The organism is Pseudooceanicola endophyticus (assembly GCF_018760365.1).
Classification (GTDB): domain Bacteria; phylum Pseudomonadota; class Alphaproteobacteria; order Rhodobacterales; family Rhodobacteraceae; genus Pseudooceanicola; species Pseudooceanicola endophyticus.
Genome location: NZ_JAHIAB010000001.1, coordinates 1 through 56,122 on the forward strand (window position 1 = coordinate 1; position 56,122 = coordinate 56,122).

Annotated in this window: 52 protein-coding genes, 2 tRNA genes and 1 pseudogene (1 of these 55 cut by a window edge); 27 read left to right on the forward strand and 28 right to left on the reverse strand. The window is 68.2% G+C overall.

The features are described 5' to 3' along the window. Positions 1-94: 94 nt before the first annotated feature. The 9 genes from KM176_RS00005 to KM176_RS00045 are packed head-to-tail and all read left to right on the forward strand — an operon-like array spanning position 95 to position 10,659. The gene (locus tag KM176_RS00005) at positions 95-3,343 is read left to right on the forward strand and encodes a phage tail tip lysozyme (RefSeq protein WP_215558749.1); all 3,249 of its coding nucleotides are present in this window, start codon (positions 95-97) and stop codon (positions 3,341-3,343) included. Then, complete coding sequence (locus tag KM176_RS00010) at positions 3,340-3,759, forward strand: hypothetical protein (RefSeq protein ID WP_160891448.1); 420 nt, start codon at positions 3,340-3,342, stop codon at positions 3,757-3,759. The genes KM176_RS00005 and KM176_RS00010 overlap by 4 nt, the downstream gene beginning before the upstream one ends. Next, on the forward strand, positions 3,756-4,280 hold the full coding sequence (locus tag KM176_RS00015) for a hypothetical protein (RefSeq protein ID WP_160891450.1): 525 nt from the start codon (positions 3,756-3,758) through the stop codon (positions 4,278-4,280). Before KM176_RS00010 ends, KM176_RS00015 begins: the two co-directional genes overlap by 4 nt. Next, on the forward strand, positions 4,277-4,708 hold the full coding sequence (locus tag KM176_RS00020) for an NlpC/P60 family protein (protein ID WP_160891452.1): 432 nt from the start codon (positions 4,277-4,279) through the stop codon (positions 4,706-4,708). The genes KM176_RS00015 and KM176_RS00020 overlap by 4 nt, the downstream gene beginning before the upstream one ends. Beyond that, a complete protein-coding gene (gene gpJ / locus KM176_RS00025) occupies positions 4,705-8,031 on the forward strand; it encodes a TipJ family phage tail tip protein (protein WP_160891454.1) in 3,327 nt (1,108 codons plus the stop codon). The genes KM176_RS00020 and gpJ overlap by 4 nt, the downstream gene beginning before the upstream one ends. 12 nt (positions 8,032-8,043) lie before the next feature. Further along, positions 8,044-8,412: a hypothetical protein gene (locus KM176_RS00030; protein ID WP_160891456.1), complete on the forward strand. Its 369-nt coding sequence runs from the start codon at positions 8,044-8,046 to the stop codon at positions 8,410-8,412. A gap of 3 nt (positions 8,413-8,415) precedes the next feature. Beyond that, on the forward strand, positions 8,416-9,915 hold the full coding sequence (locus KM176_RS00035) for an SGNH/GDSL hydrolase family protein (protein WP_160891458.1): 1,500 nt from the start codon (positions 8,416-8,418) through the stop codon (positions 9,913-9,915). A 12-nt stretch (positions 9,916-9,927) separates the two neighbouring features. Beyond that, positions 9,928-10,137 carry a hypothetical protein gene (locus KM176_RS00040; RefSeq protein WP_160891463.1) on the forward strand — a complete coding sequence of 70 codons (210 nt, stop codon included), beginning with the start codon at positions 9,928-9,930 and terminating at the stop codon, positions 10,135-10,137. Positions 10,138-10,182: 45 nt separating this feature from the next. Continuing rightward, positions 10,183-10,659, forward strand: a complete 477-nt coding sequence (locus KM176_RS00045) for a hypothetical protein (RefSeq protein WP_160891465.1) — start codon at positions 10,183-10,185, stop codon at positions 10,657-10,659. Between the two features lie 998 nt (positions 10,660-11,657). Here KM176_RS00045 and KM176_RS00050 read toward each other — a convergent pair. After that, positions 11,658-11,732 (reverse strand) — tRNA-Gln (locus KM176_RS00050). Positions 11,733-11,754: 22 nt separating this feature from the next. Then, positions 11,755-11,829, reverse strand: a tRNA-Thr gene (locus KM176_RS00055). A gap of 290 nt (positions 11,830-12,119) precedes the next feature. Between KM176_RS00055 and KM176_RS00060 the strand changes: the two genes are divergently transcribed. After that, the gene (locus tag KM176_RS00060; RefSeq protein WP_160891467.1) at positions 12,120-12,914 is read left to right on the forward strand and encodes a methyltransferase domain-containing protein; all 795 of its coding nucleotides are present in this window, start codon (positions 12,120-12,122) and stop codon (positions 12,912-12,914) included. Here KM176_RS00060 and KM176_RS00065 read toward each other — a convergent pair. From KM176_RS00065 to KM176_RS00090, 6 genes are all read right to left on the reverse strand, one after another. Next, positions 12,901-13,428, reverse strand: a complete 528-nt coding sequence (locus tag KM176_RS00065; RefSeq protein ID WP_160891469.1) for a GNAT family N-acetyltransferase — start codon at positions 13,426-13,428, stop codon at positions 12,901-12,903. The genes KM176_RS00060 and KM176_RS00065 overlap by 14 nt on opposite strands. 179 nt (positions 13,429-13,607) lie before the next feature. Beyond that, positions 13,608-13,925 (reverse strand): DnaJ family domain-containing protein, encoded by a 318-nt coding sequence (locus KM176_RS00070; RefSeq protein WP_160891471.1) that lies wholly within the window; start codon positions 13,923-13,925, stop codon positions 13,608-13,610. After that, positions 13,922-14,539, reverse strand: coding sequence for a TetR/AcrR family transcriptional regulator (locus KM176_RS00075; RefSeq protein ID WP_160891473.1), 618 nt, complete (start codon positions 14,537-14,539; stop codon positions 13,922-13,924). The genes KM176_RS00070 and KM176_RS00075 overlap by 4 nt, the downstream gene beginning before the upstream one ends. Positions 14,540-14,559: 20 nt before the next feature. After that, a complete protein-coding gene (locus KM176_RS00080) occupies positions 14,560-15,462 on the reverse strand; it encodes a DMT family transporter (RefSeq protein ID WP_160891475.1) in 903 nt (300 codons plus the stop codon). Between the two features lie 82 nt (positions 15,463-15,544). Beyond that, complete coding sequence (locus KM176_RS00085) at positions 15,545-16,324, reverse strand: helix-turn-helix domain-containing protein (RefSeq protein WP_160891477.1); 780 nt, start codon at positions 16,322-16,324, stop codon at positions 15,545-15,547. Positions 16,325-16,399: 75 nt separating this feature from the next. Beyond that, the gene (locus KM176_RS00090; protein ID WP_160891479.1) at positions 16,400-17,182 is read right to left on the reverse strand and encodes a carbon-nitrogen hydrolase family protein; all 783 of its coding nucleotides are present in this window, start codon (positions 17,180-17,182) and stop codon (positions 16,400-16,402) included. Positions 17,183-17,443: 261 nt separating this feature from the next. Here KM176_RS00090 and KM176_RS00095 point away from each other — a divergent pair, with 261 nt between their 5' ends. The 9 genes and pseudogenes from KM176_RS00095 (at position 17,444) to KM176_RS00130 (ending at position 27,216) form a co-directional block, all read left to right on the forward strand. Further along, positions 17,444-18,415, forward strand: coding sequence for a TRAP transporter substrate-binding protein (locus KM176_RS00095; protein ID WP_160891481.1), 972 nt, complete (start codon positions 17,444-17,446; stop codon positions 18,413-18,415). Between the two features lie 130 nt (positions 18,416-18,545). Then, positions 18,546-19,025, forward strand: a pseudogene (locus tag KM176_RS25115) (TRAP transporter small permease); the annotation flags it as partial. A 138-nt stretch (positions 19,026-19,163) separates the two neighbouring features. Then, positions 19,164-20,489: a TRAP transporter large permease gene (locus KM176_RS00100; RefSeq protein WP_236045141.1), complete on the forward strand. Its 1,326-nt coding sequence runs from the start codon at positions 19,164-19,166 to the stop codon at positions 20,487-20,489. Then, a complete protein-coding gene (locus KM176_RS00105; RefSeq protein WP_160891485.1) occupies positions 20,486-21,427 on the forward strand; it encodes a hypothetical protein in 942 nt (313 codons plus the stop codon). Before KM176_RS00100 ends, KM176_RS00105 begins: the two co-directional genes overlap by 4 nt. 75 nt (positions 21,428-21,502) lie before the next feature. Next, positions 21,503-23,008, forward strand: a complete 1,506-nt coding sequence (gene arfA / locus KM176_RS00110) for an arabinosylfuranosidase ArfA (protein ID WP_160891487.1) — start codon at positions 21,503-21,505, stop codon at positions 23,006-23,008. Between the two features lie 2 nt (positions 23,009-23,010). Further along, positions 23,011-24,084, forward strand: a complete 1,074-nt coding sequence (locus KM176_RS00115; protein ID WP_160891489.1) for an ABC transporter ATP-binding protein — start codon at positions 23,011-23,013, stop codon at positions 24,082-24,084. 70 nt (positions 24,085-24,154) lie between these two features. Beyond that, positions 24,155-25,441: an extracellular solute-binding protein gene (locus tag KM176_RS00120; protein ID WP_160891491.1), complete on the forward strand. Its 1,287-nt coding sequence runs from the start codon at positions 24,155-24,157 to the stop codon at positions 25,439-25,441. Between the two features lie 63 nt (positions 25,442-25,504). Next, on the forward strand, positions 25,505-26,392 hold the full coding sequence (locus tag KM176_RS00125) for a carbohydrate ABC transporter permease (RefSeq protein ID WP_160891493.1): 888 nt from the start codon (positions 25,505-25,507) through the stop codon (positions 26,390-26,392). Further along, positions 26,389-27,216, forward strand: coding sequence for a carbohydrate ABC transporter permease (locus tag KM176_RS00130; protein WP_160891495.1), 828 nt, complete (start codon positions 26,389-26,391; stop codon positions 27,214-27,216). The genes KM176_RS00125 and KM176_RS00130 overlap by 4 nt, the downstream gene beginning before the upstream one ends. A gap of 26 nt (positions 27,217-27,242) precedes the next feature. Here KM176_RS00130 and KM176_RS00135 read toward each other — a convergent pair whose 3' ends face one another. Continuing rightward, positions 27,243-28,019 carry a FadR/GntR family transcriptional regulator gene (locus KM176_RS00135; RefSeq protein ID WP_160891497.1) on the reverse strand — a complete coding sequence of 259 codons (777 nt, stop codon included), beginning with the start codon at positions 28,017-28,019 and terminating at the stop codon, positions 27,243-27,245. Between the two features lie 500 nt (positions 28,020-28,519). On the opposite strand from KM176_RS00135, the gene KM176_RS00140 reads away from it, so the two are divergent. Beyond that, on the forward strand, positions 28,520-28,999 hold the full coding sequence (locus KM176_RS00140) for a GlcG/HbpS family heme-binding protein (RefSeq protein WP_160891513.1): 480 nt from the start codon (positions 28,520-28,522) through the stop codon (positions 28,997-28,999). A 42-nt stretch (positions 29,000-29,041) separates the two neighbouring features. On the opposite strand, the gene KM176_RS00145 is transcribed toward KM176_RS00140, so the two are convergent. The 6 genes from KM176_RS00145 to KM176_RS00170 form a co-directional block, all read right to left on the reverse strand. Next, entirely contained in the window at positions 29,042-30,022 is a 981-nt protein-coding gene (locus tag KM176_RS00145; protein WP_160891515.1) for a zinc-binding dehydrogenase, read from the reverse strand. A gap of 64 nt (positions 30,023-30,086) precedes the next feature. Beyond that, the gene (locus tag KM176_RS00150; RefSeq protein WP_160891517.1) at positions 30,087-30,959 is read right to left on the reverse strand and encodes an alpha/beta hydrolase; all 873 of its coding nucleotides are present in this window, start codon (positions 30,957-30,959) and stop codon (positions 30,087-30,089) included. A gap of 202 nt (positions 30,960-31,161) precedes the next feature. Then, positions 31,162-32,199 carry a glycosyltransferase gene (locus KM176_RS00155; protein ID WP_236045115.1) on the reverse strand — a complete coding sequence of 346 codons (1,038 nt, stop codon included), beginning with the start codon at positions 32,197-32,199 and terminating at the stop codon, positions 31,162-31,164. A gap of 21 nt (positions 32,200-32,220) precedes the next feature. Then, complete coding sequence (locus KM176_RS00160) at positions 32,221-33,222, reverse strand: glycosyltransferase family 2 protein (protein ID WP_160891519.1); 1,002 nt, start codon at positions 33,220-33,222, stop codon at positions 32,221-32,223. 11 nt (positions 33,223-33,233) lie between these two features. Then, positions 33,234-34,154, reverse strand: coding sequence for a glycosyltransferase family 2 protein (locus KM176_RS00165; RefSeq protein WP_215558750.1), 921 nt, complete (start codon positions 34,152-34,154; stop codon positions 33,234-33,236). Positions 34,155-34,156: 2 nt separating this feature from the next. Beyond that, positions 34,157-35,398 (reverse strand): oligosaccharide flippase family protein, encoded by a 1,242-nt coding sequence (locus KM176_RS00170; RefSeq protein WP_160891523.1) that lies wholly within the window; start codon positions 35,396-35,398, stop codon positions 34,157-34,159. 230 nt (positions 35,399-35,628) lie between these two features. Between KM176_RS00170 and KM176_RS00175 the strand changes: the two genes are divergently transcribed. Further along, positions 35,629-36,849, forward strand: a complete 1,221-nt coding sequence (locus KM176_RS00175) for a polysaccharide biosynthesis/export family protein (RefSeq protein WP_160891525.1) — start codon at positions 35,629-35,631, stop codon at positions 36,847-36,849. A 29-nt stretch (positions 36,850-36,878) separates the two neighbouring features. Here KM176_RS00175 and KM176_RS00180 read toward each other — a convergent pair whose 3' ends face one another. From KM176_RS00180 to KM176_RS00190, 3 genes are all read right to left on the reverse strand, one after another. Next, on the reverse strand, positions 36,879-38,189 hold the full coding sequence (locus tag KM176_RS00180; RefSeq protein ID WP_236045116.1) for an O-antigen ligase domain-containing protein: 1,311 nt from the start codon (positions 38,187-38,189) through the stop codon (positions 36,879-36,881). After that, a complete protein-coding gene (locus tag KM176_RS00185; protein WP_160891527.1) occupies positions 38,186-39,652 on the reverse strand; it encodes a GumC domain-containing protein in 1,467 nt (488 codons plus the stop codon). The genes KM176_RS00180 and KM176_RS00185 overlap by 4 nt, the downstream gene beginning before the upstream one ends. Before the next feature lie 131 nt (positions 39,653-39,783). Beyond that, positions 39,784-40,404, reverse strand: coding sequence for a response regulator transcription factor (locus KM176_RS00190; protein WP_160891529.1), 621 nt, complete (start codon positions 40,402-40,404; stop codon positions 39,784-39,786). Positions 40,405-40,783: 379 nt separating this feature from the next. Here KM176_RS00190 and KM176_RS00195 point away from each other — a divergent pair, with 379 nt between their 5' ends. The 4 genes from KM176_RS00195 (at position 40,784) to KM176_RS00210 (ending at position 45,033) form a co-directional block, all read left to right on the forward strand. Then, entirely contained in the window at positions 40,784-42,190 is a 1,407-nt protein-coding gene (locus tag KM176_RS00195; RefSeq protein ID WP_160891531.1) for a WecB/TagA/CpsF family glycosyltransferase, read from the forward strand. Between the two features lie 120 nt (positions 42,191-42,310). Then, on the forward strand, positions 42,311-43,147 hold the full coding sequence (locus KM176_RS00200) for an inositol monophosphatase family protein (protein ID WP_202397703.1): 837 nt from the start codon (positions 42,311-42,313) through the stop codon (positions 43,145-43,147). Between the two features lie 91 nt (positions 43,148-43,238). Beyond that, positions 43,239-44,138, forward strand: coding sequence for a DMT family transporter (locus tag KM176_RS00205; protein ID WP_160891533.1), 900 nt, complete (start codon positions 43,239-43,241; stop codon positions 44,136-44,138). A 4-nt stretch (positions 44,139-44,142) separates the two neighbouring features. Continuing rightward, a complete protein-coding gene (locus tag KM176_RS00210; protein WP_160891535.1) occupies positions 44,143-45,033 on the forward strand; it encodes a lysophospholipid acyltransferase family protein in 891 nt (296 codons plus the stop codon). 109 nt (positions 45,034-45,142) lie between these two features. Here the strand turns inward: KM176_RS00210 and KM176_RS00215 are convergent, their stop codons facing one another. Continuing rightward, positions 45,143-46,057 (reverse strand): DUF1223 domain-containing protein, encoded by a 915-nt coding sequence (locus KM176_RS00215; protein WP_236045117.1) that lies wholly within the window; start codon positions 46,055-46,057, stop codon positions 45,143-45,145. Positions 46,058-46,386: 329 nt separating this feature from the next. Between KM176_RS00215 and acnA the strand changes: the two genes are divergently transcribed. Beyond that, positions 46,387-49,134, forward strand: a complete 2,748-nt coding sequence (gene acnA, locus KM176_RS00220) for an aconitate hydratase AcnA (RefSeq protein ID WP_160891537.1) — start codon at positions 46,387-46,389, stop codon at positions 49,132-49,134. Positions 49,135-49,371: 237 nt separating this feature from the next. Here acnA and KM176_RS00225 read toward each other — a convergent pair whose 3' ends face one another. The 9 genes from KM176_RS00225 to yajC all read right to left on the reverse strand — a co-directional run bounded on the left by KM176_RS00225 (position 49,372) and on the right by yajC (position 55,786). Beyond that, a complete protein-coding gene (locus KM176_RS00225; protein WP_160892491.1) occupies positions 49,372-49,899 on the reverse strand; it encodes a DsbE family thiol:disulfide interchange protein in 528 nt (175 codons plus the stop codon). A gap of 7 nt (positions 49,900-49,906) precedes the next feature. Continuing rightward, complete coding sequence (gene ccmD, locus KM176_RS00230) at positions 49,907-50,062, reverse strand: heme exporter protein CcmD (protein ID WP_160891539.1); 156 nt, start codon at positions 50,060-50,062, stop codon at positions 49,907-49,909. Then, entirely contained in the window at positions 50,062-50,793 is a 732-nt protein-coding gene (locus tag KM176_RS00235) for a heme ABC transporter permease (protein ID WP_160891541.1), read from the reverse strand. Before KM176_RS00235 ends, ccmD begins: the two co-directional genes overlap by 1 nt. A gap of 53 nt (positions 50,794-50,846) precedes the next feature. Then, complete coding sequence (gene ccmB / locus KM176_RS00240; protein WP_160891543.1) at positions 50,847-51,503, reverse strand: heme exporter protein CcmB; 657 nt, start codon at positions 51,501-51,503, stop codon at positions 50,847-50,849. Further along, a complete protein-coding gene (gene ccmA, locus KM176_RS00245; RefSeq protein WP_160892493.1) occupies positions 51,500-52,117 on the reverse strand; it encodes a heme ABC exporter ATP-binding protein CcmA in 618 nt (205 codons plus the stop codon). The genes ccmB and ccmA overlap by 4 nt, the downstream gene beginning before the upstream one ends. A 221-nt stretch (positions 52,118-52,338) precedes the next feature. Then, entirely contained in the window at positions 52,339-52,692 is a 354-nt protein-coding gene (locus tag KM176_RS00250) for an Mth938-like domain-containing protein (protein WP_160891545.1), read from the reverse strand. Positions 52,693-52,839: 147 nt separating this feature from the next. Then, entirely contained in the window at positions 52,840-53,802 is a 963-nt protein-coding gene (gene secF / locus KM176_RS00255; RefSeq protein WP_160891547.1) for a protein translocase subunit SecF, read from the reverse strand. A gap of 1 nt (position 53,803) precedes the next feature. Continuing rightward, positions 53,804-55,456 carry a protein translocase subunit SecD gene (gene secD, locus KM176_RS00260; RefSeq protein WP_160891549.1) on the reverse strand — a complete coding sequence of 551 codons (1,653 nt, stop codon included), beginning with the start codon at positions 55,454-55,456 and terminating at the stop codon, positions 53,804-53,806. 36 nt (positions 55,457-55,492) lie between these two features. Continuing rightward, positions 55,493-55,786 carry a preprotein translocase subunit YajC gene (gene yajC / locus KM176_RS00265; protein WP_160891551.1) on the reverse strand — a complete coding sequence of 98 codons (294 nt, stop codon included), beginning with the start codon at positions 55,784-55,786 and terminating at the stop codon, positions 55,493-55,495. 262 nt (positions 55,787-56,048) lie between these two features. On the opposite strand from yajC, the gene KM176_RS00270 reads away from it, so the two are divergent. Then, positions 56,049-56,122: the 5' end (the start) of a hypothetical protein gene (locus KM176_RS00270; RefSeq protein WP_160891553.1), read on the forward strand. It continues 415 nt past the right edge of the window; 74 of the gene's 489 nt are visible here — the first part of the coding sequence; it begins with the start codon at positions 56,049-56,051; its stop codon lies off the right edge, out of view.

Here is a 56,122-nt window from a genome sequence, read left to right on the forward strand (position 1 = left end):
TGCGGCGGATGACGTTCAAAAGTCCCATGTGGATCACTCCGGAATCCCCCGCTGCAAGCTGCGTCGCGGGGAGGGTCACATGGGTCAATTCTCAATGGAAATTACGCGCGCTCCCGGGTCAGTTCTGGGTGGAAATCAACAGAACGACGTCTTCCAGTCCCTTCTTCTGGGGATGCCGCCCCAGCAGGTCCTCCTGCAGCAGGGGCCGCAGATCACGCAGATCTACGGCGGCGTCGGCAAGACCTTCAAGGCGCTGACCTCTGTCCTCACGCCCTTGAATGTCAGCCTCGGTGTGGGGGCCGTGGCAGTTGTTGCTCTGGGTGCGGCGTACACCAGCTATCTGCGATCCACGAAGGAGGTCAAGACGGCTAGCCGGGGCATTGGCCTGGCTGTGGCGGGAACTGCATCCGAGATGACGGCCGCCGCCCAAGCCGGGGCCGCCGCCGCCGGGATCTCGGTGTCTGCCGCCCGCATGATGCAGGCGCAGTTCCTGCGCACCGGCAAGATCGGTTCGGAGAATTTTGAGGCGCTGATCGGCCTGTCGAAGGACTTCGCCACGACTCTCGGGATCGAGAGCGATGCCGCCGGTCAGGCCCTGGCCGAGATGTTCTCGGATCCGGCCCAAGCAGCGGATGAGCTGTATAACCGCTATGGCCTGATCGACGGCGCAACGGCACGCCTTGCGCAAACCCTCGCCGCGCAGAACCGCCTCTCCGAGGCGCAGGCCGTGCTGCTTGATGCCCTACCGGCCCGACTGGTTCATGCCGCAGATGCGACGACGGCCTTCGGACGCGCGTGGGAGGCTGTCGCCACCGGGGCCAGCAACGCCTTCAACTGGGTCGGCAAGACCATAGATCGTGCCATCGATGGGCCGTCGCTCGACGAACAGATCCAGCAGGCCGAGAAGGATCTTGCAATCCAGGAGAACAATGCGCGGCGCAAGGCAGAGGGCTTCCGGGTACGGACGCCTGACGTTGCTGGGGCCCGCGCGCGGCTCGATGCACTTCTGGAACAGCGCCGTCTGCTGGAGGACGCCCAGAAGAAACGCGCCGAGGAGCAGAAAGGCGCTGCGGCCTATGGCATCGCCCAGGACAGCGATGCCAACGCGACAGCACGCCGTCAGGAAGAGCTGAGGAACCGCCTGGAGGCGCTTCGCCAAGGGCAGAATGCCCCTGGGCTCGATGCCACGCAGCGCGAGAGCATTGCCCGCGCGATCGAGGCGACCTCGACGGCTCTCGATGGGCTCAACACCAAGCGCGAGCGCGAAGCCGAGTTGGCCCGTATCGAGATCCAGCTGCAGAACGAGCGCAATCCCCTGGTGCGTGCCGACCTGGAAGCGCGGCGGACCCGGCTGGAGCTGGCCGACCAGGAGCTGACAGAAGCCGAGCGGACCCGCCGGGCCGAGGCCGCGCGCACCCGGGAAATCGAGAGCGCCATCGCTGCCGGTCAGACGCAGGCCGCCGACATGCGCGCCGAAACCGAGCTGCGCGCCAAGCTGACCGTCCAGATTGCCAGCGGCGCAATCACCGCCGAGGACGCCAACCGCCTGCTCCAGGAAGAGCTGACCCTGCGCCCGTTGGTGGCCGCAGCGGCCCAGGCCGAGGGCGAGGAAAAGGCGCGCCTGGAAGGGGTGATCCTTAGCTTGCGCGAAGCCTATGCCAGCGCTGCCCAGGCCAACCGTGCCGCCGATCAGGCGGCGGCCTTCCAGGACTACCTGCGCGGCCAGTCCGAGAAGCTGCAGATGCTGCGGGTCGAAGCCGCCCTGATCGGTCAATCCGAGGCAGTTCGACAGCGGGCGCTCGCGCTTGCGGAAGCCGAGCAGAAGATCACCGAGCTGCGCCTTGATCGCAACAGCGACGCCGCCAATCAGATCCGGGCGCAATCGGAGGCCTATGCCGATCAGACCCGCGAGCTGCAAAAGCAGATCGAGGCCTTCAACGACCTGCGCTCGGCCGGAGAGGACGCCGTTGATGGGGTCATTGATAGCCTCTTGAAAGGGGATGTGGGCGGCGCCCTCGACAGCCTCTCCGAGGACATCCTGTCGACCTTCTCCGAGATCGCCATCAAGAACCCGGCCAAGAATGCCCTCTTCGGTACCGACTATGCCACGCTGCCCGAAATGGGTGGTTTGCTTGGGATCTGGAACACCTTCACCGGGGGCAAGACCACGGCAATCCCGGGGCTCTCCTCCGGCACCATCGGGGCACAGATGATGCAGGTCTCCGCTGGCACCGTGGTGATCAACGGATCCGTGACCGGCGGGCTCGGGGCAGCACCGGCAGTTGCCGGTTTTGCGGCCAACAGCGACACGGCCGGCGGAGACGTCGCGCAGCAGGCCTGGAACTACTTCGCCGCCAAGGGCCTGAAGCCGCACCAGATCGCGGGCATCCTGGGGAACATCTCGGCCGAGAGCGGTTTCGATGCCTCCGCCATCGGCGACGGCGGCACGTCCTTCGGCCTCTTCCAGCACCATGGCTCCCGTGGCGCGGGGCTGCTGACTTCGCTCGGCGGGGTCGGCCAGCTTGGCAATGTGCAGGGTCAGCTCGACTACGTCTGGAAGGAACTGCTCGGCAGCGAGAACGGCGTCCTGCAGAAGCTGCGCGCCGCGCCCGATGTCGCCTCGGCTACCAATGCGTTTCTGGGCTTCGAGCGTCCGGCCGGTTGGTCGAGCGCCACGCCCGAGGCCTCGGCCGGTTTCGCCTCCCGCATGAACGCTGCCGAAAGCGCCCTGGCAAAGTTCGGGGCCACGACCGGCACCGCGCAGGCAGAGCTGGGCACGCTCGGCCAGGGCTTCGGCTCGCTGGGCGATGCGCTCGCGTCCGCCTTCACGGGCGGGACGAGCTCCGTCGGGGCCGGTGGGCTGGTCCAGTCGCTGGCGAGTTTCGCGGGCAGCGCCCTGGGCCTTCCCGGCTTCAGCGGCGGTGGGGAGACCGGCGGCAGCGATCCAAGCCGTGTCGCCGGTGTCGTGCATGAGCAGGAATTCGTCTTCGATGCTGCCGCCACCGCGCGGATCGGCCCGAAGAACCTGGAAGCGCTGCGGCGTGGCAGCCTGCGCGGCTTCCGCACCGGGGGCTATGTCTCGGCGCTTCCGGCGTCGGGGACGACAGGGGCGGCCACCGGTGGCGCGGGCGGCAGTGGCTCGGCAGCCACCTCGGTCACCGTTAACAACTACTCGGGCCAGGAGGTCGTGACCGAGCATGGCACCGATGCCGAAGGCCAGCCCCAGATCACCATGACCATCGGCCAGCAGGTTGCGAATGCGGTCAGTCAGCGCGGCAATCCGCTGCGCAAGACCATGCAGTCCGAGTTCTCGATGCGCCCCCGCATGAGGAACCGCGGATGATCCTGGACTGGCCCACCGAACTGCCCCGGCCCGAGCGCAACACCTGGAGCGCCACCCATCAGGACGCCCGGCGCAAGCGCCAGAATGATGCTGGTCCGCCGGGTTACAGCCGTCGCTTTTCCAGCGTGGCCAAGCTGGTCAGCCTGTCGGTCATTCTCGACCGCAACCAGAAGGCCATCTTCGATCTATTCTTCGAGGAGGACTGCGGTTACGGCACCGCGCTGTTCCATATGCCCGATCCGACGACCGACGGCTGGGCGCTGCTGACCTCGGATGGCGTGCCCCTGCTGACCGGCGACGGTCAGCCGCTGCTGATGTCGAAGATCTGGCTCTGCGCCTGGGGCGATGACGTGCCGAAGGAGACGATCCAGGGCACCGAGTTCCGCAAGACCTTCAGCGTGGTGGTGATGCCATGAGACGTGTGAGCCTGAATGCCCGGGCCGCTCAGGATGCCGACATCTCGGGAGAGGTCTATGTGGCCCTGTTCGAGATCACCCACGAAAGCCTGACCGAAACGGTCCGCCTGTCGACCGACCCGACCGAACGGATCACCTCGGATCCGCTGGTCTATGGCACCCGCTCCAGCTGGCGCGGCGCCAATACCGCAACTGAGCCCTGGCTCTGGACCATCGCCTCGGCGCTTCTGCCCTCCGACATGGAGGACACTCCGACCTCGGCCTCGCTCGTCCTGGAGAACCTCGACAGCGCCATGGTGAAGGTCGTGCGGAGCTTCACCTCCCTGGCCACGGTCAACATGGCGGTCGTGCTGGCCGAAACCCCCGACGTGATCGAGGCCGAATATCTCGGCCTGCAGATCCTCTCTGCCGACATCGATGCCGGATCGATCACCCTCGCCATCAGCCGGGAGGAAATCGAAGCGGAACCCTTCCCATCCGGCCGCATGACCCGCGACCGCTTTCCCGGACTGCACCTATGAGCTGGAGCAATGGCTATATCGGCCTCCCCTGGGGCGAATTCGGGCGCTCGCGTTCGGGCGCCGACTGCTGGGGGCTGGCCTGCATCATCTACCAGGAGGAGCTGGGGATCCGGCTGCCCGAGTATCTGGGCTACAGCTCGGCCGAGGAGCGCGGCGAGATCGCGGCCCTGGTGAGCGGCGCGACCTCTTCTCCCTTGTGGCTGCCGGTCGAGGGGCCCGCCATTGCCTTCGACATCGTGGTGTTTCGCCGGGGACGGCTGGCCTCTCATGTCGGGATCGTGGTGCGCCATGGGCTGATGATCCACATGGACGGCGAGGATTGCGCCAAGCTGGCCGATTACACCGGAGGGGCCTGGAAGCACCGTTTGACGGGGCATTACAGGCATGTTGAACGGCCTGTTACCATCCTGTCGGAGGCCCGGAGATGACGGGTCGCAAGGTGCCGCTGCTGGCCGTTCCCCACCTCGACCCGGGCCATCGCCGCATCGAGATCGAGGTGCCCGAAGGCCTGACCCTGGCCGAAATGCTGCGCGTCGCGCTGCCGGGCGCCACGCCCGACGAGCTGAAGGCCTGCCGGATCGCCCTAGTGAGCGCGCACGGCTCGGAAGTGATCCTGCCCGCATTCTGGCATCAGGTGCGGCCGCGCCCCGGGGTCCGGGTGGTGATCCGCGTGATCGCAGAAGGGGATGGCCTGCGCTCGGTGCTGACCGTCGTGGTCGCGATCGCCGCCGTCGCGGCGGCCGCCTGGGTCGCCGGGACCTATCTGGGCCTCACTGCGGGGACCTTCGCCTATTCGGCTGCCTATGCGGGCACGGCGTTGGCCGTTACCGCCCTGGGCAATCTGCTGATCAATGCGTTGATCCCGCCGGTCACGGCGGACAGCCGCGATGCCGAAAACCGCTACTCGATCTCCGGCTTCAAGAACACGCTCGACCCCAACGGCGCCGTGCCCGTGGTGCTGGGGACGATCCGTTTCGCGCCGCCCTACGCCCTGCGCGGCCATTCCGAGATCGTCGGAGATTTCCAGTACATCCGGGCAGCCTTCCTGCCCGGCGAGGGGCAGCTGTCCCTCTCGGACATCCAGATCGGCGAGACCTCGATCTCGGAATTCGACTACGTGGACATCGAAACCCGCGACGGCCTCGATACCGACCTGCCGCTGTCGATCTTCACCTCCCAAGTGGCCGAGGAAAGCGTCTCCGTCGAGCTGGTCCGCCCGCTGCCCCGCGACGAACTGGGTGAGGTCATCGATGACGACCCCTCGGAAGCCTCGCCCGTAGTGCGCGCGACCGGCGCGGATGCCTCTGGCGCCTCCATCATCTTCGCCTTCCCCTCCGGGTTGATCCGCTATGACGACAGCGGCAAGAGCCACACCGAGAGCGTTTCGGTGCTGATCGAGCATCGCCTGGTCGAGGCCGAGGAATGGCAGGAGGTCGAGACGCTGGAGATCCGGGCCAAGAAGCTGGAGAGCTTCTATCGCCAGTACACCTGGACCTTCCCGAGCCGGGGCCGCTGGCAAGTCCGCGTCACGATGCTGACCGACGAGACCACGGACACGCAGATCCAGCGCCGCTGCAGCTGGGCCGCCCTGCAGACGCTACGGCCCGAATATCCTCTGAACTACAGCCTCCCGCTGGCGCTGATCGCGACCCGCATCAAGGCGACCTATCAGCTCTCCGGCGCGCTCGACAACGTCTCGGTCCTCGCAAGCCGGATCTGCCCCGATTATGACGCCGACACCGGCACCTGGATTGAGAGGGCGACCTCGAACCCCGCATCGCTTTATCGCTACGTCCTGCAGAGCCCGGCCAATCCGAAGGCCGTGGTCGACAGCGGGATCGACCTGGACCAGATCGAGGACTGGCATGACTTCTGCCGCGAAAACGGCCTGAAATACGACCGTGTCCTGCAGGAGACGACCACCAGCCTGCGCGATGTCCTGACCGAGATCACCGCTGCCGGCCGGGCGACGCCGCGCCATGATGGCGTGAAATGGGGCGTCGCCATCGACCGGGCGCAGGAACTGGTCGTCGACCACATCAGCCCGCGCAACTCCTGGGGCTTCAAATCGAAGCGGACCTACTTCGAGCCGCCCCATGCCTTCCGCGTGAAGTTCAAGGACGCCACGAACGACTACAAGGATGCGGAGCGCGTGGTGCGCTGGCCGGGCTACGACGGCGAAATCACCCTGACCGAGGGCCTGGAACTGCCGGGCAAGACCGACCCGGACGAGATCTGGATCGAGGCACGCCGCCGCATGTACGAGACCCTTTACCGCCCCGACACCTACCAGGTGACGCAGAAGGGGCCCATCCGGGTTGCGACCCGGGGCGACAAGGTCATGGCGAGCCACGATGTCCTGGACAGCGTCCAGCGCGGCGCCAAGGTCAAGTCGGTCATGGGCAAGCTGATCGAGCTGGACGATCTCGTGACCATGGAAGCAGGGCAGTCCTATGCCGTTCGCTTCCGCGTCTTCGAGGACGCGGAGGACACCATCGGGTCCTCGGTCGTTCGGACTGTTTCGACGGTCTCCGGCAACACCCGCGTCCTGACCGCTACCGGGACCGGAGACATGCCGGAGGCAGGCGACCAGGTGCTTTTCGGGAATGCGGGCACCGAAAGCCTGGCGCTGATCGTGCGCGGCGTCGAGGCGACGCAGGATGGTCATTCGATCCTGCACATGGTGGACGAGGCGGCGATCATCGATGAGCTGCTCGCCCAGGACGAAGTGCCTGCCTGGTCGGGCCGCGTCGGCGCCGAGATCGACGAAAACCTCTCGCAGCCATCCGCACCGCGCTTCACTTCGGTTCGAACCACCTCCGGCCCGCTGATCGACGTCCTGATCGAACCCGGCAGCGGGGTCATCGCCACGGCGCGCTACACGGTCTATCACCGGCTGCTGGGCGAGACGGCGTGGTCCTCGCTGACCATCCAGGCCGCCAGCGGCGGCGGCACGATCAGCGGCTACGCCCTTGCGGACACGGTCGAGTTGCAGGCCGAAGCGGTCTCGCCCACGGATGTGGTCGGCCCGCTGACAACGACCATCGAATTCGTGGTCGGGTCGGACCAGGCGGCGATCCCAGCGGCTCTGGACAGCGCCTCGATCGACATCACGACGCTGCTCGGCGGCGCCTTGATCCAGGTGGCCACCGGCGCGGACGAGGCGACCGAACAGCTCCAGGTCTACCGCTCGCTGTCTTCGACGCTGGACCGCGAGACCGATGCCGTCGGCAGCCCGGTCGCGACGTCTCCGTTGCAGAGCTATTCGATCACCCTGGGCGACACGACGCGGCAAGAGCTGATCACGGACGGCGCCATGGGCAATGCCGCGTCCTGGACCGCAGACACGGGCTGGGAAGTTGTTGGCGGCCTCGCCCAGCACACCGCAGGCACGGCAGACAGCCTGTCCCAGGCGCTGACCATGACTTCCGGCAAGTTCTATCGGGTGTATTTCACGGTCAGCGGACGGACCGCTGGTAGCGTCACGCCGCGCCTTACCGGCGGATCGGACCGCCCCGGTGTGACGGTATCCGCCAACGGCGATCAGAGCGACCGGATCCAGGCCGTGACCGGGAACGACACGGTCGAGTTCTTGGCCAGCACGGATTTCGACGGCGCGATCGACGACGTGTCCGTCTACCTCGAAACCGATGCCTGCCTTGTTCAGGGGACACATTATCTTTGGATCGAGCCACAGAATGCAGATGGAGTTCCGGGCCCCGTGAGTGGTCCGTTCACGATCAGCATCTAGGAGCTGCCGCTCATGGCCAACGGCGTAACAACGACGAACGCGGATCCATCGGCGCTTGTCGATGAGCTGCTTGGGAACCGGGAGGGCAGCACCGTCCGAGTGCTCTTCGAAGCTTTCGTCAATCAGCTTCTGGCCAGCGGCGCTCTGGCCGATCTGGACATCGGCAATCGCCTTACCTCGGCTGAGACCCGCGTCACGACGCTGGAAGGGATCACCTTCGCCGAAGCCGAAACCTACGCAGATACCGCTGCCGGTCTGGCAGCCACCTCTGAGGGCGATTTCTTCAAGGTGCAGAACGCCGATACGGCAATCCTGTACGACGTCTACCTGCACGATGCGGGCAGCGTGGCCACCTTCCAGAAATCGGCACCGTCTGAGTAAGGGTTGACGGGGAAGCTCGACAAGTCGGCGAACCTGGGCGATCTGGACGACAAGGATGCGGCACGGGCTACGCTCGGGGCGGCATCCGACACGGACCTTGCAGAAGCCGTTTCCGCACGCGCAGCATTGATCGAGGCCGTGGCAGGTGAAACCTCATGGCGTGTCAGCTTCGCCGATCCTTCCGGCTTCGTCGGGGCCTATATGACGGTCGAGGGTATCTCGGGGAAAACCTGGTCTGTCGGGGAAGCGGGGCTCGCTACACAGGATGTCTCTCTCCTGCGGGACGATACTTTCGACGGGCTGCGATACATCGGGGCCGATGGCTTCTACGTGGACCTCTATGATCCGGGGATGCGCGCCACCGATGACAACAGCCATTCCGGTATCCGCCTGCAGTTCGCCGACGGGACCTACATGGAGCTGGCCTCGGTGGACCAGATCCCGGAGATCCCGGAAACCGAAGCCCCCATCGCTTCGGACGGGCGCGGGCTCAATGCTTGGCGGGCCGCGATCTCCCGGCTGCGCAGTACCGGCTCGGAAATCGTTCGTCTTATGGGCTATGGCGACAGCTGGACCCAACGCCTCCTCATTTCCCAGGCCGTGGCAAATCTCTTGTACGCGGCCTTCGGCCAGGGGGCGGATGGCTGGATCAGCTTGCTGGCAACAGGCGCTGTTCTGAACGACGTGGATGTCCAGTACACCGGCTGGACCAAGCACGACATCGACAGCGAGGAAGAGAGCGGAGCCTATTCGCATGACGGCCTGCGGCTGGATGCGCCGGGCACCACCGCCACGCTTGCAATCACCGGGGTGCGCGGCACCGAGCTGCGCTTCTACTACCTCGATACCGCCGGGACCTTCCGCTACCGGGTCGATGGCGGGGCCTGGGTGACCGTCGCAGGCGGCAGCACCGGCGCCCCGGCCAAGGTCGAAGTGACGGGGCTGTCCGACAGCACCCTGCACAGCTTCGAGATCGACCTGACCGGCAATACCGGCACGGTCTCGCTCTTCGGGCTCTGGGCCACCGGCATTCCCGGGGTCGAATTCCAGAAGTGCGGCAATGCCGGCGCCATGGCCTGGCATCTGCGCAAGATCATCAATGATGTGACGGCGCGCTTCATCCTCGCCGACCTGGCGCCGGATCTTGCCTATGTGGCACTTGGGGCGAACGACAGCCCGCAGAGCATCTCGGTCTCCGCCTTCCGGGGCTACATGGAGACGATCGTCGCAGAACTGCGGGATGCTGGAACGGATACCGGCGTGGTCATCTATTGCCAACCCGAAACCGGCGATCAGGTGATCCCGATGTCAGGCTATGCGGCAACGCTGATCGACTACGCACAGGCCACGGATCGGGTCGAGTATCTGGATTTCACGCGTCTCGGCCTCAATCACGCCCAGGCGGCGTCCCTTGGCCTCTGGCTCGACCTTCGGCACCTGGACGACCCCGGGGCGTATTTCCTCTCCGGCACTCTCTTCACAACCCATCTGCAATTCCCCTGAAAGGCACACACCATGGGCACGACGATCTATTCCCCGGGCATCATCGGCAACAAATACACCGGCTACCTGCCGGTGATCACCGATGGTCTGGAATACCTGAATTTCTTCGCCGATGGGGCGGACCTGACGCGCAACCTGGCCCCCGGGAAGGCGGCCGCCTCCGTAGTGGGCAGCCCGGTCCAAGGCGAGCAGTCCATCACCTGCGACAGCCTCACCAACTAGATCGACACCGGGCTACTGCTGACCGACGCCTTCACCTGGCTGGTGGTGGCCGAGCAGGAGAGCGACCAGAATGGCTTCCTGGTCGGCATGGCGGGTGCTGCGGCGAATGGCGGGGCCTGGCTTTATGCCAACACCAACAACGCGGGCGATGACCTTGTCCGCCTGGATTTCAACAACGTGCTCGACAACGCGGGGGTCTCTGCGATCAACGTGATGAACGGGCAATCGCTTGCGGTGCCCTTCAGCAGTCCGACCGCATTTGCCGCGCGGCGCGATGGCACGACCGGAAAGAAGACGGTCGATTATCTTACCGGCGACGATCAGAGCGAGTTCACGCCTTCCCTGGTGACGCAGGTCGCGGGGGCGAAGAGCATCCTACTGGGGTCGGCTTCGGCCACGTTCACGGGTCAGACGAAGATCTACGCTGCGGCGCTCTTCAGCGGTCGCCTCAGCGATACGGATCTGGCCAAGGTCTATGCTCAGATGCAGGCTTATTTCACCCCCCGTGCGATCACAATTTAAGATAGGCGCTCTTCGGCTTCCAAAATGCTCGTAAGCGCCACATTGTCGTGCAGCAGTATATTTCAGGAGGCACGGTCGTGAATGTCGAGAGCGGAGACGAGTTCGCAAGGAAATATGAGAGAGACATAGAACGCCTCCAACGCTTTAGCCGAGCCATCGGCACGACCATGCAAGTCGAATACGCCTATCGGAAGCTTCAAGGTATAAAGCCAGATTCCCAAATGACGAACTTCTTGGACGTTGAACTCTACACCACAGCGTTCGTTGTCGCTTACGGTAGGCTATTCACACAGACATCTGGGGCGACGCGACTGAAAGCTTCCTCAGTCCCTTCCCATCTGCGAGCGGTCCATGAGGAGATAATGGGGCTTCGCCACCGACGACATGCTCATAACGGCGGCCATGAAAGTCTCTCAAGTATCATTGCGCTGGACCTTGTCGGACCAGAAGTCCGGGTGGATCTGCAGTTGAGCTTCGGCTTTTACTTTGGTGCAGCTCCACACTGGGAACCTTTGGTCGATTGGCTGAACACACACGTGATGGAACGCATGTTTGCGGAACTTGATCGGCTCTCGCGGAAGACAGGTCGAAAATGGGTCTTTTCAAGAGATCAACCACCTCCCGACGGAGATCCCTCTAGCTACTCAATCATTGTGGAACCGCCTCCAGGCTCCAGGGGTGGGGAAAGTGATCCGAGGTGATGACGTGTGTCCACGGCCCAATCCAGACCACTTCGGATGACCGGAACACCGAAAGTCGTCTGCTGCAACTTTCGGTGTCGCACACTGAAAAAATCGGTGTCGCGCTACACGCAGGCCATCAACGTGAGCGATGCAACTTTACTGCCAGGGCGCGCGCAGAAAGCTTTGCGTCGCGTCGCAAGGTCTCTGGAGAGTTTAGAAGTCCGGACTGGAGCTATATGCCAGTCTTGCCCGGGCAAGATGCCAAGTAGAACCGGATAGGTTCCAACCTTCGGCGAACGTCATAAACGGGAAGAATGGCTGGGGCGGTAGGATTCGAACCTACGGTGCGCGGTACCAAAAACCGGTGCCTTACCACTTGGCTACGCCCCAACATCTCGCTCTTGGAAAGGTCTGGTGCCGCAGGGGAGGATTGAACTCCCGACCTCACCCTTACCAAGGGTGCGCTCTACCACTGAGCTACTGCGGCATCGCCCCTCAAGGCATTCAGCCTCAAGCGATTTCGGCGTTCTCATGCAGATATTCTCGACGGAATGCAACATCGAAAATCACCCGTTCCGCCCGAAACGGCTCTGCCGTGGGGGCAGCTTGCGGCGCGACGGGGTCCGCAGCATCGCCCGCCCCCGCAGGCAGCCCCTCCGGGCCGGCGACGCGGCACGGCAAATGTGCTATGCTGGCGCCGGACCGCCTGCGCATGTCCCTCCCCCACGCCGCACCCGGCAGGTCCGGTCGCAATTCGCCACGGGTAGAGGGCAGGACATGGACGAAACGGACGCCGCTGCGGGGCAGATCTCGGCCGAGGCGGCGCGGATCTACGAGGATTTCTTCGTCCCCGCGCTTTTCGGACAATTCGCCCCCTGGCTGGTCGAGGCCGCCGGCATTCGCGACGGCGACAGGGTGCTGGACGTGGCGACCGGGACCGGCGTGGTCGCCCGGGCCGCGCAGGCCCGTGCGGCCCGGGTCAGCGCCGTCGATATCAACCCGGGCATGCTGGCCATGGCACGGAAACTGGCACCGGAGCTGGATATCCGGCAGGCGCGCGCCGAGGCCCTGCCCTTCGCCGACGACAGTTTCGACGCGGTGACCTGCCAGTTCGCGCTGATGTTCCTGGCAGACCGCCGGCAGGCGCTGCGCGAGATGGCCCGGGTCTGCCGGCCCGGCGGCTGGATCACGGTCTCGGTCTTTGCCCCCTGGCCACGCTCTCCGGGGTACAACGACCTGATTCCGCTGCTGGAAGAGCTCATGGGGGCCGGAGCTGCCGAAGCGCTGAAGGTCCCGTTCTGTCTTGGAGAGGACGGCGCGCTGGCGCAGCTTCTGGCCGAGGCCGGACTGGAAGGGGCCCATCTGGGCCACCGGACCGGAGAGATCCGCCACCCCTCCCTCGATGCCTGGCTCGAGACCGAGATCGGCGGCTGGACCCTGGCGGAAGCCATGACACCGGCCCGCATGACGGCCCTGAAACGCGCCGCGCCCGAACGGCTGGGAAAGTATCGCCATGGCGATGGCAGCGTCAGCTTCGAGTGCCCCGCACTTTTCGCCGTCACCCGGGCCTGAGGGCGCCCCCGCTTGCCGCCGGGACTGCGGCGGCTTCCAGGTCCTTGCGCATCCGGAAGCGGCGCAGCGACACGCCCCGGCGCAGGATTTCCTCGGGCCTGACCACCTGCCAGCCGTGGCGGGCAAAGAAGGGCCGTGCCACGAGGCTTGCCTCGGTGGTCATGTGCCCCGCCCCACCCGAGCGCGCCCAGGCCTCGGCCCGGCGCAGCAGTTGCCCGCCGATGCCCTTCCCCGCCTGCGAGGGCAGCACGAAGGCCAGATCGACATGGGCCTGCGCATCGGCAATGGCGTCGAGGGTCAGCACGCCCACCGGCTCCTCGTCGCGCGTGGCGACGAAACCTGTCATCCCCTCCAGCCGGCGCTGCCAGGCGGGCAGATCGATGGTTTCGCCGGCCCAGGCCCGGCGCTGCGCCGCGCTGTAGGCGGCCCGCGTCCCCTCATGCACGGCGCAGAAGAAGATCCGCGCCACGGCAGCATGATCGGAAACCGTCATCGGACGGATCAGCAGGGACATCTGGGCGGCTCCTTCGGGGCGGCGGGCGTGGTGCGGCACCCTGCCCCGCACTATGACCCGCCCCGCCGAGAAGTCGAGGGTGCTTCCGGCAGGATGTCGGAGACCGCTTTCTGCAAAATGTCGAAGACGCGCTTTCAGCGCGATCCCCTCCGAAGTGCAGGGATCGCGCGCGGCGCCGCTCAGACCGCCCAGAAGCGCCTGCGGGCTTCCTGCTCGATATCGAGCCGCAGCTGGAGTTCGGCCAGGCGGCGCATCTCCTGCTTGCGGGCAGCGGGATCGCTGGTGGCGCGCAGGACCGCCGCCTGCGCTTCAACCGCCTTGCGCAACTGGACCTCTTTCGGCAAGGCACCGGCCTCGGCCATGATGCGGAATCCCACCGCATCGGCACTGCCGTCATCCTCCATCTTCAGAGGCTTGCCCGCCCCCTTCAGATTCTCCAGCTGCCCCTCGGCCTGGGCCTTCAGGATCTGCCGTTCGGCCATGTCGGAAAACTTCATGCGTCGTCTCCTTCTGATGCGGATCGTGTCAGCAGGCCGCGCTCGATCTCGTCGAAGACGGGCCAGAACATCGCCAGGCCCTCCGGCCCCCGGGGGCCGAAGGCGCTGAGCGCGCCGGTGACCGCCAGGGCCGCCGGAAGGGGGTGCAGATCGGCGCGGAACACGCCCTGGGCGCGACCGATTTCAAGGATGGCGGCATAGCGGGCACACCAGTCGCGGGTAAAACCCTCGAGCAGGGCTGCGACCTGCGGCGTGGTGCCGGCGATCTGGGTCAGCTGGACAAAGCAGGCGGCCAGGTCCGGCTGGTCGCGCAGGCTGTCGTGATAGGCGCGCGCCTCTGCCCGCAGCTGCGCACGCGCCGGTGCCCCGGGGTCGGGAGCGGGCGGCAGCAGCGCCAGGAAGGCGTCGCGCGTCGTTTCGGCCACCAGTTCCACCAGAGCCTCCTTGCCGGGGACATGGAAATGCAGGGTCGAGATGTTGATGCCCACCCGCGCGGCCACGTCCCGGGTGCGCAGCGCGGCATAGCCGTTCTCAAGGATCAGCGCCCGGGCGGCCCGGGCGATCATCGCCCGGCGTTCCGCCTTGCGCAGGTAGCTTTGCTTTTGGTCTGACATGAATCAATCATATGATTGATTCATGCTTCTGGCAAGCCCTCCCGGCCGCGTCGGGTCAGCAGGACCACCCCGATGGCGATCAGCACCGCGCCGCCTGCCTCGTGCCAGGACAGTGTCGTTCCCTGCACCGCATAGGCGATCAGCGCGGCGAAGGCCGGGCAGAGGAACAGGAAGCCGCTGGCGCGCAACGCGCCGCCCGCGCGCAGGGCGGCGAACCACAGCGACATCGCCCCGCTCGAGGCCGGCAGCGCCAGCCACAGGAAGGCCAGCCAGCCGGTGCCGCCCACGGGCAGCGCGAAGGGCTCCCGCACCGCGAGCGCCAGCAGGGCCAGCACCAGGGCCCCGATCAGCATCTGCCAGAAGGACAGTGCCCAGGGATCGACCGCCGGCGCCCGGGCCCGCCCGTAAAGGGTCGACAGGGCCCAACAGGCCGATCCGCAGGCCACCAGCAGATCGCCCCGCCCCAGCCCGCCGCCCCCGGCCAGCTGGCCCGGTCCGATGCAGATCGATACGCCCGCCAGCGCCAGGCCGCACCAGCCCCGCGGCGATACCCTCTGACCCAGCACCGGCGCCGAGAGCAGCGCCACCAGCAGCGGATTGCTGGCCATCAGGATCGCCGCCCGGGGCGCCGTGGTGTGCTGCAGGCCCAGCGTCAGGAAGGCCATGACGCCCGCGGTCTGCAACAGCCCGATCACCCAGAGATCGCGCCAGGGCAGCCCCCGCAGCCCAAGGCCGCGCCACAACAGCACCGGAAGCAACGGCAGCGCCGCCACGCCAAAGCGCAGGGCGGCCAGCCACAGCGGCGGCACAGAGGCAAGCGCCAGCTGGGTGGCAATGAAGGAGGACCCCTGCAGGAAGGTCGAGGCAAGGATCAGCGGCAGGAAGGCAGAGGCCGGGCGTGGCGCGGCAAGAGAGACAGACATGGCATTCCGGATCACGGGAGGGACAGACCCCCCGGGGCTTAGCCCATCCCGCCGTGTCCGGCGTCGCGCATCCGGTCAATCTTTACGCCGGATCGGACAAATCCCCGGCCCCCGCGCCGTACTGGCCCGGGGTCATGCCGGTCAGCTTGCGGAACACCGCGATGAAGGCGCCCGGGGTCTCGTATCCCAGCGACAGGGCAACCGAGGTGACGGGCTCTTGCGCCACCAGGCGCGGCACGGCCGAAACCACCCGCAGCCGTTGCCGCCAAAGCGTGAAGGACATGCCGAACTCTGCCTCGAACAGCCGCGCCAGCGTCCGCGGAGAGGCGCCGGCGTGCGCCGCCCAGGCCTCCAGGCCCCGGGCATCGCCCGGATCGGCCAGCAGCGCATCGCAGACCAGCGCCAGGCGCCGATCCCGGGCCACCGGAAGGCGCAGGCCGGCGGGACCGGCACGGACGATCTCGGAGCGGATGAGCGCCGCTAGGTGGCCGGTACGCTCCGGGTCGTCCCCCGCGTGCCGGGGCGGCGCCAGAAGCGCCAGGATCAGCGCGCGCAGCAGGGCGGTGACGGCCAGCACCTGAGGCTCGCTCCCGGGGCCGATCAGCGGGTCCACGGGCGCGAAGTAGAGCGTGCGCAGAGATACCGGGCCCCGGGCGCGCATCTCGTGCGGGGTGCGGGCCGGCATCAGCAGCCCCTGCCCCGGCGGCACCAGCCAGAGGGCGCGATCGGTGCGGATCTCCATCACCCCGCGGGTGGCGTGGATCAGCTGGGCACCGGCATGGGCATGGGCGCCAAGATCGAGCCCATGGGGATAGTCGCGGCGCGCGGCCTGGGGCTGCGAGGGATCGGAAGGAAGGGGCATGGCAATTGTCCTGCGGCGGGGCCAGGGCGGCTGATGGCGCGGCGCGATGGCACAGGCCAACCGCCCCGCGATATCTTAGCCGGGATCGGCCACCGGGACCCGCAGGTCCTCCAGCTGTGCCGAAAGCTGCGCCGCCGGATAGGCGCCGCGCTCCGGCAGGGTCAGGATCGCCAGCCCCTCGGCACGGCCCAGCCGGTTCAGCGCCTGGCCGTCCGGCCCCGCCACCACCGACCCGCCGCCGAAGACCAGGCCGTGATCGGGGCCGGTGTAATTGGCATAGGCGACGGTCATGGCGTTTTCCAGCGCCCGGGCGGGCACCAGGATCCCCGGCACGCCGTCAAAGCCCTCGGGGTTGGCGGTGGGCACCAGCAGCACCTCGGCGCCGGCGCGCGCCAAGGCGCGGGCATGTTCGGGAAACTCGATGTCGTAGCAGATCAGCAGCCCGCAGCGCCGCCCCGCCAGGGTGAAGACCGGCGGCGCCTGCGTTCCCGGGGTGAAGACGCTGCGCTCCATCTCTCCGAACAGCTGGATCTTGCGGTAATGCGCCAACGTCCGCCCGGCGCTGTCCAGAACCGTCGCGGCATTCCAGAGCCTGCCGTCATGGCGTTCCGCCCAGCCCCAGCACAGCGCGATCCCGGCCTCTCGGGCCACGGCGGCCATGGCCTGCATCCAGGGGCCGTCCTGGGCCTGGGCCAGCGCCGCGTGCCGGTCGGGCCGGTTGTAGCCCGGCAGCAGCAGCTCCGGCAGCAGCAGCAGCTCTGCCCCCTGCATGGCGGCACCGCGCGCCAGCGCCGGACACAGCGCCAGTGCCAGCTCGGGATCCTCGGGCGGGCGGATCTGGGCCAGGGCAATCTTCATCGGTCTCTCCCTCTCGGAACCGGCACTGTGCCCGCGCCCGCCGCCCGGGGCCAGAGCGTTCCGCGTCCGGACGCCGCTTTCGAAGCCGCCCCGGGGCCCGGGCAGCGATTGCGGGCGGCGGAATGCGCGCAGAGGCGGTCGCGCCGCTTGCACCAGGGCCGGCAGGCGCCTTTAGTCGGGACGGACCCGGCGCGTCCCGCGCGATCCGGCCTGCCCCCCCCCCGGGGCCACAAACCAAAGACCACAGAGAGGACAAAGAAGATGAAGACCGTCACCGCCGCATCCGCCCTCGTGATCTCGGGCCTGCTCTCCGGCCCGGCCCTGGCCGAGACCTGGGACATGCCGATGGCCTACCCGGCCTCCAACTACCACACCGAGAATGCCCAGATCTTCGCCGATGCGGTCAAGGCCTGCACCGGTGGCGCGCTGGAAATCACGATCCACGCCAATGGCTCGCTCTTCAAGGGAGACGAGATCAAGCGCGCCGTGCAGCTGGGCGAGGCCCCCATCGGCGAGCGGCTGCTGTCGGCCCATGCCAACGAGAACCCTCTGTTCGCCTATGACAGCGTGCCCTTCCTCGCGACCTCCTTCGAGGCCTCCGAGAAACTGGCCGAGGCCGCCGCCCCGGTGCTGGCCAAGCTGCTGGCGACACAAAACCTGACGCTGCTCTATTCGGTGCCCTGGCCGCCGCAGGGGCTGTATTTCTCCAAGCCCGTCGAGACGCCCGAGGACATGAAGGGCGTGAAGTTCCGCGCCTACAACGCCACCACCGCCAAGGTGGCCGAGCTGACCGGCATGGTGCCCACCCAGATCGAGGCCGCCGACCTGAAACAGGCGCTGGCCACCGGCGTCGTCTCGGCGATGATCTCCTCGGGCTCCACCGGCGTCGATGAAAGCGTCTGGGAGGACATGACGAACTTCTACGACGTCAAGGCCTGGCTGCCGCGCAATACGGTCTTCGTGAACACCGACGCCTTCAACGCGCTTAGCGATGCCGAGAAGACCTGCCTGACCGACGAGGCCGCCAAGGCCCAGACCCGCGGCGCCGAGAAGGCCGAGGAACTGGCCGGCGGCTTCGTCAAGACGCTGGCCGACAACGGCATGACCGTCGGCGCCCCCAGCGCCGCGATCTCGGCCAAGCTGGAAGAGGTCGGCAAGACCATGACCGCCGACTGGCTGAAGGCAACCGGAGACGACGGCAAGGCCATCGTCGACGCCTACGAGGCCCAGTAGGCAGGGCACATCCCCTGGCAGAGGTCCGGACCGGACCTCCTGGCGGGCCGGGGCACAGGACCCTCCGGCCCCGCCTTCCGGGCGCCCTGCGGCGCCCGGCCCTCCGACGGCCCAGACGAAAGATCCCCCCATGACCGCTTCCAGCCCGCCCACCGACCGGCCCGTGCTGCACCGCGCCGCCGATTGTCTCTTTGGCCTCTCGGGGCGCCTCGCGGCACTGGCCCTGGTCGCGATCCTCTGCCTGGTGGTCGCGCAGATGGTCACGCGCTGGCTGGGCGTGCTGTTCCCGGGCGGGGCGAATTACGCGGGATACGCCATGGCCACGGCCTCTTTCCTGGCGCTGGCCGACACCTTCCGCCGCTCCGAGCACATCCGCGTCGCCATGCTGATCGAACGCGCCGGCCCCTGGCGCCGCGCGCTCGAGATCTGGTGCTATACAGCCGCCGCCGCGGTGGCGTTGTTCTTCGCCTGGTACGCGATCCAGGCGCCGCTGCTCAGCCACAAGATCCACGACGTCAGCCAGGGCCAGGACGGCACGCCGCTGTGGATCCCGCAGATCGCCATGGCGCTGGGCGCCTGCCTGCTGGCCCTGGCGGTGATCGAGCAGCTTCTGGCGCTGCTGCTGGGCGAGGGCTACGGCGTCGATGCCCCGGTGAAGCCGGTTCTGCGCGACCGGCTGGCGGCCCGGCCCCTGCGGTTGCTGGCGCTGGCGGGCAGCGCCCTGGCGATTTACGCCGCCGTGCACCTGATGACCGGTTTCGACCGCGATGCGACCGGCCTCAAGATCGGCGTCTTCCTCTTCGTGCTGTTCTTCCTGCTGGGCTCGGGGCTCTGGGTCGGGCTCGCGCTGATGGGCGTGGCCTACATGGGCATGATCGGCTTCACGCCGCGCAACCCCGGCAGCTCCATGTCGATCACGGTCTGGTCGAGCGCGTCGAGCTGGACGCTGACCTCCCTGCCGCTGTTCATCTGGATGGGAGAAATCCTGTACCGCACCCGCCTGTCAGAGGACATGTTCAAGGGGCTGGCCCCCTGGCTGGCGCGCTTTCCCGGCGGGCTGCTGCATTCCAACGTGGTGGGCTGCACGGTCTTCGCCGCCGTCTCGGGCTCTTCCGCCGCCACCCTGACCACCGTCGGCAAGATGTCGATCCCCGAGCTGCGCAGCCGCGGCTACCCGGAGCACATGATCATCGGCACGCTGGCGGGCGCCGCCACGCTGGGGCTGATGATCCCGCCCTCGATGACGCTGATCGTCTACGGCGTCACCGTGCAGCAGAGCATCACCAGCCTGTTCATGGCGGGGATCCTGCCGGGGCTGGTGCTGGCCCTGCTATTCATGGGCTACATCGCGCTCTGGTCGGTGCTGCGTCCCGGGCAGGTGCCAAGGCCCGATGCCGCGCTGCCCTTCCGCGAAAAGCTGCGCGCCTCCCTGCTGCTGATCCCCGTGGTCGTTCTGATCGTGGTGGTCATCGGCTCCATGTACCTGGGTCTTGCCACTGCGACCGAGGCCGCCGCCTTCGGGGTGATCGGCGCGCTGGTGCTGGCGGGCCTGCAGGGGTCGCTCAGCTGGGCGGCCTTCCGCGAAAGCCTGCTGGGCGCCACCCGGACCTCGGCGATGATCGCACTGATCCTGATGGGCGCCAGCTTCCTGACCCTGGCCATGGGCTTTACCGGAGTGCCCCGGGCCCTGGCACAGGTGATCGCCGACATGCATCTGTCGCCGGTGATGCTGATCGCCGCGCTGACGGTCTTCTACATCATCATCGGCATGTTCCTGGACGGGATATCCGCCGTGGTGCTGACCATGGCGATCATCGACCCGATGATCCGCGCCGCCGGCATCGACCTGATCTGGTTCGGCATCTTCGTCGTCGTGGTGGTCGAGATGGCGCAGATCACGCCGCCGGTGGGCTTCAACCTGTTCGTGCTGCAGGGCATGACCCGCCACGACATGAGCTATATCGCCCGCACCGCCATACCGATGTTCCTGCTGATGGTGCTGATGGTCGGCGTTCTGGTGGCCTTCCCGGGGCTCGCGACCTGGCTGCCCGGTATCGTGCAGGCCCACCCTTGAGCGCGCTGATCTGGCTGGGGCGCCATGCCTCGGCGCTGCTGGTGCTGGGCTTCGTCGTGGTGCCCTTCCTGCCCTTCGGCGCCGATCAGCTGCGCCCGGCCCTGCCGTGGCTGGTGGTGCTGGTCACGGCACTTGGCACCGCGCGCCAGCCCACCGACCGCGCCACCCTGGCCCGCGTCTTCGCCCCCCGCGCCACGCTGGCGATGGCGGGCTGGCTGGCCCTGAGCCAGGTGGGCCTTGCCCTGCTGGTGGTGATGCTGGGCCATGCCCTTCATGCCCCGCCCGAGCTGCTGGTGCTGATCGTCGCCTTCTGCGCCGCCTCGCCGCTCAGCTCGGCGCCCAACCTGGCGCTGATGCTGGGCTACGATTTCACCCTGGCGCTGCGGCTGACGCTGCTGGGCACGCTGCTGGCGCCCGTGCTGATGCCGCTGGCACTGGCGGTCTCGGGCCTCAGCTTCGATGCGCCGGTGGGCCAGGTCGCGGTGAAGGTGCTGGGGATGCTGGCCGGCGGCATCGTGCTGGGGCTGGGGATCCAGCGGCTCTGCGGCCAGGACCGCATCGCCCGCAACCCCGAGATCCTGAACGGCCTGGCCGCGCTGGCGATGATCAGCTTCCTGTTTCCGCTGCTGGCCGGCAGCCGCGCCGCCGTCGCCGCCGATCCGGTGCTGGGGGCGGAACTGCTGGCGCTGGCGCTGCTGCTGAACTTCGGCGGCCACCTGCTGGTGCGCGCCCTAGCCCGCCCGTTGCTGCCGCCCCCCGCCGCCCGGGCCCTTGGCCTGGTGTTCGGCAACCGCAACGTCTCGATCGTGCTGGCCTCGCTGCCCTTCGATCCGACGCTGACGCTCTTCGTCGCGGCCCTGCAATGCCCGGTCTATGCCACCCCCGTTGTCTTCGGCCTGGCCGCCCGCCTGCGCAACCGCACCGCCCCCTCTTCCTGACCCCCTCCCGTTAACGTTGTTGACAGAGAGGCTGAGCTTGCTCTTATTTGTAGTACAAATAGGGAGGAGAGTCGAATGCGGGTCACAGCCGCCATTCATCGGGCGTATGAAATCGCCGCCATCGACGACCGGCTTTACGCCGCGTTCATCGAACACATGGGCCGGGCCATCTATTCCGGGATCTACGAGCCCGGACATCCCCAGGCCGATGCCACGGGCTTTCGCCGCGACGTCGCGGCGATGGTGCGGGACCTGAACATCCCCGCGATCCGCTATCCGGGCGGAAACTTCGTCTCGGCCTACAACTGGGAGGACGGCGTCGGCCCGCAGGAGGCACGCCCCGTGCGCCTGGACCTGGCCTGGCGCAGCAAGGAGACCAACCAGGTCGGGCTGAACGAATTCGCCCCCTGGGCCGAGGATCTGGGCATCGACCTGATGCTGGCGGTGAACCTCGGGTCGCGCGGGATCTCGGAGGCGCGCGACTTCATGGAATACGTCAACCATCCCGCCGGCACCTACTGGTCCGACCTGCGCCGAAGCCACGGGGTCGAGGCGCCCTACAACGTGCGCATGTGGTGCCTTGGCAACGAGATGGACGGCCCCTGGCAGATCGGCCACAAGCAGGCAGACGAATACGGGCGCCTCGCGAACGAGACGGCCAAGGCCCTGCGCCAGCTGACCCCGGGCGCCGAGATGATCGTCTGCGGCTCCTCCAACGATGCCATGCCGACCTATCCCGACTGGGAACGCGGCGTGCTGGAGGAATGCTACGAGAATGTCGACTACATCTCGCTGCACAAGTATTTCGGCAACTCCTCGCGCGACACGCTGAACTTCTTCGGCAAGGTCGAGGAAACCGGTCGTTACATCCAGGCGATCGGCGGGGTGATCGACTTCGTGAAGGCCAAGAAGCGCGCCACCAACGATGTCCACATCTGCTTCGACGAATGGAACGTCTGGTATCACCGCCGCGAGGAGGACAGCCGGGCATGGGCCAGCTGGGACTGGCCCGAAGCCCCCGCCCTGCTGGAAGAGGACTACACCTTCGAGGATGCGCTCTTCGTGGCCTGCCTGCTGAACGAATTCATCCGCCGCTCGGACCGGGTGAAGATCGCCTGCATCGCCCAGCTGGTGAACGTCATCGCGCCGATCCGCGCCGAGGCCGGCGGCCCGGCCTGGCGCCAGACGATCTACTGGCCCTACCAGCTGGCTTCCCTGCATGGGCGCGGGCGGGCGCTGCGGGTGGCCGTGGACGGGCCGCGCTACGATTGCGCGGTGGCCGATGACGTCTCCTACCTCGACATTGCAGCGACCCATGACACGGGCGCCGGCACCGTCACCTTCTTCATCGTCAACCGCCACCTGAGCGAGGCCGCCGACCTGCGCCTGACCCTGGGCGATTTCCCCGGCGCGACGCTGCTGTCGCATCAGACCCTGGCCGGCCATCCGCTGATGGCGACGAACGGCCCCGGTCGCGAGGCCATCGTGCCGGTCCCCGGCCAGGGCCTCGGGATCGAGGACGACACGCTGGGCGGCCAGGTCGCGCCGCTGTCCTATCACGTCGTGAAGCTGAAGGTCTGATCATGGACGGGGTGAAACTGACCAACATCCGCAAGGCCTTCGGCCCGTTCGAGGTGATCCGCGATGTCTCTCTGGAGATCCCGAAGGGCGATTTCGGGGTCTTCGTCGGCCCTTCTGGCTGCGGCAAGTCCACGCTTCTGCGGATGATCGCCGGGCTGGAGAACACCAGCGGCGGCCGGATCGAGATCGGCGGCCGCGACGTGACCCATGTGGAACCCGCGAAACGCGGTGTCGCCATGGTCTTCCAGTCCTACGCGCTTTACCCGCATCTGAGCGTGGCCGAGAACATGGGCTTTTCGCTGCGGCTGGCCCGCGCGCCCCGCCACGAGCGCGAGGCCAAGGTGCGCGAGGCCGCGCGCATCCTTCAGCTGACCGACCACCTGGACAAGAAGCCCTCGGCGCTGTCGGGAGGGCAGCGCCAGCGGGTCGCCATCGGTCGCGCCATCGTGCGCGAACCGGAGGTCTTCCTGTTCGACGAGCCGCTGTCGAACCTCGATGCCGAGCTGCGCGTGCAGATGCGGCTTGAGCTGACGCGGCTGCACCGCCAGATCGGCGCGACGATGATCTACGTCACCCATGACCAGGTCGAGGCGATGACCCTGGCCGACGACATCTTCGTGCTGAAGGGCGGCCATGTCATGCAGTCGGGCCACCCGCTGCATCTTTACGACGATCCGGACAACCGCTTCGTGGCAGGTTTCATCGGCTCTCCGTCGATGAACTTCGTCTCGGGCGTGGTGACCCGGGCCGACGACACCGGGCTGGTCGCGCGCACCGAGGAGGGAGAGCTGCGCGCCCGCGTCCTGGGGCCCAAGCCCGGCCCCGGCGCCGAGGTGGTCCTGGGCATCCGCCCCGAGCATCTGGCGCCGGTGGAGGCCGGCGGCCTGCCGGTGCGCGTCGAGGTGGCAGAGGAACTGGGCGGGCAGTCCTTCGTCCATGCCCGTTCCGCCTCGGGTTCCGACATCGTCTTCGAGCGTCGCGAGAACCGCGCCCGTCTCGATGGCCAGGCGCTGCGGCTGGGGGCCGCAGCCGAGAAGGTCTTTGCCTTCACGCCCGAGGGCGGGAGGTTGCGCTAGCGCGCAGACCGGCATCCGCCGGATCACCATCCGCGAAGAGGAGCGCGGATTTTTCAAAGGGAGGATCACCATGAAATTCAGACATTTTGCCCTTGCGGCAACCCTGTCGCTGACGGCGCTGGCCGGCTCCGCGCAGGCCCAGCAAAGCGTGACCATGTGGGACTTCTTCTCGGGCGGCGACGGCGCCCGGATGAAGGCCCTCGTGCAGGCATTCAACGACAGCCATCCCGACATCCAGGTGAAGGCCACGACGCTGGAATGGGGCGTGCCCTTCTACACCAAGGTCAGGACCTCGGTGGCGGTGGGCCGCGGCCCCGACCTGATGAGCTATCACCTCTCGCGGCTGCCGCTGGGCCTGAGCGAGGGGGTGCTTTCGCCGATCACCGACACCGACCTTGAAAATGCCGGGGTGACGAAGGACGATTTCTTCACCACCGCCCTCAAGGCCGCCGAAGCGCCCGACGGCACGCTTTATGCCGTGCCCTTCGACATCCATTCCATCGTTCTTTACTACAACAAGACCTTTCTTGAAGGATCGCGCTTTCTCGATGCCGACGGCAAGCTGACCGGCATCGACAGCCTGGCCGATTTCGAAGAGGCGATGCAGCTGGCCAAGGACAAGGGCGCCGAAGTGCCGCTGACCTATGCCACCGCCGATGACGGCGGCGTCTACCGGGTCTTCTACACGCTGCTGGCCCAGGAAGGCGGCACGCTGATCGACGACCAGGGCAACGTGCTGCCCGGCGACAGCGCCCAGAAGGCCGCCGAGGCGATCCGCATCATGACCGACTGGCACGACAAGGGCTTCCAGCCGGAACAGGCGCTTTACGAAGCCTCGGTGGCGCTGTTCACTGCCGGCAAGTCGGCCTTCCAGCTGAACGGCGTCTGGGAGGTCCCGACGATGAAGGACTTCGAGGCCCAGGGCAAGCTGGGCTTCGAGTGGGGCGCGGTCGAGGTGCCCAAGCTCATGCAGACCCGCACCACCTGGGCCGACAGCCATGCCTTCGCGATCCCCGCCCAGCCCGAGGGCAAGCCGATGGACCCCGAAAAGCGCAAGGCGGTGATGACCGTCATCGGCTGGCTGGAGACCCACGCGATCGACTGGGCGGCGGCAGGCCACATCCCGGCCTACAAGCCGGTCGCCGAAAGCACCGATTATGCCAAGATGGAGCCCAACGCCACCTACGCGCCGCTGGCCGATCACGCCACCTACGACCCCCGCAGCACCATCGCGGGCGTGGCCTCTCCGGCCTATGACGCCGCGCTCAACATCATCTCGCCGGCCATTCACGGCTACCTCTCGCCCGAGGATGCGGTGACCCAGATGACGCAGGAACTGCAGGGCCGCCTGCAATGACCCCCACGCCCCCGCCGGAACCGCCGGCGGGGGCGTCCGGCCCCAAGAGAGGACCCGTTTCCGATGGCCATGATCCGGAACAAGACCAGACACAGGCTGGTCGCCTATTCACTGGTCCTGCCCTTCGTCGCGATCTTCACCCTCGTCTTCGCCTACCCGGTGATCGAGGTGATCCGGCTGAGCTTCACCAACGCGCCGCTGATCGGCGCCGGTGACTGGGTGGGATGGGACAATTACATCCGGCTGTTCTCGGACCGATTGTTCTACATCTCTGTCAAGAACAACGGCTATTTCGTGCTGCTGACCGTGGTGCCGACCACGGTGATCGCCCTGCTGATCGCGCTGGCGGTGAACCGGCTGTCGGGCCGGGTGCAGGCGCTGGCGCTGGTGCTGTTCTTCACCCCCTACGTGCTGCCGGTCTCTGTGGTGACGCAGATCTGGGCCTGGATGCTGGATTTCCAGTTCGGCATCCTGCAGCCGCTGTTCACCGCCATCACCGGCAAGCCGGTGCCGGTGTTCCGCAACCCGCACTGGGTGATGCCCGCCGTGGCGGTGGTGACGATCTGGTGGACCAACGGCTTCAACGTGCTGCTGTTCCTGGCCGGGCTGCGCAACATCCCCGGTGAACTTTACGAGGCCGCCGCGCTGGACGGGGCCACCCGGGGCCAGCTGTTCCGCCGGGTGACCTGGCCGCTGCTGTGGCCGGTGACCGCGCTGGTGCTGACGCTGCAGCTGATCCTGCAGCTGAAGCTGTTCGACCAGGTCTACCTGCTGTCCGAGGGCGGCCCGTTCAACTCCAGCTACGTGCTGCTGCTGATGGTCTACCGCGAGGCCTTCCAGCTCAATCACGGGGGCTATGCGGCGGCGATCTCGCTGGTGGTGTTCCTGCTGATCGTCGTGGTCTCGGTGCTGCAATACCAGCTTCTGCGGATCGGAGGAGGCCGGAAATGACCCGAAGACGCCTTGAGAACATCGCCCTTGCCGGCATCACCCTGACCGCCGGAGCAATCTGGATCTTCCCGCTCTACTGGGCCTTCGTGACCTCGATCCGCTCGGATGCGCGGGTGGTCTCGGACGGCGCCGGCCTGATCCCGGACGAGTTCAACCCGACCTCCTACGTGGACGCGCTGTTCAACACCTCGCTGATCGACTGGTACATCAACTCCATCGGCACCTCGCTGATCATCACCGTCGTGGTGCTGGTGACCGGCATGATGTGCGCCTATGCGCTCAGCCAGATGCAGTTCCCCGGACGCCGGCTGCTTTACCTTGTCGTGCTGGCCAGCTTCATGGTGCCGGCCCAGACCCTTGTGGTGCCCCAGTTCGAGCTGATGAACCGCCTCGACCTGATCAACCGCTGGGGCGGGATCATCCTGCCGCAGCTGGTCGTGCCGGTGGTGATCATCGTCTACAAGCAGTTCTTCGACGCCCTCCCGAAGGAGATGAAGGAGGCCGTGGTGCTGGATGGCGGTGGCGATTACACCCTGCTGTTCCGGGTCTACCTGCCGCTCAACTGGGGCATCACCACCGCGCTTGGCATCATCACCTTCATCATGAGCTGGAATGCCTTCCTCTGGCCCTTCCTGGTCGTCACCACCGAGAACATGATGACGATCCCGGTGGGCATCACCCAGGTCAACGACGCCTTCGGCGTGGCCTATGCCCGGGTGATGTCGGTGGCGCTTTTGGCCGCGGCCCCCGTGGTCATCGCCTACCTGATCTTCCAGAAACGGGTGACCGAGGCGGTGATGATCTCTTCCGGGGTGAAGGGCTGAAGGGCTGAGCCGCGCGCCCCGGGGCCTCAGACCTTCAGCGTCGGCAGGCCCATCTCGAAGACGGTGGAGCCGCGACTGTCCAGCAGCGCGGTATCCACCAGGGCGCTCATCAGGCGGCGGGCGCCCTCCGGATCGCAGGCCTCGATCCGCTCGAAGACCGCGGCATGTTCGTCCACCGGGTTGCGCCGGTGCGGGTTCGGCATGTCGCGGTAGCGGAAGGCGGTGGTATAGACCACGGCGGCGCAGATGCCGGTTTCCAGCGTCCGCAGCACCGGGTTGTGCGCCGCCACAAGGATCGCCCGGTGAAACGCCGCGTCGGCCTGGTGCCAGCGGTCCTCGGCCATCGGAAAGCTGCGCATGTCCGACAGCGCCGCCCGGAACAGCGCCAGGTCCTCCTCACTGCGGCGGGTCGCGGCGAAGGCGGCGGCCGAGGGCTCTATGATCGCCCTCATCTCGTAGAGGGCGCGGATGTACCAGTCGGGCGGCGCGCCGCTCTCGAAGCTCCAGCGCACCACGTCGGGATCCAGCAGCGACCAGCTGTCGCGCGGCGTGACCCGGGTGCCGCTGCGGGTCCGCGTCACCAGCATTCCCTTGCCCACCAGACGCCGCACCGCCTCCCGGTAGGCCCCGCGCGAGATCCCGGTTTCGGCCAGGAAATCCATCTCGGTCGGGACCGGCGCGCCGCTGGGATAGACGCCGGTGACGATCCGCCGCCCGAGCCAGTCGGCAATGGATTCGTTCTTCCGCTTCTCGGACTGGGCGGAGGCATCGAAGGCTGGCAGGTCGGAGGATCTGTCGGGCATGTCGGATGATGGATTTCCGGAAAGGAATGTGTCAATGCCGCCCGTCGCACCCGAAGGTCCCGGGGCAGCCCCGGTGCCACTCTAGCGGCCCCGGTGCCACAGGCAAAGGCATCGCTTGGTGCCAGCGCCGGCACCGGGCGGCCTCAACCTATCCGAAACGCCGGCGGCTCCTGCGCCGCGCAAGGCGAACGGGACCCCGGCGCAACCCATGTGCGACCGCCAAAAGCCCCTCCTACCGGCCCGGTTTCAGATGCGCGGAAACCGGCCCAGATCGGGCTTCACAGTGCCGTGACACCCCCGATAGGTCCGACCCGGCCCCTTGCGCTTGCCCCGGGCCGGGGTGCAGGGATCGGCATCCTGGCGCTGCGTCCCGCTGCGGCGTCCGCCCGAAACGGCGTCTCCTCCCGGCGTCCGGAGCCGGGTCCGCATTGCCAGGGGATGCCCCGGCCACCCGGCCGGTCCATCCGTTCCGAAGACCAGAAGACCGGAGTTAAAGAACCATGAAGCGTTCCGTTTTCGCCCTCGCCGCCGCGCCTGCCCTCCTCCTCGGCGCCAGCCAGGCGATGGCCGTGACCACCCAGCCCGTCCTGGAGGACCAGGACGTTGCCACCGTCGTCAAGGCTGCCGAAGACGCCATGGCCCAGCACAACGTCAAGGGCTGCGTCGCCGTGGCCAACAGCGACGGCCAGATCATCTTCTTCGAACGCCAGCAGGGCGCCTATGCCAGCTGCGATGCCTCGGCGATCGCCAAGGCGCGCACCTCGGCGCTGTTCCATGCCAAGTCCGACGACTTCATGAACATGCTCAACAAGGACGGCGCGACGAACCTGCTGGGCGTGCCGGATCTGGCACCGATGCCCGGCGGCATGCCGCTGGCCCTGAACGATCAGGACCTGGGCGGCGTCGGCGTCAGCACCCCCGATGGCAATATCGACACCCCCGTCGCCGAAGCGGCAGCGGCCGCCCTCGGCGCGAAGTAAGACCTTCGGCGCGGCCCGTTTCAGGGCCGCGCCCTCCCCCGCTCAGGGGGCCAGCATGACCTTGCCGGGGCGGCCCGGCGTCAGCGCGGCGACCATTGCCGCCTCCAGCTGATCCAGCCCGAAGGTGCCGCCGGTTTCCAGCACCAGCGCACCGCTCATCGCCAGTTCCAGCAGTTCGCCGATCAGCGCGCGGCGCTTCTCGGGGGCCATGTCGGCACTGACCTGCGCGCCCCAGAACCCCTTGATCGTCAGCTGTTTCATGATCAGCGCGCCCGAAGAAAGCGGCATCGGCGCGCCGGTCGCGGTGCCGAAGACCACCAGTTCCCCGTTGACCCCCAGCAGCTGCGTCAGTGCCGCGCCGACCTCGCCTCCGACCGAGTCGATGGCCGAAACCACGCGCCCGCCGCTCATCAGCGCCTCGGCCTGCGCGATCCAGTCGGGATCGGAGGTCGAGAGCACCGCCTCGACCCCGGCGGCACGCATCGCCTCGGCGGCCTCCTCGCGGCGCACAAGGTTCAGCAGGTGGATGCCCCGGGCCCGCGCCAGGCCGATCATGATCTGGCCAACCGCACCATTCGCTGCCGTCTGGACGATCCAGTCCCCGGGCTGCGCCTTCAGCATGTCCAGCAGCGTGATCGCCGAGAACGGCATCGCGATAAGCTGCGCGCCCATCTCGTCCGAGAGCCCCTCGGGCAGCGGCAGCAGAGAGGCCGCAGGTGCCAGGAAGGCCTCGGCCCAGGTGCCATGCACCCCGGCGACGGCAATGCGCCGCCCGATCAGCGCCGCATCGACGCCCTCGCCCACGGCCTCGACCGTGCCGGCAGCCTCAGAGCCTCCGATGGCGCCGGGCAGCGGCGGCTTGTAGCCGTAGCTGCCGCGGATCGTCCAGAGATCATGGTTGTGCACCGGCGACAGCAGGGTACGCACTCGCACCTCGCCCGGGCCCGGCTCCGGAAGCGGCATGTCGCGGCATTCGAGAACCTCCTTCGGTTCCCCGAAACGGTCATGTACGGCAGCTTTCATCGTCTTTGTCCTTTGTCGCGCGCCCGGATGGGCGCAGGGATCGGCTGGCGCCAGAATGCCCGGATCACAGCGTCGCGGCCAGAGCCAGACTGTCGGGGAAGGAGCCGGCGAAGGTCTGGCCGTGGGTCAGCCCCGGCAGCACCTTCAGCTTCAGCGCGATGTCGGGGCGGTGGCCCAGCGTCTCGGCCAGGGCCAGGGTCAGCGGCGCGGGCCCCTCGCGTACCGGACGCCCGTGCGGCGCCCCTTCCTCGTGCTGCTCGTGGTCGCCCAGCTCGATCAGCAGGCGTGCGCAGGCGCCCTCGCCCAGAGGGCTGCGCCGCGCCAGGCCCTGCAGGTCGTCCGTCATCGCGTAGACCGAGGGGCTGACTGCCACCCAGCCGGCAAAGGCCTCGGGCGTCTCAAGAAGGGTCGAAAGGGTGAAAAGACCGCCGTAGGAATGTCCCCAGAGGCTGCGGCGGTCCGGATCGAAGGGCAGGTCCTCCTCGACGGCGCGGCGCAGCGGCCCGCGCAGCAGGCGGCGGAAGCTGCGGTCTCCCCCGGTGGCGCGCCCGGCCCGGTCGGTGAAATCGGCGGGCAGAAAATCATAGGCCCGCGCGGCGCCGTCGAAACGGCTTTCGATCGGGTAGCCGATGCCGACGATGGCCAGACCCGGATGCGCCGCCAGCAGATCGCGCGGCAGGGCGCTGAAAGCCGCATTGCCGTCCAGCATCCACAGCGAGGGCCAGCCGCCGGCGGGCGGCGCGGCCTTCGGCAGGGCGCGGAACAGGCGGTAGCGGCGGGCCCCCATCTGGACCTCCCAGCGATCCAGAACGTGGCTCTCGGGCGGGGTATCGAACAGCGGGTAGGGCGCGGGGCCGTCATCGGGCCGCGCCCAGAGCGGGCCGCAGGGCAGGCAGGCAAGCGCCGACAGCAGGGCGGCACGACGGGTCAGGATCATGAGAGGCAACCTCCGGGTCAGGAACGGCTGGCGGAGGCTGGCCCGTTTGTTCCTTACCCGTACCAGCCCGTCGCCGCAATGCGTCAGCCCCGGATCCTGCCCGGTCGGAGGGAACGCCGCCTCCCCTCGGCGCCCCCTCCCCGCTTCGCGCGTCTGTCCGCCCCTCCCCGGGCCGGAGCGCGCGAAACCTGATGTCCGGAGCTCAGCCCACGGGCCGCAACTCCAGGGAAGCGATCAGCGCGGCCCAGCCCTCGCGGGTTTCGGCCACGGCACCGACCGCGAGCTTGCGGCGGGCCTCGGGACCCAGCCCCGTGGGCCCGAGCGCCTCGATCGCCTCGCGCAGCGCCGCCACCGCCCCCGGCGGCACGAAGCGGACCTCGGCGCCGCCGGCATGGTCGCGCAGGCCGTCGATGCCGGTGGCAATCAGCGGGCGCCCGGCCACGCGGGCCTCCAGCGCGGCAATGCCGTAGGCCTCCCAACGGGAGGGCATCAGCACCGCGTCGACCCCGGCCATGGCCGCCACCGGATCCTCGACATGGCCGTGGAAGGTCACCCTCAGGTCCTCGGCGGCCAACGCCTCAAGCGCGGCACGCTCGCTGCCCTCGCCGAAGATGTGCAGCTCGGCCCCGGGATCGGGCAGCGTGCGGAACGCGGTGATCATGGTGTCAAAGCCCTTCTGGCGGTCCAGCCGTCCGAAGGCGCCCAGCACCCGGGGCCGGCCCTGCGGCCCGGGCAGCGCGGCAAAGCGGGTCAGATCGACGACCGAGCGGATCACCGTCAGCCGCGCCCCGGGCACCAGGCCGCGGTCGCGCAGCCAGGTGCCCTGCCCCTCGCTGACCGCGACGACCCTGTCAAACAGCGCGTAGGCGGTCCGCAGCAGCGTGTGAAAGCGCGCCCGGCTGGGCACGTTCAGCGCCGTGAAACCCTCGGTGTAGCTGTGTTCGACATGGACGATCTTCAGCCCGGGGTGGCGGGCGCGCAGGGCGATCAGCCGGGGCAGCGCGCGCCAGTTCACCGACAGGTGAGAGACCACCAGATCGGCCTGCAGCGACAACCGCCCGACCCGACCGCGTGGCACCGGCATGATCATGTGGCCGGCCTGGCGCGCCAGGGCGGGATCGGTGGCCAGGAACTCCAGCATCCGCATGACGCCGCCGGGGGTGGTGTCATCGACAAGGTGCAGGATGCGGGGACGCGGCGATCCGGGGGCAGGCATCGGGAAGCTTGGCAGGATGGACATGGAAGGTCTCCTCGGGGGTGCTCAGGCGGGACGGGTGGCGGCGCGGTGCAGGCGCTGGCCCAGCGGATGGTCGATCAGCAGCGCGGCGGCGCCGGTGGTAAGGGTCTTCAGCGGCTCTTCGGCCAGCGGGCGCAGGCTGGTCGCCAGGGCGCTGCGCATCAGGCGGCGCGACTCCGGGCCCTGCTGGTCGCTGACGGCGCGGCGCGCCAGATAGCGCAGCTGGTAGGCCCGCGCCGCCGGCAGGTGGCGGGCGAAGAAGGCAGGATCGAGCGGCGTCAGCTTTTCGACCATGCGCTGCCAGGAGGCGTATTGCCGCCCCGTCGCGGCGCTCAGGCCGCCGGGCGTGATGCGATAGCGGGTCAGCAGGCCGGGGATCCCCTCGATCTGCCAGTCGGTGGTCAGCGCCAGGCGCAGCCAGCATTCGATGTCCTCGGACTGGCGAAAGGTCTCGTCGAAGATCCAGTCGCGCTCGCGCTCCTGCGCCGGGCGCCAGGCCAGTGCCTCAAGCGCGGCGCGCCGCATCACCGCAGCCGAGCCGTTGCCGACCGGATTGCGCTTGAAGACATGAGCGGCGGAGATGCCGCTCAGCCGTGGCTGCTGGCTGCGGCGCAGCAGCCGCCCCGAGGCATCCATCAGCACCGAGCCCGAGAAGGACAGACCGACCAGCGGATCGGCCTCAAGGTGGGCGACATGAGCGGCCAGCTTGCCCGGCGCCCAGAGGTCATCGGCATCGCAGAAACCGATGTAGCGGCCCCGGGCGGCATGGATGCCGCTGTTTCTCGCCCCCGCAAGGCCCCGGTTGGCCTGACGCACCAGACGGATGCGCGGATCCCGGGCGGCCATCGCGCCAGCGATTTCGACGCTGTCATCGGTGGCGCCGTCATCGACGACGATGATCTCAAGATCGGCAAGGCTCTGGCGGGTCAGGCTGTCCAGAGTTTCCGCCAGGGTCGCGCGGGCATTGTAGCAGGGCACGACGATGGAAGCGGTGGGGCCGGAAGCAGCGGGGGCAGTGCGGGACATGGGGATCCTCCTCAGCGGGTGAACAGCGTGCGGCGCAGGACCGGCGGCAGGACGGGGGCCAGAACGGCAGCGGCCAGGGTGGCGCAGCCGCGATGGGCGGGCAGAAGGAAGCTGCGCGGTGCCTGGCGCAGGCCCCGCACCGCAAGCTTCAGCGCGGTGGCATCGCCCCGCCCCACCCGCAGCGCGCGCCGGGCAAGGTAGCGCAGGTGCACCGCCTCGGCGCCGGCATCGGGGCTGAAGCCGTAGCGCGCGGCGCTTGCCAGCGCCTGTGCCCGGCCCCGCGCCATCGCCTCGAGATCCGCCGATAGACCCAACGGAGAGGCACGGTACCAGACCAGCACCGCGTTCAGCGGGCGCAGGCTGGCGCCCTCTCCGACCAGGCGGATCAGCCAGTCGAGGTCCTCGTTATGGACCATCGCGGGGTCCAGCCCGCCGCTGGCCAGGAAGACCGGGCGGCGCAGGGCGATGTTGGACATGGTGCAGACCGGGTTTTCCCCCAGCAGCATCGCAATGGTGAGCGGCCCCTCGGGCAGCGTCGAGATCGAGCGCGCATCGGCGGGTTCCTCGCGGAAGAAGGCGACCCGCCCGAAGGCCCCGGCGCAGTCCGGATCCGCGAAGGCCGTCCGAAGATGCGCCAGCTTGTCAGAGCTCCAGAGGTCATCGGCATCGCAGAAGGCCAGGATCTCACCCTCCGCGAGGAACGCGCCGAGGTTGCGCGCCGCCGAGGGGCCCTTGCCGATGTTGCGGATCACCCGCAGGCGCGGATCGCGGGCGGCGGCGGCCTCCAGCAGGGCGCGGGTGCCGTCGGTGGATCCGTCATCGATGCACAGCGCCTCCCAGTCGGGGCAACTCTGGGCCTGAAGGCTTTCCAGCGTCCGCCCCAGCGTCGCCTCGGCCTGGAAACAGGGGATGATGATCGAGAAACGCGGCATGGTCAGGTCCTTTGAGCGCGCGGGCCGAAGCCGGCGATGAGAGCAGGAAGCGAGGCCGCGCCCATGCCGATCACGGCGGTGGCGAGGTATCCCCAGGCAAGGGCGGTCAGGCCGAAGGGGGCCATGACGGCGGTGTTGATCAGCAGTGCCAGCGTCAGCAGGGCGGTGGCGCGCAGCTCGTCCGTGGTGCGTTCCTCGGCGCGCAGCCATCCGGCGGCGCTGGACCACAGGCACATCGGGATCGCGGCCAGGCACAGGATGCCCACCACCGGCGCGATGCCCTGCCAGCCGGGGCCGAACATCAGCGGCACGTACCAGGGCGCCAGCAGCGACTGGAGGATCACCAGCGGCGCGATCCCCGCAAGGCTGAGCAGGATGCCCTGGCGCAGCGCGTCCAGGCGGTTCTCGGCGCGGGCCAGATGCGGGAAGATCACCACCGACATCGCGACCGAGAAGGACTGCGCCAGCCCCAGCCCGGCATTGAAGGCCAGGAAGTAGAGGCCCAGCACCTCGGGGCCCATCAGCGCGCCGACCAGCAGCTTGTCGGCCTGAAGACGCAGCGCCTTGACCAGCTCGATCGCCAGCACCCGGGCACCGAAGCCGGTGAAATGGCGCAGCGGCACCCGTCCGGCGGCGGGATCGGGGCGCCAGGGCCGCAGCCGGCGCATGCAGATCAGCCAGACCGGCGCGCTGAGCAGACGCGGCAGCACCAGCGCCAGGGCACTGGGCCAGACCAGCGCCAGCGCCGCCGAGGCGAGGTTGGCGCAGACCACCTGCCCCCCGGCGATGGCAGCCGTGCGGTGCATCCTGCCCTCGCGCATTGCCAGGGCCGCCTGCACCAGACCTGCGGGCATGAACAGGTATTCCAGCGCCAGCAGCGCCACCAGCGCGCCGATCACCGGGCTGTCCTGCATCAGCGCCAGCGCCGCCCCCAGCGCCATCTGAAGGGCGCAGAGGCCGCCGCACCACAGGGTGAAGATCCGGCGGGCACTGGCACAGGTCGCCTCCAGCCGCGCGGCGGGGGCGGCGATGATGCGCTGGTTGACGCCGTTCTCGGTCAGCGCCTTCAGGATGTCCGACACCGCCAGCGCCGCCGCCGCCAGGCCGATGGCCCCCGCCTCCATGGTGCGGGCCACGGTGATCACCACCAGCAGCCGCGAGGCCTTGGACGCCATCTCGGAGGCGCCGTAGGACAGCAGGCTGCGGGCGAAGGGCACGCGGGCGATGGGGGTTATCAGGCGCATGAGGGCCAAGGCTCGGGTCTCCGGATCGGGTGAAAGGCAGTGTCCCCGGTACCTTGCGCGATCCGTGACGCAGCGTCGCGGTCGCGGCGGGACAGTTGCATACTGCCCACGGACAGGGCCCAATCCGTTGGGATACCCCCGCAACACGACCGGAGACGTGGACCTGTCCGGCCTGCTTGTCCTAGACAGGATGGGACAGCTTCCGCTTCGTCACCCCAGGGAGGACCTGCGTGAACCACCCCCGCCTGAAGACTGCCGGACTTGCCGTGGTGCTTGGCCTTGCCGGATGCACCAGCTACCAGCAACCCGCCAATCTGGGCCCCGTCGCCTCGGGGCAGGATTACCAGGCGCAGTGGCGCACCCCCGATGTCAGCCGCAACCGGGCGGATTTCCTGCGCTCTCCGGCGCTGAACGCGCAAAGCTGCCACGCCTTTCTGGGCGGTGAACACGGGCCGCTTGGCAAGGGCGCGGGATACGGCGTGCTGGCGCTGCGCAGCGAAAAGCTGACCCGGGGCGATCTGCTGGACATCCGGGTGGAGGACGACGCCACCTTCAACGGCGCCTACGAAGTGTCGCGCGACGGCACGATCCGCCTGCCCTTCCTTGATCCGATCCCCGCCCAGGGCCGCAGCATCGACGAGGTCGAGGCCGAGCTGGCCGCCGATCTGGTGAAGGATGAATTCTACGAGACCGCGCCGCGCGTCTCGGTCCGGGTGATGGACCTCGCGCCCGTCAGCGTCGGTGTCTCGGGGGCGGTGTTCGAACCCCACGAGGTCGGCATCGGGCCTGCGGGCGGCGATCAGCGCGACGCGACGCGGGCAGCGGCGCTTGGCGCCTCGACCGATGCGCGCAACCTCTCGGCGGCGATCCGGGCGGCGGGCGGCGTGCGCCCGGATGCCGATCTTTCCGCGGTCGAGCTGCGCCGGGGCGGCAAGGTCTACCGGATCGACATGCGCGGCGTCTTCGAGGGCAAGCGGGTGGTCGATGTCATGCTGATCTCGGGCGACGAGGTCTATGTGCCCAGCCGCGAATGCTTCCAGCAGGACCTCATGAAGCCCTCTCCGGTCAGCCCGCCGGGGGTGTCGCTGTTCCTGTCGAACCTGACCCAGCCCGCCGCCGGAAACGCCATCTCGGCCGTCGGGCAGGAGGTGCGCGAAGTGCCCTGGGGCACCCGTTTCATGCAGGCGGTGGTCGATGCCAACTGCGTCGGCGGGCCACGCAGCACCAGTGCCGACCGCTCGGCCCTGCTGATGACCCGCAACCCCGAGACCGGCGTTTCCGTGGTGATCGAGCGCGACATCGAAGACATGCTGCGCCGCGCCGACCGCGACGATTACGACCCCTACCTGATGCCCGGCGATGCGATCGCCTGCTACGACAGCACCGTCACCAGCGTCGGCGAAGTCGCCCGGGTGCTGGGGCTGGTGGGCGTGGTCAGCTTCCTGCGCTGAAACGGGGGGCTGCCCCCCTTCAGCGGCTCTCAGGCGGGGGCCGGTTCGCCTTGCAGCGCCGCCACGCGATCCCGCGCGACCTCGCGCAGGTGGACCCCCAGCAGCAGCAGTGCCGGCCAGAACATGTAGGCCTCGATCTCCAGGTTCTCGCCGAAGGACAGCAGCACGATGGTCATCAGGATGCCCAGCGGCAGCCGCCCCCGGGGATGGCGCGCGGCATCGAAGACGGTCAGGCCGATATGTGCCACCAGCGGCACGAACAGCGCGCCGAACCCCACCAGCCCCTTCACGAACAGCAGCCCGTACCAGGTGTGATGGCTGCCGATGGGCATGTATTCGACGATATGGGGCCCCGGCTGCACCCGGCCATGACCGAACCAGACGGCCTCGGCCTGCCAGCGTTCCTGGGCGATGCGTTGCAGGGTTTCGCGCACCCGGGTGCTGTCGGCGCGCGCGCCCTTGAAGGCGGCGACCCCGGACCTTGCGCTGGCCACCAGCCAGGTCCCCACCACCGCAAGCGAGGCCGTGACCCCCGACAGCGCCAGCCAGGCCGAGCTTTTCAGCACCAGCGGCAGCATCCGGGGGCCGCCGGTGCAGGCCACCAGCCCGACCAGCCCCATGCGGGATTTCGACGCGAAGATCATCAGCATTCCCGCCGCGATCCCGGCGGCGCGCCAGCCCCTGTGGCGTTCTTCCAGTGCAAACAGCACCATCACCACCCCGATCAGCGCCGCAAAGGGCGACCAGGGCAGGTAGAACTGCCAGCGCGGCGTCCAGCTGGCCGGGTCATAGGTGAAGAAATAGACCGAGAAATATTCCGGCCCCGGCCCCCCGATGGCCTTGAGGGGCGAGACCAAGATGCGCTCCGGCATTCCCACATGGGGCGCGGCCAGCATCACCGGCGCCAGCACCAGCGTCCAGAAGCCGATGGCGCACTGGCCGCGGATCAGCACCTCGCGCCGGATCGGCAGGACGGAACCCGCGGCGATGAACAGCGCCACCAGCGCCCAGCCCTTGGCCCAGCCGATGGAGGACTTGATGGTCTGCTTCAGCCCGAGGTCCCAGTTCAGATGCCCGGCCCAGAGCGCGATCAGCATCACCGCCATGCCCAGCAGCCAGAGCCAGGCGATCAGCGGCAGCGGTCCGGTGGCGCGCAGGTCGGGGCGCATCGCCGGACCGAGGTAGAGCGAGAGCATCGCCAGGAACATCAGCGTCCAGCCCATGACCGGCCCCACCACGTAAAGCGCGCCGATGCCGTAAAGCACCCAGGTCAGCACCATGGTACGCCAGATCAGCGCCTCGGCGGGGTTCATGCCCGCAGGACGCGCCCGCCCGGTCATGCCCGCCCCGCCGGACGCGCCAGCACCTTGTTGATCAGCGGTCGGCGCAGCCACCCGAGCAGCAGCCCGAACAGCAGCATCATCGTCGCCGCCCCCCCCGCCGCCAGCGCCAGCTTGCGGTTGGGCGAACTGGGCCGGTCGGGCAGCGAGGGGTCCTCAAGCTCCTGCACCAGCGGGTAGGAGGCGTAGATGTCGGCCTTGGAGGACTGGGTGCGCGCGATGGCAGAGGCAAAGACGGCCTCGGCCACGGAAAAGTCGCGCTGCATGTCTTCCAGACGCGCGGCCAGCGGCGCCAGCTCGGCCAGGCGGGTGCTTTCCGAACGCAGCCGTATGGTCATCTTCTCGTGCTCGGAGGCCAGGCCCTGCCGGTCGGCATCGGCGCGCACCAGCTCGGCCAGCAGATCGGCCCGGGCACCGGGATGGGCCAGGTCCAGCCGCCCGATCCCCGCCTCGTCCAGCCCGGTCAACGCCCCCGCCCGGGCCCGGGCCATCTGGCGCGCCGCTGCAAGCGCCGCACTGGCCGAGGTCACGTCGGGATGGCGCGCGCCCACGCGCGAACGCGCCTCGGCCAGGCTGGCCGTATGGCGGGCGATCTCGTCCAGCAGGGCGATGTAATCGGCATCGGCATACAGCTTCAGCGTCACCGCCGCCTGGTCCGCCGCGATCCCCAGCGTGCGCGACAGTGCCGCCACCGCCTGTTCCTGCTGCGCCAGATCCGAACTGAGGCCTGCAAGCTCGGCCCGCAGGGTGTCGTTGGCGGCCACCTGCTGTTCGTACTGGCCGAAGGACACCAGCCCGGTCAGCCTTTGCAGCGCCGCAATCGCCGCCCGGGTCTCGGCGATCGACCCCCGGTAATCCTCGATCGCATCCAGCGCACCGGTTTCGCGCACCTCAAGCTCGTCCCGGCGCAGCACGTCGACCTCGTGGAAGAAGGCGCGGCGCACCGCCTCGGTGCGCGCCCGCGCCAGCTCCGGGGTGCCGCCGCTCATGCGCACCCGGATCAGGCCGGTCTGGTCCACCAGCTCGACCTTGGGACGGCCCATCTCGCGCACGGTCTCGTTCAGCGAGCGTGCCGCCTGATCCAGGATCCGGTCGGCGCTGATCAGGCGCTTGTAGGTCTCGGTCGGGCTGATCGAGGAGGAGGAGAAGGCCGAGTTCGCCGAGGAGGACGCCTGCCCGATATTGGCCAGGTTGACCGAGGCGGCAGCCCCCGACCCCGGAAGGATCAGCGACATTTCAGAGGTGTAGGACAACGGCGCAGTCTTCAGGTAGCCGGTGATCGGCATCCAGATCCCGGCCCCGCCCAGCCCTGCCAGCAGCAGGTAGCGCGGCATCCGGAGCAGATCGGTCGGCCGCCCGCCCCCCAGCAGCCGCCAGATCGAGAGCTGGCGCGGCGGGGTGCGCAGCAGCCCCGGGATCGGGGCGCGCTGGCGGCGGGTCTGGGGGGCGGGCATGTCGGACATCGGGGGCTCCTTTCCCGATCAGCCTAGCCGCCCGGCCCGGCCCCGGTCCCGGCCAAGCCCGGATAGGCCCGTCGACCATCGGGCGCGGCCCCGTGCCGATCGCATGGCCGCCCTATCCGAAGGGATCGCCGTTAGCCCAGCCCGGCCTCGCGCATGATCAGTGCCGCCTGGGTGCGGTTCGCCGCGCCGATCTTGCGATAGAGCGTCTTGACGTAGAGCTTGATCGTCGGCTCCTGCAACTCCAGCGTACGGGCGATCTCCTTGTTGGACTTGCCCTCGGTCAGGCCCTGCGCCACCTGGCGTTCGCGCCGCGACAGCTGGCGGGCCAGCGGATGAACCTCTTGCGGCGCCTCGGGGGCGGTCATGAAGTCGAGCGGCGCATAGACCTCTCCCATCGCCATGAAGCGCACCGCATTGACCAGCCGCCGCGCCGGCAAGGTCTTGGGAATGAAACCCGCCGCCCCCAGCGCCAGCGCGGCCTCGGCCACGTCGCGGCGCGCCTCCCCGGAAAACAGCGCCACGCGCGGCGCAGCGGGGCGCGCCAGCAGGCTCGAAAGCCCGCTCAGCCCCTCCATCTGCGGCATGTTGAAATCCAGCAGCACCAGATCGAAGGGCGGCCCGGCCTCGGCGATCCGCGCCTCGGCGGCGCCGAAACTGGCAACCGTCGTCACCTCGATATCGGCCTCGGACTGGAACAGCAGGACCAGCGTGTCGCGCAGCAGGTCGTGGTCGTCGGCAATGAGAAGGCGCATGTCGTCTTCCTCCGTCTTCGGGTCCTCTCTCCTCCGCTCCTTCTTAGCCGCCCCACAACCGCAAGGCGCGGGAAAACCGGCCACCGATCCGCCAGAACAGCCCGCCTATCCGGACGGAGGGGTGCCCCATCCCCCGGGGCTGATCGGCGGGAACCATTCGGGGAGGCGATCCTCCGGCAGAGGTAAGCCTGCACCGCGCAAGGCATATTCCAGGCTCCGCCGGGATGGCGCCGGTCCTTCCGCAGGAGCAGTCCCTCCCTCCGGGCGGAGGCCGCACCACCTGTCCGGGCCGCCCGCCTCTCCGGACGCTTCATTGAGGAAGACGCCCCCGTCCTCAACCCTTGGGAGCAGACAGCTTTGCCCGGGGAGGGGCCTTGAGATGAAACACACCGCCGATACCGAGTTCCGCAGCGCGATCGCTGCCCCCGTGGCACCGACCGGTCCGGATCACCCGGAGCCCCTGCCGACCCTGACGGTCATGGGCCTGCCGCTGGTCGATGCCAGCGCCGAGGACACGATCCGCGCGATCCTGGCGCCGGGGCGGCGCACCATCGCCTTCCTGAATGCCCATTGCGCCAATGTCATGGCCCGCGACACCGCCTATGGCGATGCGCTGCAGCGCGCCGACATGGTGCTGCCCGACGGCATCGGCGTCGAACTGGCCGCCCGCATGAACGGCCATCAGCTGACCGCGAACCTCAACGGCACCGACCTGGTGCCGGCGCTGCTGGCCCGCGCCCAGGAGCAGGGCCTGTCGGTCTTCCTGTTCGGCGGCACGCCCGGCACCGCCGAGACCGCCGCCCAAAGGCTTCAGGCCGACATCCCGGGGCTGAAGATCGCCGGCACCCGCGACGGCTATGGCGGTGCGCAGGACGAGATGGCGGCACTGTCGGCCATCAACGCCTCGGGCGCCGACATCCTGCTGGTCGCCATGGGCGTGCCGCGTCAGGACCTTTGGCTGGCCCAGAACGCCCACCTGCTGAGCCCGCGCATCCAGCTGGGCGTCGGCGCGCTGCTGGACTTCCTGGCCGGCAATGTCCGCCGCGCGCCGCTGGCCGTGCGCAAGGCGAAGGCCGAATGGGCCTGGCGCCTGGCGATGGAGCCCCGCCGCATGGCACGGCGCTACCTGATCGGCAACTTCACCTTCCTGGCCCGCGCCGCCCGGGTGGCGCTGCGCGGGATCCCCGCCGAGGCCTACCGCAAGCGCGCGCTCGACCTGCTGCTGGCGGGCAGCGCGGCGCTGCTGCTGGCGCCGCTCTTCCTGATGATCGCGCTGGCGATCCGCCTCGACAGCCCGGGGCCGGCCTTCTACCGCCAGACCCGCGTCGGGCGGAACGGCAAGCCCTTCCAGGTGCTCAAGTTCCGCTCCATGTACCGTGATGCGGAGGCGCGCCGCGCCGCGCTGCTGGAGGGCTCGGACCGGCAGGGCATCTGCTTCAAGTCCCGCAACGATCCGCGCATCACCCGGGTCGGGCGCTGGCTGCGCCGCAGTTCCCTCGACGAGCTGCCGCAGATCCTCAACGTGCTGCGCGGCGAGATGTCCGTCGTGGGGCCCCGCCCCGCCCTGCCCCAGGAGGTCGCGGCCTTTCCCGAAGCCGCCCTCGGGCGCCTTGCCGTGCGACCGGGGATCACCGGGCTGTGGCAGGTGTCGGGCCGGGCGGACGTGGGCTTCGACAAGATGATCGACATGGACCTCGCCTATGCGCAGAACCGGTCGACGCTGCTGGACCTGGTGTTGATCGCGCTGACCTTCCGGGCCATCCTCTCGGGGCGCGGCGCCTACTGAGGCCACGGGCCGTTCCCCGGGGCCGGTCCCCCGGGGCCGGCCCTGCCGGACCGTCATCGCGGCGTCATGCGGGCGCACTAGTCAGGCGCGATCCGAACTGCCCCAGGAAAGACCGGCCCCATGCCCCGTCCACAACCCGACATCTCTGCCCTTCTCGACCCGCGCGAAAGCTTCCTGCGCGCCCTCATGCCCCGCGCCGCCGCCCGGGCGCTTGAAGGGTTCCGCAACCGCGAAGCCGGCCAGTACACGCTGAAGGGCCCGCAGGACATCCTGACCGAGACAGACCTGGCGGTCGAGGCGCTGATCCGCGCGGAAATCGCCCGCGCCTTCCCCGAAGATGCCATCCTGGGCGAGGAAGGCGGCGGCACGCCGGGCCCCGCGACATGGGTCATCGACCCGATCGACGGCACCGCGAACTTTGCCCGCGGCATCCCGCATTTCTGCGTCATCGTGGCCTTCTGCCTGGACGGGCGCTGCGAGCTGGGGGCGATCTGCGAACCGGTCGGGGCGGAACACTACCTGGCGCGTCGCGGCTGCGGCGCCACGCTGAACGGCACCCCGATGCAGGTCAGCCCCACCCGGGAGATGCCGCGCGCCGCGCTGGAATTCGGCTGGTCCCGGCGCCATCCGGTCGCACAGTACCTGGAGGCCCAGCGGCAGCTGCTGGAGCTGGGGGCGACGCTGCGGCGGGGCGCCTCGGGCGGGCTGGCGCTGGCCTATGTCGCCGCCGGCCGCTCCGACGGCTATGCCGAGCTCTCGATGAACAGCTGGGACTGCCTGGCCGGGCTGCTGATGGTGCACGAGGCCGGCGGCACCACCGGCCCCTGGCCCGCGACCCTGGACGACCTGAGCCGCACCGGCCCGGTGCTGGCCGCCACCCCGGCCCTGGCCGAGGCCTTCTCGGGCGCGGTCTTCGGCCCGCAGTTGCCCAAGCCCGCCGCGCCGGCGCCACTCTGAGGGGCGCGGGCGGCCTTGCGTTCGCGTCACTGGACAGCGCCTGCCCGCCCGCCTAGCCTGCCCGCCTGCCGATCCCGGCAAGGAGGCGCCCATGCAGACCCAGAACCGCGCCATCGGCCTGATGATCCTGGCCGCGCTGTTCATGTGCTCGATGGATGCCACCGCCAAGGCGGTGGCCCAGGAGGCCAATACCTTCATGGCGCTCTGGGCGCGCTACGTCGGCCAGACGCTGGTGGTGATCGTGGTGGTGGGCCGGCGCCTGCCGCAGGTCGCCCGCACCCGCTTCCCGCGGCTGCAGGCGCTGCGCTCGGGTTTCCAGCTGGGCGCCACCACCTGCTTCTTCACCGGCCTCAGCCTGCTGGGCCTGGCCGAATGCACCGCGATCATGGACATCAGCCCGGTGCTGATCACCCTGGGCGCGGCACTGTTCCTGGGCGAACGGCTGGGGCCGCGCCGACTGGCCGGGATCCTGGCGGCGCTGATCGGCGCGCTGATCATCATCCGTCCCGGCAGCGGCGTGCTCTCGACGGCGGCGCTGCTGCCGCTGGGCGCGGCCTGCTGCTACGCGGGCTTTGCGCTGACCACCCGTCATATCGGCCACCGCGAGGATCCCTGGACCTCGCTGCTCTACGCGGCGCTGCTGGGGGCTGCCGTGCTGACCGTGCTGGCGCCCTTCCAGTGGCAGATGCCCTCGCCGCGCACGGCCCTGCTGATGCTGCTGATCGCCGCGCTCGGCACGCTGGGCCAGCTGTTCATGATCCGGGCGCTGGCGATCGGAGAGGCGGCAATGCTGGCCCCGTTCAGCTATGTCGGGCTGATTTACGCCACCGTGCTGGGCCTGGTCCTGTTTGCGGAATTCCCCGACGTCTGGACGGTGGCCGGTGCGCTTGTCGTGGTGGCAGCCGGCGTTTATGTCTGGCACCGAGAGACGCGCGGACAGCACCCCGCCCCCGCCGTTGCCGAAGTCAAGATGCCACCGGAAGGGCTCTGAACCGATGGATCCGAAGGACCAGCCGCTGGGCACCCGGGCAGGACATTACCTGTCAAACCTCGCCATGATGGCCGCGCTCAGGGGCGGACGGCTGCTGCCCTACGAAAGGCGCGTGCCGCTGGTCGGACGGCTGATGCAGCTGGTCGCGCCCTTCACCGGCTGGCGCGGGCGCATCCGCACCAACCTGCAGCGCTCCTGGCCGCAGCTGCCCGAAGCCGAGATCGAGCGCCTGGTGAAGACGGTGCCGGAACGCTTCGGCCGCACCTTCGCCGAGATCTTCACCGGCGACGAATTCGCCGACCGGCTGGACGCCACGCCGCTGACCGGCCCCGGCCTTGCCACGCTGGAAGAGGCCCATGCCGCAGGGCGCCCGGTGATCTTCGTCTCGGGCCATTTCGGCAACTGGGATGCGGCACGTTCGGCGATCTCCCGGCGCTTCGCCCCGGTGGGCGCGATCTACCGCCCCCTCAACAACCCCTATTCCGAACGCCAGTGGCGCGCCGCCCTGAAGGGCATCTCGGAGCCGATCTTCCCACGCTCGCGCCGCGGCCTGGCCGAGATGGTGCGCTACCTGCGCCAGGGCAACATGATCGCCATCCTGCACGACCAGCATTTCAGCCAGGGGGTCGAGGGCCGCTTCTTCGGGCGCCGGGTCAGGACCGCGCCCTCGGCGGCGGAAATGGCGCTGAAATACGACGCGCTGCTGATCCCCGCCTACGGCATCCGCCAGCCCGACGGGCTGAGCTTCGAGATGCGCCTCGAAGCGCCGATCCCCCATAGCGACCCCGAAACGATGACACAGGCCATGACCGACAGCCTCGAGGTCCAGGTCCGTGCCCATCCCGAGCAATGGTTCTGGATCCACCGCCGCTGGAAGGCCGAGGACCGCGCCTGACCCCGGGCCCGGCGCCTAGATCCGGGGGCCCGCCCGGGCTCTTTCATCTGGCCGGAAATATCCCCCCGGAGGGTCGCCGCGCCCCGGCGCGGCGAAACAGGGCCCGTGCTCAGCGCAGGCGGGCGGCGGCCTCGATGGCGCCCATGCCGTCACGCTGCAGCAGCACCGCCCCGGGCATGTCCTTCTGCGGCGTCACCTCGATCTTCAGCGGCTGGGTGCCGTCCCAGTCGGTCAGCGTCTTCCAGTAGGTGACGACGTTGACATATTGCAGCTCGGTCCCGGCATTCTCGCCGCGCAGGATCTTGACCTGCTGGCGCGGCATGTAATGCACCAGCTCCAGCACCAGCCCGCCCTTCGGGCGGTCCTGCCCCAGGGCCTGAGCCTGCACCTCGTAATGCCCGTTGTCCAGCTTGCGCACGCTCAGGCTGTAGTGCTGCGGCAGCGTCATGGCGCGGGCGATGTTCTCGGCCAGGGCCATCGGGCGGGCCCCCTTCACGAAGGTGGTGCCGTCCACCACCATCTGGGGCGTGTAGATCATCCGCTTGCCATGGGCCGAGGCATAGGCCTTCTGCCGGGCGGTAAAGCCCGGGTCGGCAAAGTCGTCCTTCCAGCCCAGGTAGTCCCAGTAATCGACATGCAGCGCCAGCGGCAGCACGTCGTCGCGCCCGGCCAGCTGTTCCATCAGCTTGTCGGCCGGCGGACAGGCCGAGCACCCCTGCGAGGTATAGAGTTCGACCACCACCGGCGAATGCGCGCTGCCCGCGCCCCGGGCTGCCGCCTGCCGGGCCATCTGGCTGCCCGGCACATGCCAGACACCGGAGGCCGCGCCCGCGGTCGACGCCGTATCCGCCGTCCCGTTCAGCGCCTCCGACAGGGTGGTGATCGCCGCCTCGGCAGAGAACGCCCCGCCGGGGCCCGCAGCAGACCCGGGCGCATCCTGGGCGAAGGCACGTCCGGCTCCGGTCAGGCTCAGCGCCGCCAGAGCCCCCGCCATCACAAGGGCTGCCCGTCGTGTCATGCTCATGGAATGGGTCTCCGGTGGTTCCGTCCGCAGCATAGGTAGCCAAAGACCCCCCCCCTCGCCAATCAACGTTTTGCGAGAGCGCGCCGCCGTGTGCTCGCGTGATCCTTGGGTCACGCTTTGCGGCGCCGGGAATATTTGCCCCGCCCGGGGCATCCGGCCAGCGACAAATCCCCGCGCCGCCCTAGCTTGTCGTCCAGAACCCTTGAAATCCCGCCATTGTGCACAAAGGTATACGAAAACCCGGTTGCGCCCCTTGATCGCTGGTTGACGATGGGGCAGAACCACGGACAGCACGAACCTCTCACTGATGTTGGAAGGGAGCCATCTTCATGACCATCGTAGTTGGACAGGACACCTCGGGCACGCGCAAGACGCTGACCGTCGGTGACAAGAGCTTTGCCTATTACTCGATCCCCGCGGCCGAGGCGGCCGGACTTGGCGACTTCGCCAGGCTGCCCGCGGCCCTGAAGGTCGTGCTTGAGAACATGCTGCGCTTCGAGGACGGCAAGACCGTCTCGGTCGAGGATATCAAGGCGTTCTCCGACTGGGGCAAGAAGGGCGGCCAGAACCCGGTCGAGATCGCCTATCGTCCGGCCCGCGTGCTGATGCAGGACTTCACCGGCGTGCCCGCCGTGGTCGACCTGGCCGCGATGCGCGACGGCATCCTGGGCCTGGGCGGGGACGCCAGCAAGATCAATCCGCTGGTCCCCGTCGACCTGGTGATCGACCACTCGGTCATGATCGACGAATTCGGCAATCCGCGCGCCTTCCAGATGAACGTGGACCGCGAATACGAACGCAACATGGAACGCTACCAGTTCCTGAAATGGGGCCAGACCGCGTTTGAAAACTTCCGCGTCGTGCCCCCGGGGACCGGCATCTGCCACCAGGTGAACCTGGAATACCTCGCCCAGACCGTCTGGACCGACACCGACCAGAAGGGCGAACTGGTCGCGTATCCCGACACGCTGGTCGGCACCGACAGCCACACCACCATGGTCAACGGCGCCGCCGTGCTGGGCTGGGGTGTCGGCGGGATCGAGGCCGAGGCCGCCATGCTGGGCCAGCCGGTCTCCATGCTGATCCCCGAGGTCGTGGGCTTCAAGCTGACCGGCGCCATGGTCGAGGGCACCACTGGCACCGACCTGGTGCTGAAGGTCGTCGAGATGCTGCGCAAGCACGGCGTGGTCGGCAAGTTCGTCGAATTCTACGGCGAGGGCCTCGACAACCTGCCGCTCGCACAGCGCGCCACCATCGCCAACATGGCCCCCGAATACGGCGCCACCTGCGGCTTCTTCCCGATTGACGCGGAAACCCTGCGCTACCTGGAGCAGACCGGCCGCGACAAGGACCGCATCGCCCTGGTCGAAGCCTATGCCAAGGAAAACGGCTTCTGGCGCGGCGCCGATTACGATCCGATCTACACCTCGACGCTGGAGCTGGACATGGGCACCATCGTCCCGGCGATCTCGGGTCCGAAACGCCCGCAGGACTATCTTGCGCTCGACACCGCCTCCGATGCCTTCAAGAAGGTCGTCTCGGGCTTCCGCGGCACGGAATCCTCTTCCGCCGCGCAGGACATGACCTCCGAAGGCGATGTGGCGACGCTGGAACGCCCCGGCCTGAAGACCGCCTCGGTCGAGGGCCAGGACTACAAGCTGAACGACGGCTCGGTGGTGATCGCCTCGATCACGTCGTGCACCAATACCTCGAACCCCTATGTGCTGATCGGCGCCGGACTGGTGGCCAAGAAGGCGCATGAGCTGGGGCTGAACCGCAAGCCCTGGGTCAAGACCTCGCTCGCGCCCGGCTCCCAGGTGGTGACGGAATACCTTGAGGCCGCAGGGCTTCAGGAACACCTCGATGCCGTGGGCTTCAACCTGGTGGGCTACGGCTGCACCACCTGCATCGGCAACTCCGGCCCCCTGCAACCCGAGATCAGCAAGGCCATCAACGATGCCGATCTGATCGCCACCGCCGTGCTGTCGGGCAACCGCAACTTCGAGGGCCGTATCTCTCCGGACGTGCGCGCCAACTACCTGGCCTCCCCGCCCCTCGTCGTGGCCTATGCGCTGGCCGGCGACATGAACATCGACCTGGTCAATGATCCGATCGCCCAGACGCCGGAGGGCAAGGATGTCTACCTCAAGGACATCTGGCCCACGGATGCCGAGATCGCCGAACTGGTCGAAAAGGTCGTCACCCGCGAAGCCTTCATCGAGAAATACGCAGATGTCTTCAAGGGCGACGAGAAATGGCAGGGCGTCGAGGTTTCGGGCGGCGAGACCTACGACTGGCCGCCGACCTCGACCTATATCCAGAACCCGCCCTACTTCCAGGGCATGGGCAAGGAGGCCGGCACGATCAGCAACCTCGAAGGCGCCAAGGTGCTGGCGATTCTGGGCGACATGATCACCACCGACCACATCTCGCCCGCAGGGTCCTTCAAGGACACGACCCCCGCCGGCAAATACCTGCTGGAGCATCAGGTCCCGGTGCGCGAGTTCAACTCCTACGGCTCGCGGCGCGGCAACCACGAGGTGATGATGCGCGGCACCTTCGCCAACATCCGCATCAGGAACGAGATGCTGGACGGCGTCGAGGGCGGCTACACCAAGGGGCCGGACGGCGCACAGACCTCGATCTACGACGCGGCCATGGAATACATGGAAGCCGGCACCCCGCTGGTGATCTTCGGCGGTGAACAATACGGCGCGGGCTCCTCGCGCGACTGGGCGGCGAAGGGCACCAACCTGCTGGGCGTCAAGGCGGTGATCGCGGAAAGCTTCGAGCGCATCCACCGTTCCAACCTGGTCGGCATGGGCGTCATCCCGTTCGAGTTCACCGGCGGCGACACCCGCAAGACGCTGGGCCTCAAGGGCGACGAAACCGTCTCGATCTCCGGCCTCGACAACGTGACGCCGCTGGCCGAAGTGCCCTGCACGATCACCTTCGGCGACGGCAGTGAAAAGACCATCACGCTGAAATGCCGGATCGATACGGCGATCGAGAAGGAATATGTCGAGCACGGCGGCGTGCTGCACTACGTGCTGCGGGACCTCGCCAAGGCATCTTGAGCGACACACGACAAACCGAGAGGGCCTCCATTCCGGAGGCCCTTTTCGTTGCAGGCGTCGCGGGGGCTCTGCCCCCGTCTCCTGCGGAGACTCCCCCGCCATATTTTTGGAAAGATGAATTCAGCACCGCCGCGCGATGGAAAACGCGCGCCGGATCCCTCCCGCGCGCGCCTCGGCTCTTTCATCTGGCTGAAAATATCCCCCCCGGAGGGTCGCCGCACAGGGTGCGGCGAAAATTCAGCGGGTCTCGGCCTTGGCCTTCTCGATCGCCGGGCGGATCGTCTCGTTCAGCACCCGTTCGGTGATCGGACCGGCGAAGCGCAGGATCACCTTGCCCTGACCGTCGATCACGTAGGTTTCCGGCACCCCGTAAAGACCCCAGTTCAGCGCCATCTGGCCCTTCGCATCGGCGCCGAGCTTGCTGTAGGGATTGCCCAGCTCTTCGAGGAAGGCCGTCGCCTTGGCGGGCTCGTCCTTGTAGTTGACCCCGTAGATCGGCACCTCTCCGCGCTCGGCGATGGCCTCCAGGTTCGGATGCTCCACCCGGCAGGGCGCGCACCAGCTGGCGAAGAAGTTCACCAGCTTGACCTTGCCGTCGCGCAGCGTGGCATCATCGAAGCTCGGGTAGTCGGCCAGCTGGGTCAGCTGCACGCCCGGCGCCGGCTTGCCGGCAATCGCGCTTGGCAGCGCATCGGGATCCTGCCGCTGCATGCCCCAGAAGAACACCCCCGCCAGCGCGGCGAAGATCACCGGCGGCAGCACCATCAACGGTTTAACGCGCATGTTTCGCCCTCGCCTCGACTTCTTCCATGCGCCGTTTCACCCGACGCGCCCGCATCACGCTGACCACGATCACCACCGCCAGCAGCAGCAGCGACACCGCATAGGCCGACAGCACCGACCCCGCATATTTTCCAAGATCGGGCATCACGCCATCCTTTCCCGGGCCAGCAGCGCCCGCATCCGGCGGGCCCGGATCTCGGTCTGGGTGCGCAGCAGCACCAGCGCCACGAACAGCAGAACGAACCCGCTCATGCAGACCAGCAGCGGGAAATAGAAGACATTGGCCACGTGATCCGCCCGGTCCATCGACAGCGAGGCCCCCTGGTGCAGCCCCTGGTTCCAGAAGTCCACCGCATAGCGGCTGAGCACCGCGAAGACCGAGCCCACGATGCACAGGATCGAGGTCAGGTCCGCCGCCGTGTCGTCATCCTCGATCGCCGCCCAGAGCGCGATGTAGCCGAGGTAGAACAGGAACAGGATCAGGAAAGAGGTCAGCCGCGGGTCCCAGGCCCACCAGGTGCCCCACATCGGCTGGCCCCAGATCGCCCCGGTGATCAGCGCGATCAGCGTCATCACCGCGCCCACGGGGGCCGCCGCGCGCGCCGCCAGTGCGCTGACATGATGCCGGCGCACCAGCCAGATCAGCGAGGCCACCAGCATCATGAACCAGCCGTTGATCGCCATCAGCGCCGAGGGCACATGCAGGTAGATGATCTTCACGGTCGAGCCCTGACGGTAATCGTCGGGCGTCAGGAAGAAGCCCCAGATGAGCCCCACCAAAAGCGCCACGCAGGCCAGACCCCCGACCCAGGGCAGCAGCCGGTTCGCCGTGGCGATGAATTTCCGTGGATTGGCGTATTCCCAGATCGAAGCCATGGGTCCTTCCTATCTCCGTCCCGCGACGCGGGACAATCACATCCTCTCGGGGCTCACCGCAGGTTGACCCGCAGCACCGCCGCCGCCGCGAAGGGAAGCAGTGCCAGCGTCGCCAGGCTGACCCCGGCCAGCACCAGCAGCGGCGTCTCCAGCGCCATGCCCGCGGCCCCGCGCCGCGCCACCTCGGCGCCGAAGATCAGCGTCGGCACGTAGAGCGGCAGCACCAGCAGGCTCAGCAGCAGCCCACCCCGCTTCAGCCCGACGGTCAGAGCCGCGCCGAAGGCGCCGATCATGCTCAGCGCCGGGGTGCCAAGCGCAAGGCTGGCCATCAGCCACAGGTGACCGGGCCAGGGCAGGTTCAGCAGCACCCCCAGCACCGGGGCAGCCAGCGTCAGCGGCACCCCCGTGGTCAGCCAGTGCACCAGCGCCTTCACCGCCACCACCGCCTCCAGCGGCAGCGGCGCGGTCGCCAGCAGGTCCAGGCTGCCATCCTCGTAATCCAGCGCAAAGATCCGGTCGAGCGAGAGCAGGCAGGACAGCAGTGCCCCCACCCACAGGATGCCCGGGGCGATCCGCGCCAGCAGCTCGGTCTCGGGACCGACACCGAAGGGGATCAGCGCCACCAGGATCAGGAAGAACGAAAGCCCCAGGCCAAAGCCGCCCCCCGCGCGCACCGCCAGCCTCAGGTCTCGGATCAGCAGCGCGTTCACAGGAAGGCCTCGTCGAAAGTATCCATCGTGTCGGCCCGCGCCTTGAAGGCGCCCAGCTCCAGCACCCGGGCCTCCGGCAGTCCAAGGTCGATATGGGTGGCGATGATCGCCATGCCGCCACCGGCCAGATGGCTGCGCACCACATCGCCAAACAGCGCCACGGCAGAGGTGTCCAGCGACACCGTCGGCTCATCCAGCAGCCACAGCGGCCGCCCGGTGACCAGCAGCCGCGCCAGCCCCAGCCGGCGCTTCTGCCCGGCCGAGAGATGCCCGGCCAGCCGGGTCTGAAGCCCGACCAGATCAAAGCGCTCCAGCGCCTCGCCGATGTCGGCAACGCCATGCACGCTGGCCCAGAAGCGCAGGTTCTCGCGCACGCTCAGCTGGGTCTTGATGCCATCGGCGTGGCTGGCATAGGCCACCCCCTCCTCGGGCAGGTTCACCTGTCCCGAAAGCGGCGGCTGCAATCCGGCAAGGCAGCGCAGCAGCGTGGTCTTGCCGGCCCCGTTCGGCGCGCGCAGCACCAGCGCCTCTCCCGGCACCAGGGAAAAGCCTACGCCCTGTAGCAGCGGCACGCCTCCGCGGGCGACCGAAAGGTCCTGAACCATGCATTCCATGGCGCCCCGCATACCCCAGCCTCCGGGCACACGGAAGAGGGGCCCGCCCTCACATCGCCGCGCCATTCCCCTACGTCACATCCCTGCCACGGCGTCCCGGTCAGGGCAGCCCTGCGCGCCACGCCCCGCAGCACGCCTCCCGCGTGCAGGGCGCCCCGGCTCTCTCATCTGGCCCCAAATATCCCCGCCGGAGGCATCCGCGCGCCCCGAAGGGCGCGCGCTCAGACCGGCAGCAGCAGCGCCGCCACCCGCCGCCCCTCCGACAGGAGCACGTTGAAGGTCCGGCAGGCCGCCGCCGAGGCCATCGGCTCGACCCCGATCCCCGCCTCTTCCAGCGCCTCGCGGAAGGCCGCAGGGACATGCGCGATCTCGGCCCCGGTGCCGACGAACAGCACGTCGATCTGCCCCGCGTAGCCCAGCGGCAGGGCGCTGTCGTCGAAGCCGCCCCAGGGCTGCACCTCGTTGGCGGTCACCAGCAGCGCGCCCGGATGCACCTGCCCCCCGATGCGGAAGAAGCCCGGGCCGTAGCCGTCGATGGGGCGGGCATTGTCGTAGTCGATCTCGATCAGGCGCATGGGTCTGGCTTTCCGGCTGGCAGATGCCGCAGCCTAGGCGAGCCGGGGGCGAAGTTCAAATGCCCCGCCCGCCCCATGACGCCCCCCAACGACGAAGGGCCGCCGCGGTCTTCCCGCAGCGGCCCCTGTCCTTGCGATCCGAAAGGATCAGGCGTCGATATTGGCGAACTGGTTGCCCTTGCCGCCGTTGCTCTTCTTGGTCCAGTCGCGTTTCACGCCCAGCCACAGCACGATGTTCTTGGCCACGTAGACCGAGGAATAGGTGCCCACGACCACGCCCCAGGTGATCGCGAAGACGAAGCCCCGGATCACGTCGCCGCCCAGCACCAGCAGGGCGATCAGCGCGATCAGCGTGGTCCCCGAGGTCATCAGCGTCCGGCTCAGCGTCTCGTTGACCGACAGGTTCATCACGTCGATCAGCGGCTTGGTCTTGTACTTGCGCAGGTTCTCCCGCAGCCGGTCGAAGATCACCACCGTATCGTTGATCGAGTAGCCGATGATGGTCAGCAGCGCCGCGATCACCGTCAGGTCGAACTTGATCTGGAACAACGCGAAGATGCCGATGGTCACCAGCACGTCGTGGAACAGCGCGATCACCGCCCCAAGTGCGAACTGCCATTCGAAGCGCAGCCAGATATACAGCAGGATCGCCGCCAGCGAGGCGCCCACCGCCAGGAAGGCGGTCTGGATCAGCTCTCCGGAGACCTTCGGACCGACCGATTCGACCGAGGTGAACTTGATCGAGCTGTCGACGCCCTGCAGCGCCTTCTCGACCTTGTCGATGGTCGCCGAGGAGACGCTGTCCTGGTCGTTCTGCGACTGGATGCGGATCGAGGCGACGTGGTCGGAGGTGCCGAAGACCTCGGTGATCACGATGTCGCCCAGGCCCAGCGGGCTGATCGCCTGGCGGTAGGCCGCGACATCCACGGGCTGTTCGGACTGGGTCCGGATGGTCGAGCCGCCACGGAAGTCGATGCCGAAGTTCAGCCCCATGGTCAGCCACAGGATGATCGAGGCGACCACCGCCACGGCGGAGATGCCGAAGGTGATCGTGCGGTACTTGAAGAAATCGTAGTGGGTTTCTTCGGGAACAAGTTTCAGCCTGCGCATCTTACACCTCGATCTTCTTGGGACGTGCCCGTTCGAACCACATGACCATCAGCAGGCGCGTCACGTAGATCGCGGTGAAGACGGAGGTCACGATGCCGATCCCCAGCGTCACGGCAAAGCCCTGCACCGGGCCGGTGCCCAGCACGAAGAGGATCACCGCGATGATGAAGGTCGTGATATTGGCGTCCACGATCGCCGAGAGCGCCCGGTCGTAGCCCAGCTCGATGGCGCGGGCCGGCCCCTTGGCGGTCTTCAGCTCCTCGCGGATGCGTTCGAAGACCAGCACGTTGGCGTCCACCGCCATACCGATGGTCAGCACGATGCCGGCGATCCCCGGCAGGGTCAGCGTGGCCCCGATCAGCGACAGGATGCCGAAGATCAGGCACATGTTGATGACCAGCGCGATGTTCGCGAAGACGCCGAACAGCCCGTAGGAGGCGAACATGAAGACCAGCACGGCAATGCCCGCGACGATGCAGGCGACGGTGCCGGCATGGATCGAATCCGCGCCCAGCTCCGGACCGATGGTCCGTTCCTCGAGGAAGTTCAGGCCCGCCGGCAGCGCGCCCGCCCGCAGCAGCACCGCGAGGTTGGTGCTTTGCTCGACGGTGAAGTTGCCGGTGATGATGCCCGAGCCACCGGCGATATGCGCCTGGATCACCGGGGCCGAGATGACCTGGTCATCCAGCACGATGGCGAAGGGGCTGCCGATGTTCTGCGCGGTATAGTCGCCGAAGCGGCGCGCACCCGAGACGTTGAACTTGAAGCTGACCGCCGGGTTGCCGTTCTGATCGAAGGTCGGCTGGGCGTCGGTCAGGTCCTCGCCCGAAACCACCGGGGCGCTTTCCAGCAGGTAGTAGACGCCCTTCTCGTCCGAGGCCGGCAGCAGTTCCTGCCCGGCACCGACGGCGGTGTCCTTGTTGGTGGTGCGGCTGACGACCGGCTGGAAGGTCAGCTGGGCCGTGGTGCCGATGATATCCTTCAGCTCCTGCGCGGAGCCGAGGCCGGGCACCTCGATCAGGATCCGGTCGGAGCCTTCGCGCTGGATGGTGGGTTCGCGCGTGCCGACCTCGTCGATGCGGCGGCGGATGATCTCGAGGCTCTGCTTGACGGTGCGATCGTCGGTCGCGGCCTTTTCGGCCTCCGAAAGCTGCACGGTCAGAAGATCCCCCTGCCCCGACACGTCAAGGTCCGAGGCGCCGGCGGCGGTGACGCTGCTGACCGGCTGGGCCAGGGTCTTCACCGCGGCGATGGCCGCCGACATGCCCTCGGCATTGCCGATGCGGATCTTCAGCGTACCGTCGTCGGAGGGTTGCAGGCGGATGGTGCCCACGGTGTCGCGCTTGTCGCGCAGCAGGTCGCGGACCTCCGGCCAGAGCGCATCCATGCGGGTCTTGTAGACCTCCTGGGTGCGGACCTCGGCCAGCAGGTGCGCGCCGCCGCGCAGGTCGAGGCCAAGATTGACCAGACCATGGGGCAGCCAGGACACCCAGCCCGAAGCGGGCTCGGCATCCGAGCCGTCGGGCTGTGCGGCCTTCAGCTCGTCGTTGTAGGCCTCAACTCGCCCGTAAAAGGCATTGGGCAGGGCCAGAAGCAGACCGAGGGCAACAAGCCCCCAGATCAGGACCCGTTTCCACGTCTCGATGTGCAGCATATGGACCTGCCCTTTCTTGTGCGCGTATCTGCGGAGTTACTTGGATTCCGCAGCGGGCTCGGTCTTGGAAATCACGTTCGCGAGAGTTCCCTTCAGCACGCGGACCTTGACGTTCTCGGCGATCTCCACCTCGATCTCGCCGTCTTCCTTGACCTTGGAGACCTTGCCGATGATGCCCCCCTGGGTCACCACCTGGTCGCCGCGACGCACGGCGTCGATCATGGCGCGGTGATCCTTCGCCTTCTTCTGCTGCGGACGGATCAGCAGGAAGTACATGATCGCGAAGATGAGGATAAGCGGCAGGAACTGCGCAATTGCGTTGCCTTGCATGGGGGACCCTTCTGTCAGGTATTGGCTGTCGTTATCGGTCTTGACGGTGGCAGTGCGCCCCCGCTGAATTCCGCCGGAACCTATGTGCGCTCCCCCGGGATTGCAAGGTATGATGCCGTCCGGACACGGGATAGCGAGGGGGCCGGAGGCCGGCTTGCGCGGCAGGATATATCGTCGCTTCCGCCGCAGCGCAGGCTTTCGCCCGGGCCGCCCCCTCGCCTGGGCTGAAGCCACCCGAGATCACGGCAAGGTGTCCCCCCGGATGAGCGCAAGACGTCCCCCCTCCTGGTCCGAGGTCCTTGGCCTGAAACCGCGCCAATCGCTGCGCAACCATCC

Excerpts from the sequence above, each read along its gene's own strand:
- KM176_RS00200 (WP_202397703.1), top strand. The coding sequence starts at position 42,311 with ATGCCCCGTCCACAACCCGACATCTCTGCCCTTCTCGACCCGCGCGAA.
- KM176_RS00090 (WP_160891479.1), bottom strand. The coding sequence starts at position 17,182 with ATGAAGATTGCCCTGGCCCAGATCCGCCCGCCCGAGGATCCCGAGCTG.
- secD (WP_160891549.1), bottom strand. The coding sequence starts at position 55,456 with ATGCTGCACATCGAGACGTGGAAACGGGTCCTGATCTGGGGGCTTGTT.
- KM176_RS00150 (WP_160891517.1), bottom strand. The coding sequence starts at position 30,959 with ATGATCCTGACCCGTCGTGCCGCCCTGCTGTCGGCGCTTGCCTGCCTG.
- KM176_RS00010 (WP_160891448.1), top strand. The coding sequence starts at position 3,340 with ATGATCCTGGACTGGCCCACCGAACTGCCCCGGCCCGAGCGCAACACC.
- ccmA (WP_160892493.1), bottom strand. The coding sequence starts at position 52,117 with ATGGAATGCATGGTTCAGGACCTTTCGGTCGCCCGCGGAGGCGTGCCG.
- acnA (WP_160891537.1), top strand. The coding sequence starts at position 46,387 with ATGACCATCGTAGTTGGACAGGACACCTCGGGCACGCGCAAGACGCTG.
- KM176_RS00015 (WP_160891450.1), top strand. The coding sequence starts at position 3,756 with ATGAGACGTGTGAGCCTGAATGCCCGGGCCGCTCAGGATGCCGACATC.
- KM176_RS00075 (WP_160891473.1), bottom strand. The coding sequence starts at position 14,539 with ATGTCAGACCAAAAGCAAAGCTACCTGCGCAAGGCGGAACGCCGGGCG.
- KM176_RS00135 (WP_160891497.1), bottom strand. The coding sequence starts at position 28,019 with ATGCCCGACAGATCCTCCGACCTGCCAGCCTTCGATGCCTCCGCCCAG.
- KM176_RS00160 (WP_160891519.1), bottom strand. The coding sequence starts at position 33,222 with ATGTCCCGCACTGCCCCCGCTGCTTCCGGCCCCACCGCTTCCATCGTC.
- secF (WP_160891547.1), bottom strand. The coding sequence starts at position 53,802 with ATGCGCAGGCTGAAACTTGTTCCCGAAGAAACCCACTACGATTTCTTC.
- KM176_RS00040 (WP_160891463.1), top strand. The coding sequence starts at position 9,928 with ATGGGCACGACGATCTATTCCCCGGGCATCATCGGCAACAAATACACC.
- KM176_RS00065 (WP_160891469.1), bottom strand. The coding sequence starts at position 13,428 with ATGTCCCTGCTGATCCGTCCGATGACGGTTTCCGATCATGCTGCCGTG.
- KM176_RS00250 (WP_160891545.1), bottom strand. The coding sequence starts at position 52,692 with ATGCGCCTGATCGAGATCGACTACGACAATGCCCGCCCCATCGACGGC.
- yajC (WP_160891551.1), bottom strand. The coding sequence starts at position 55,786 with ATGCAAGGCAACGCAATTGCGCAGTTCCTGCCGCTTATCCTCATCTTC.
- KM176_RS00185 (WP_160891527.1), bottom strand. The coding sequence starts at position 39,652 with ATGTCCGACATGCCCGCCCCCCAGACCCGCCGCCAGCGCGCCCCGATC.
- KM176_RS00195 (WP_160891531.1), top strand. The coding sequence starts at position 40,784 with ATGAAACACACCGCCGATACCGAGTTCCGCAGCGCGATCGCTGCCCCC.
- gpJ (WP_160891454.1), top strand. The coding sequence starts at position 4,705 with ATGACGGGTCGCAAGGTGCCGCTGCTGGCCGTTCCCCACCTCGACCCG.
- KM176_RS00080 (WP_160891475.1), bottom strand. The coding sequence starts at position 15,462 with ATGTCTGTCTCTCTTGCCGCGCCACGCCCGGCCTCTGCCTTCCTGCCG.
- KM176_RS00215 (WP_236045117.1), bottom strand. The coding sequence starts at position 46,057 with ATGAGCATGACACGACGGGCAGCCCTTGTGATGGCGGGGGCTCTGGCG.
- KM176_RS00180 (WP_236045116.1), bottom strand. The coding sequence starts at position 38,189 with ATGACCGGGCGGGCGCGTCCTGCGGGCATGAACCCCGCCGAGGCGCTG.
- KM176_RS00060 (WP_160891467.1), top strand. The coding sequence starts at position 12,120 with ATGGACGAAACGGACGCCGCTGCGGGGCAGATCTCGGCCGAGGCGGCG.
- KM176_RS00030 (WP_160891456.1), top strand. The coding sequence starts at position 8,044 with ATGGCCAACGGCGTAACAACGACGAACGCGGATCCATCGGCGCTTGTC.
- KM176_RS00020 (WP_160891452.1), top strand. The coding sequence starts at position 4,277 with ATGAGCTGGAGCAATGGCTATATCGGCCTCCCCTGGGGCGAATTCGGG.
- KM176_RS00005 (WP_215558749.1), top strand. The coding sequence starts at position 95 with ATGGAAATTACGCGCGCTCCCGGGTCAGTTCTGGGTGGAAATCAACAG.
- KM176_RS00120 (WP_160891491.1), top strand. The coding sequence starts at position 24,155 with ATGAAATTCAGACATTTTGCCCTTGCGGCAACCCTGTCGCTGACGGCG.
- KM176_RS00100 (WP_236045141.1), top strand. The coding sequence starts at position 19,164 with ATGACCGGTTTCGACCGCGATGCGACCGGCCTCAAGATCGGCGTCTTC.
- arfA (WP_160891487.1), top strand. The coding sequence starts at position 21,503 with ATGCGGGTCACAGCCGCCATTCATCGGGCGTATGAAATCGCCGCCATC.
- KM176_RS00115 (WP_160891489.1), top strand. The coding sequence starts at position 23,011 with ATGGACGGGGTGAAACTGACCAACATCCGCAAGGCCTTCGGCCCGTTC.
- KM176_RS00155 (WP_236045115.1), bottom strand. The coding sequence starts at position 32,199 with ATGTCCATCCTGCCAAGCTTCCCGATGCCTGCCCCCGGATCGCCGCGT.
- KM176_RS00190 (WP_160891529.1), bottom strand. The coding sequence starts at position 40,404 with ATGCGCCTTCTCATTGCCGACGACCACGACCTGCTGCGCGACACGCTG.
- KM176_RS00205 (WP_160891533.1), top strand. The coding sequence starts at position 43,239 with ATGCAGACCCAGAACCGCGCCATCGGCCTGATGATCCTGGCCGCGCTG.
- ccmD (WP_160891539.1), bottom strand. The coding sequence starts at position 50,062 with ATGCCCGATCTTGGAAAATATGCGGGGTCGGTGCTGTCGGCCTATGCG.
- KM176_RS00070 (WP_160891471.1), bottom strand. The coding sequence starts at position 13,925 with ATGAAGTTTTCCGACATGGCCGAACGGCAGATCCTGAAGGCCCAGGCC.
- KM176_RS00125 (WP_160891493.1), top strand. The coding sequence starts at position 25,505 with ATGGCCATGATCCGGAACAAGACCAGACACAGGCTGGTCGCCTATTCA.
- KM176_RS00140 (WP_160891513.1), top strand. The coding sequence starts at position 28,520 with ATGAAGCGTTCCGTTTTCGCCCTCGCCGCCGCGCCTGCCCTCCTCCTC.
- KM176_RS00165 (WP_215558750.1), bottom strand. The coding sequence starts at position 34,154 with ATGCCGCGTTTCTCGATCATCATCCCCTGTTTCCAGGCCGAGGCGACG.
- KM176_RS00130 (WP_160891495.1), top strand. The coding sequence starts at position 26,389 with ATGACCCGAAGACGCCTTGAGAACATCGCCCTTGCCGGCATCACCCTG.
- KM176_RS00085 (WP_160891477.1), bottom strand. The coding sequence starts at position 16,324 with ATGCCCCTTCCTTCCGATCCCTCGCAGCCCCAGGCCGCGCGCCGCGAC.
- KM176_RS00145 (WP_160891515.1), bottom strand. The coding sequence starts at position 30,022 with ATGAAAGCTGCCGTACATGACCGTTTCGGGGAACCGAAGGAGGTTCTC.
- KM176_RS00235 (WP_160891541.1), bottom strand. The coding sequence starts at position 50,793 with ATGGCTTCGATCTGGGAATACGCCAATCCACGGAAATTCATCGCCACG.
- KM176_RS00095 (WP_160891481.1), top strand. The coding sequence starts at position 17,444 with ATGAAGACCGTCACCGCCGCATCCGCCCTCGTGATCTCGGGCCTGCTC.
- KM176_RS00170 (WP_160891523.1), bottom strand. The coding sequence starts at position 35,398 with ATGCGCCTGATAACCCCCATCGCCCGCGTGCCCTTCGCCCGCAGCCTG.
- KM176_RS00210 (WP_160891535.1), top strand. The coding sequence starts at position 44,143 with ATGGATCCGAAGGACCAGCCGCTGGGCACCCGGGCAGGACATTACCTG.
- KM176_RS00225 (WP_160892491.1), bottom strand. The coding sequence starts at position 49,899 with ATGGTGCTGCCGCCGGTGATCTTCGCCGCGCTGGCGGGGGTGTTCTTC.